The organism is Mycobacterium sp. SM1 (assembly GCF_018361265.1).
Classification (GTDB): Bacteria; Actinomycetota; Actinomycetes; order Mycobacteriales; family Mycobacteriaceae; genus Mycobacterium.
The window spans coordinates 684,455-734,672 of the sequence record NZ_JAFLNH010000004.1; the positions used below are offsets into that span (position 1 = coordinate 684,455).

Here is a 50,218-nt window from a genome sequence, read left to right on the forward strand (position 1 = left end):
CAGGATGGGGCCTCTAATGGGTTGACCGCCCCTAATGGGCCGTCGCAGCAGCGGGTGGTGCGCGCGGCGTTGGCCGGTGCGGGGTTGTCGGGGGCCGACGTGGCCGTGGTGGAGGGGCATGGCACCGGCACCACGTTGGGGGATCCGATTGAGGCGCAAGCGTTGTTGGCGACCTATGGGCGGGATCGGGGGGAGTCCGCGGAGCCGTTGTGGCTGGGGTCGATCAAGTCGAATATGGGCCATACCCAGGCGGCCGCGGGGGTGGCGGGGGTGATGAAGATGGTGTTGGCGTTGCGCCATGGGTGGCTGCCGGCGACGTTGCATGTGGATGCGCCTAGCCCGCATGTGGATTGGTCGGCGGGGCGGGTGGAGTTGTTGACCGAGGGCCGGGCGTGGCCGGCGGGGGGGCGGGTGCGCCGGGCGGGGGTGTCCTCGTTTGGGATTAGCGGCACCAATGCGCATGTGATCCTCCAGGAGGCCCCGCCGGCGCCGGCGCGCCCGCCGGCGCCGTGGCGCCCGCCGGTGCTGGCGTGGGTGGTGTCGGCGAAGACCCAGGGGGCGCTTTGCGCCCAGGCGGCGCGGGTGGGGGGGTTTGTGGCCGCGCACCCGGAGCTGGATCCGCTGGATGTGGGCTGGTCGCTGGCGGGGCGCTCGGTGTTTGAGCGGCGCGCGGTGGTGCTCGGCGCCGATCGGGAGGCGCTGCTGGGTGGGTTGGCGGGGCTGGCCGGCGGGGATCTGGGCCCGGGGGTGATCAGCGGCGCCGCGGGGCCCGCGGGCAAGACGGTGTTTGTGTTTCCCGGCCAGGGCTGCCAATGGCTGGGCATGGGGGTGGAGTTGCTGGAGTGCGCCCCGGTTTTCGCGGAGCGGCTGGAGGAATGCGCGCGGGCTTTCGAGGAGTTCGTTGATTGGTCGCTGCTTGAGGTGCTGCGGGGGGCGCCGGGGGCGCCGGGGCTGGATCGGGTGGATGTGGTGCAGCCGGCGCTGTTTGCGGTGATGGTGGCGCTGGCGGGGTTGTGGGAGTCGATCGGGGTGCGCCCGGATGCGGTGATCGGGCATTCCCAGGGGGAGATCGCCGCCGCGTATGTGGCCGGTGGGTTGTCGCTGCGGGATGCGGCGCGGGTGGTCACGGCGCGCAGCCAGTTGTTGCGGGAGTTATCCGGGCCGGGGGGCATGGCCGCGTTGGCGTGCGGCGTCGAGCGGGCCCGTGAGCTGCTGGCCCCGCTGGGGGGGCGGGTGGGTATCGCCGCGGTCAATGGGCCCTCGGCGGTGGTGGTCTCCGGGCAGGCCGAGGCGCTAGAGGAGCTGCTGGGGGGCTGCGCGGCCCGCCAGGTGCGGGCCCGGCGCATCGAGGTGGACTACGCGGCGCATTCCGCGGCGGTGGAGGCCATCGCCGGGCGGCTTGGGGAGCTGTTGGCGGGCATTGAGGCGCGCTCGTCGCGGACGGTGTTTTTTTCCACCGTCACCGGCGCGGTGTTAGACACCGCCGGGTTAGACGCCGCCTACTGGTATCGCAACCTGCGTCAAAGCGTGCAGTTTGAGGCCGCGGTGCGCAGCGCGTGCGCGCAGGGCTATCGCAGGTTTATCGAATCCAGCCCGCATCCGGGCTTGATCAGCGGGATCGAAGAGACCGCCGCTGACTGCCTGGGCGGCGCCGGCGCGGTGGTGGTGCTGCCCACCTTGGGCCGCCACGACGGGGGGTGGGGGCGGTTTTTGGCCTCGGCGGCGCAGGGGTTTGTGGCGGGGGTGGGGGTGAATTGGCGGGCGGTGCTGCCCGGTGGGGGGTTGGTGGGGCTGCCGACGTATGCGTTTGAGCGGCGGCGGTTTTGGTTGTCTGCTGAGCGCGGCGGGGGTGATGCGGCGGGGTTGGGGCTTAAGGCGGGCGGGCATGCGCTGTTGGGCGCGGTGGTCGAGGTGCCCGAGGGGGGTGCGGTGGTGTTGACGGGCCGGGTGGGGCCGGGTGGGCAGCCCTGGCTGGGGGATCACCGTGTTTTTGGTGTGGGGGTGTTTCCGGGGGCGGGGTTTGTGGAGTTGGCGGTGCGCGCCGGGGATGAGGTGGGCTGCCCGGTGGTGGAGGAGTTGACGGTGCGCGCCCCGTTGCGGGTGCCGGAGTCGGGCGCGGTGGGGCTGCAGGTGCTGGTGGGGGCCCCCGGGGAGGGTGGTCAGCGGCGGGTGGCGGTGTTTTCCCGGGAGCGCCCCGAGGCGGGGTGGGTGTGTCATGCCGAGGGGCTGCTAAGCCCCCGGGGGCGGCGCCCGGGGGAGCTGGTGTCGGCCTGGCCGCCCCCGGGGGCGGTCGCGGTGGATCTCGCCGAGGGCTATGCGCGGTTGGCGGGGCGTGGCTATGGGTATGGGGCGGCGTTTCGGGGGCTGCGCGCGCTGTGGCGCCGCGGGGAGGAGCTGTTCGCCGAGGTGCGGTTGCCGGAGGCGGCCGGGGGGGCCGAGGGGTTTGGGATCCATCCGGCGCTGCTGGATGCCGCGCTGCATGCGCTGCTGCTGGCCGGGGGCGACGCGCCGGTCGTGGTGCCGTTTTCCTGGCAGGGGGTGTGCCTGCACGCCGCGGGCGCCACCGCGGTGCGCGCGCGGCTGGCCCCGGTGGGTCCCTGGGCGGTCAGCGTGGAACTCGCCGACGAGCTGGGGTTGCCGGTGCTGTCGGTGGGGGCGCTGCGGGCCCGCCCCATCACCGAAGAGCAGCTGCGGGCGGCGGTGTCGGCCGCGGGCCCGGATCGGCTTTTTGAGCTGCGCTGGTCACCGGCCCCGCCGGCCGGCAGCGCGGGCGCGGTGGCGTTCGAGGTGGTTGACTGCCCGCCCGCCGAGGGGCTGGGCGGGGTCTATGAGCGCACCCATCAGGTGCTCGCGGCGCTGCAGTGCTGGCTGGCCGACCACCACGAGGGGGTGCTGGTGGTGCTCACCCACGGGGCGGTGGCCTTACCCGGTGAGGATGTCACCGATTTGGCGGGGGCCGCGGTGTGGGGGCTGGTGCGCTCGGCGCAAACCGAGCATCCCGGCCGCATCGTGCTCGCCGACCTCGACACGCCCGGCCCGGCGGGGGCGCGGGCCGGGGCGGGGCCCGAGAGGCAGCCGGGCAAGGCGGTCGTTGATGAGGGCGTTGTGGCGCAGATTCTGGCCGCCGGGGAGCCGCAGGTGGTGCTGCGTGGTGGGGTGGCGCACGTGGCGCGGGTGCATCCCAGCCGGCAGGCCGATCACCTGTTGGTGCCGCCGGACGGTGATCGGCCCTGGCGGCTGGGGCTTTCCAGCGCGGGCACTTTCGAGAACCTGCTGCTTGAGCCGGTGCCCGGCGCGGATGCGCCGCTGGCGCCCGGGCAGGTCCGGGTGGCCATCCGCGCCATCGGCCTCAACTTCCGCGACGTCATGATCACCCTGGGCATGTTCACCCACGAGGCGCTGCTCGGTGGCGAAGCCGCCGGTGTGGTCGTCGAGGTCGGGCCGGGAGTCACCGAATTCGCGGTCGGTGATGCGGTAATGGGATTCTTCCCCGACGGCAGCGGCACGCTGGTCGCCGGGGATGTCCGACTGCTGCTGCGGATGCCCGCCAACTGGTCGTACGCCCAAGCCGCTGGCATCTCAGCCGTTTTCAGCACCGCCTACTATGCATTGCGGCAGTTGGCCGACGTGCGGCCCGGGCAGCGGGTGCTGATCCACGCCGCTACCGGGGGGGTGGGGATGGCCGCGGTGCAGCTGGCCCGGCATTGGGGGTTGGAGGTTTTCGCCACCGCCAGCCGCGGTAAGTGGGACACGTTGCGGGCCATGGGTTTTGACGAGGACCACATTTCCGACTCGCGCAGCCTGGAATTCGAGGACAAGTTCCGGGCGGTCACCGCCGGGCGCGGCATGGACGTGGTGCTTGACGCGCTGGCCGGGGAGTTCGTGGACGCCTCGCTGCGGCTGGTGGCCCCCGGCGGGGTGTTCCTGGAAATGGGCAAGACCGACATCCGCGACCCCGGCGCCGTCGCCGAGCAGCATCCGGGGGTGCGCTACCGCGCGTTCGACCTCTTCGAGCCGGGCCGCTCACGCATGCACCAGTACCTGCTCGAGCTCGCGCAACTGTTTAACGACGGCATTTTGCGGCCGTTGCCGGTGACCGTGTTCGATATCCGGCGGGCGCCGGCGGCGTTGCGGTATTTAAGCCAGGCCCGCCACGTCGGCAAGGTGGTGTTGAGCATGCCCGGCGCGTGGGCGGCGGGCACCGTGCTTATCACCGGCGGCACCGGGATGGCCGGTTCGGCGCTGGCGCGTCATCTGGTGACCCGCCACGGGGTGCGGCATCTGCTGTTGGTGAGCCGCCGTGGCGCCGACGCGCCGGGCGCGGCGGAGCTGGTCGCCGAGCTGACCGGCGCGGGTGCTCAGGTGCGGGTGGCTGCCTGCGACGCCGCCGACCGGGACCGCCTGGCCGAGGTGATCTCGGCCATCCCGCCGGAGCGCCCGTTGTCGGCGGTGATTCATGCCGCGGGTGTTCTCGATGACGGGGTGTTGACGTCGTTGACCCCCCAGCGGGTCGACGCGGTGTTGCGGGCCAAGGTGGATGCGGCCTGGAACCTGCATGAGCTCACGCGTGAGCTGAATGTGTCGGTGTTTGTGATGTTTTCGTCGATGGCCGGGCTGGTGGGCTCCTCGGGGCAGGCCAACTATGCGGCGGCCAACTCGTTTCTTGACGCGCTGGCCGCGCATCGGCGTGCCCAGCACTTGCCGGCGGTGTCGCTGGCCTGGGGTCTATGGCAGCAGGGCAGCACGATGACCGGCGGGTTGGCAGACGCCGATCGCGCCCGCCTCGGCCGGTGGGGTGTCTCGGGGTTGCCCACGGCGGACGCGCTTGAGTTGTTTGACACTGCGCTGGTTATCGGTGAGCCGTTGCAGATTCCCGCCCGCATCGACCTGACCGCACTAGGGTCCGGCGGTGCTGTGACACCACCGATGTTCAGCGAGCTGATCCGTGTGCCCGCGCGCCGCCAGGTCGACGACTCGCTGGCCGCAGCCAAATCGAAATCCGCTCTGGCCCACCGCTTGCACGGGTTGCCCGCGGATGAGCAGCACCGGGTCTTGCTGGATCTGGTGCGCTCTCACATCGCGATCGTGCTGGGCAACACCGGCCCCGAAGCCATCGACCCCGACCGGGCTTTCCAAGAACTGGGCTTCGACTCACTGACCGCAGTCGAACTGCGCAATCGGCTCAAAACCGCTACCGGACTGGCACTCTCACCCACCCTGATCTTCGACTACCCAACGCCTAACGGTCTCGTTAAGTACATCCGCGCCGAACTCGCTGGCGTTCCACAAGAAATCACGCATGTACCTGCCGCACGGACAGTCGGCGACGAACCGGTCGCCATTATCGGGATGGCGTGCCGGTTTCCGGGTGGGGTGAGTTCCCCGGAGGACTTGTGGGAGATGCTGGTCGAGGGCCGCGACGTGATGTCGGAGTTCCCCACAGATCGCGGATGGGATCTGGGCGGGCTGTTCAACCCCGACCCCGACGTCCCGGGCACGTGCTACACCCGCGTCGGTGGATTCGTTGATGGAGTCGCCGATTTCGATGCCGCGTTCTTCGGGGTGGGGCCCAGCGAGGCCCTGGCAATGGACCCCCAGCAGCGGATGTTCTTGGAGTTGTCGTGGGAGGCGTTGGAGCGGGCCGGGATTGACCCCACATCGCTGCGGGGCAGCGCCACCGGGGTGTTCGCCGGGGTAATGGCACAGGGCTACGGCATGTTGTCCGCACAGCCCGTGGAAGGGTTTCGCCTGACCGGCACGACCTCCAGCGTGGCCTCGGGCCGGGTGGCCTATGTGCTGGGGTTGGAGGGCCCGGCGGTGTCGGTGGATACCGCCTGCTCGTCCTCGCTGGTGGCGCTGCATATGGCGGTGGCCTCGCTGCGCTCCGGTGAATGCGACCTCGCCCTGGCGGGGGGAGTGACCGTCAACGCCACACCCGATATCTTCGTGGAGTTCAGCCGCTGGCGCGGGTTGGCGCCGGACGGGCGGTGCAAGGCGTTCGCCGCCGCGGCCGACGGCACCGGGTTTTCCGAGGGTGGGGGGATGCTGGTGGTGGAGCGGTTGTCGGATGCGCGGCGGCTGGGGCATCCGGTGTTGGCGGTGGTGGCTGGTTCGGCGGTCAATCAGGATGGGGCCTCTAATGGGTTGACCGCCCCTAATGGGCCGTCGCAGCAGCGGGTGGTGCGCGCGGCGTTGGCCGGTGCGGGGTTGTCGGGGGCCGACGTGGCCGTGGTGGAGGGGCATGGCACCGGCACCACGTTGGGGGATCCGATTGAGGCGCAAGCGTTGTTGGCGACCTATGGGCGGGATCGGGGGGAGTCCGCGGAGCCGTTGTGGCTGGGGTCGATCAAGTCGAATATGGGCCATACCCAGGCGGCCGCGGGGGTGGCGGGGGTGATGAAGATGGTGTTGGCGTTGCGCCATGGGTGGCTGCCGGCGACGTTGCATGTGGATGCGCCTAGCCCGCATGTGGATTGGTCGGCGGGGCGGGTGGAGTTGTTGACCGAGGGCCGGGCGTGGCCGGCGGGGGGGCGGGTGCGCCGGGCGGGGGTGTCCTCGTTTGGGATTAGCGGCACCAATGCGCATGTGATCCTCCAGGAGGCCCCGCCGGCGCCGGCGCGCCCGCCGGCGCCGTGGCGCCCGCCGGTGCTGGCGTGGGTGGTGTCGGCGAAGACCCAGGGGGCGCTTTGCGCCCAGGCGGCGCGGGTGGGGGGGTTTGTGGCCGCGCACCCGGAGCTGGATCCGCTGGATGTGGGCTGGTCGCTGGCGGGGCGCTCGGTGTTTGAGCGGCGCGCGGTGGTGCTCGGCGCCGATCGGGAGGCGCTGCTGGGCGGGTTGGCGGGGCTGGCCGGCGGGGATCTGGGCCCGGGGGTGATCAGCGGCGCCGCGGGGCCCGCGGGCAAGACGGTGTTTGTGTTTCCCGGCCAGGGCTGCCAATGGCTGGGCATGGGCATCGGATTGCGCGACACATACCCGGTTTTCGCAGAAGCATTCGACAACGTCGTGACCGAGCTTGACCGGCATTTGCTTCGCCCGCTGCGCGACGTCATGTGGGGTGATGACGAAAACCTTTTGAACAGCACGGAGTTCGCCCAACCAGCACTATTCGCGATCGAGGTGGCACTATTCCGGCTACTCGAGTCATGGGGAGTGCGGCCTGATTTCGTGATGGGGCACTCGGTGGGAGAGTTAACCGCCGCCCATGTCGCGGGGGTGCTCTCACTGGAGAACGCGGCGGTTTTGGTGGCCGCCCGCGGCCGCCTCATGCAGGCCTTGCCGGGAGGCGGGGCGATGGTCGCGGTACAGGCCGGCGAAGACGAGCTACAGCCTTTGCTGAATGGCCAAGTCAGCATTGCGGCGATCAATTCTCCTGATTCGCTGGTGATTTCGGGTGCCGAGGATGCGGTAAGCGCGATAGCCGACAAGTTCCGCGACCAAGGACGCAGGGTCCACAAGTTGGCGGTCTCTCATGCGTTTCACTCGCCGTTGATGGAGCCGATGATTGCGGACTTCGGAGCGCTCGCCGCCGGACTTTCCGTGGGGCGGCCCGCCATTCCGATAGTGTCGAACGTGTCAGGGCAGCTGGCGGGCGATGACTACGGATCCGCGGACTACTGGACGCGTCACATCCGGCAAACGGTGCGGTTCGCCGACAGTGTGGCTGTTGCGCGGTCAGCCGGTGCGAATTGCTTTCTGGAAGTCGGCCCAAGTAGTGGTTTGACGGCGTCGATCGCAGCGGCGCTGCCGGGAGTCGACGTGGTGGCGATTTCCGCGCTGCGCAAAGACCAGCCGGAGCCGATAGCCCTGACACGTGCCTTGGCGCAGGGGTTTGTGGCGGGGGTGGGGGTGAATTGGCGGGCGGTGCTGCCCGGTGGGGGGTTGGTGGGGCTGCCGACGTATGCGTTTGAGCGGCGGCGGTTTTGGTTGTCTGCTGAGCGCGGCGGGGGTGATGCGGCGGGGTTGGGGCTTAAGGCGGGCGGGCATGCGCTGTTGGGCGCGGTGGTCGAGGTGCCCGAGGGGGGTGCGGTGGTGTTGACGGGCCGGGTGGGGCCGGGTGGGCAGCCCTGGCTGGGGGATCACCGTGTTTTTGGTGTGGGGGTGTTTCCGGGGGCGGGGTTTGTGGAGTTGGCGGTGCGCGCCGGGGATGAGGTGGGCTGCCCGGTGGTGGAGGAGTTGACGGTGCGCGCCCCGTTGCGGGTGCCGGAGTCGGGCGCGGTGGGGCTGCAGGTGCTGGTGGGGGCCCCCGGGGAGGGTGGTCAGCGGCGGGTGGCGGTGTTTTCCCGGGAGCGCCCCGAGGCGGGGTGGGTGTGTCATGCCGAGGGGGTGCTAAGCCCCCGGGGGCGGCGCCCGGGGGAGCTGGTGTCGGCCTGGCCGCCCCCGGGGGCGGTCGCGGTGGATCTCGCCGAGGGCTATGCGCGGTTGGCGGGGCGTGGCTATGGGTATGGGGCGGCGTTTCGGGGGCTGCGCGCGCTGTGGCGCCGCGGGGAGGAGCTGTTCGCCGAGGTGCGGTTGCCGGAGGCGGCCGGGGGGGCCGAGGGGTTTGGGATCCATCCGGCGCTGCTGGATGCCGCGCTGCATGCGCTGCTGCTGGCCGGGGGCGACGCGCCGGTCGTGGTGCCGTTTTCCTGGCAGGGGGTGTGCCTGCACGCCGCGGGCGCCACCGCGGTGCGCGCGCGGCTGGCCCCGGTGGGTCCCTGGGCGGTCAGCGTGGAGCTCGCCGACGAGCTGGGGTTGCCGGTGCTGTCGGTGGGGGCGCTGCGGGCCCGCCCCATCACCGAAGAGCAGCTGCGGGCGGCGGTGTCGGCCGCGGGCCCGGATCGGCTTTTTGAGCTGCGCTGGTCACCGGCCCCGCCGGCCGGCAGCGCGGGCGCGGTGGCGTTCGAGGTGGTTGACTGCCCGCCCGCCGAGGGGCTGGGCGGGGTCTATGAGCGCACCCATCAGGTGCTCGCGGCGCTGCAGTGCTGGCTGGCCGACCACCACGAGGGGGTGCTGGTGGTGCTCACCCACGGGGCGGTGGCCTTACCCGGTGAGGATGTCACCGATTTGGCGGGGGCCGCGGTGTGGGGGCTGGTGCGCTCGGCGCAAACCGAGCATCCCGGCCGCATCGTGCTCGCCGACCTCGACACGCCCGGCCCGGCGGGGGCGCGGGCCGGGGCGGGGCCCGAGAGGCAGCCGGGCAAGGCGGTCGTTGATGAGGGCGTTGTGGCGCAGATTCTGGCCGCCGGGGAGCCGCAGGTGGTGCTGCGTGGTGGGGTCGCGCACGTGGCGCGGGTGCATCCCAGCCGGCAGGCCGATCACCTGTTGGTGCCGCCGGACGGTGATCGGCCCTGGCGGCTGGGGCTTTCCAGCGCGGGCACTTTCGAGAACCTGCTGCTTGAGCCGGTGCCCGGCGCGGATGCGCCGCTGGCGCCCGGGCAGGTCCGGGTGGCCATCCGCGCCATCGGCCTCAACTTCCGCGACGTCATGATCACCCTGGGGCTTTACCCCGATGACAACGCGGCGATGGGTGTGGAAGCTTCGGGGACGGTTGTGGAAACCTGGGGGGACGGCTGCCGATTCGCCATGGGCGACCGGGTAACCGGACTGTTCCCGAACGGCACCGCCAGCATCGCGACCACCGACGAACGACTGCTGGTCAAAATCCCCGCGGGATGGTCGCACCCCGAAGCCGCCACCGCACCGGTCGTTTTCAGCACCGCCTACTATGCATTGCGGCAGTTGGCCGACGTGCGGCCCGGGCAGCGGGTGCTGATCCACGCCGCTACCGGGGGGGTGGGGATGGCCGCGGTGCAGCTGGCCCGGCATTGGGGGTTGGAGGTTTTCGCCACCGCCAGCCGCGGTAAGTGGGACACGTTGCGGGCCATGGGTTTTGACGAGGACCACATTTCCGACTCGCGCAGCCTGGAATTCGAGGACAAGTTCCGGGCGGTCACCGCCGGGCGCGGCATGGACGTGGTGCTTGACGCGCTGGCCGGGGAGTTCGTGGACGCCTCGCTGCGGCTGGTGGCCCCCGGCGGGGTGTTCCTGGAAATGGGCAAGACCGACATCCGCGACCCCGGCGCCGTCGCCGAGCAGCATCCGGGGGTGCGCTACCGCGCGTTCGACCTCTTCGAAGCCGGGGCCGACCACGTCCGGGGGATCCTCGGCGAGCTGGCTGCGATGTTCGCCACGGCGGCGCTGCGGCCGTTGCCGGTGACCGTGTTCGATATCCGGCGGGCGCCGGCGGCGTTGCGGTATTTAAGCCAGGCCCGCCACGTCGGCAAGGTGGTGTTGAGCATGCCCGGCGCGTGGGCGGCGGGCACCGTGCTTATCACCGGCGGCACCGGGATGGCCGGTTCGGCGCTGGCGCGTCATCTGGTGACCCGCCACGGGGTGCGGCATCTGCTGTTGGTGAGCCGCCGTGGCGCCGACGCGCCGGGCGCGGCGGAGCTGGTCGCCGAGCTGACCGGCGCGGGTGCTCAGGTGCGGGTGGCTGCCTGCGACGCCGCCGACCGGGACCGCCTGGCCGAGGTGATTTCGGCCGTCCCGCCGGAGCGCCCGTTGTCGGCGGTGATTCATGCCGCGGGTGTTCTCGATGACGGGGTGTTGACGTCGTTGACCCCCCAGCGGGTCGACGCGGTGTTGCGGGCCAAGGTGGATGCGGCCTGGAACCTGCATGAGCTCACGCGTGAGCTGAATGTGTCGGTGTTTGTGATGTTTTCGTCGATGGCCGGGCTGGTGGGCTCCTCGGGGCAGGCCAACTATGCGGCGGCCAACTCGTTTCTTGACGCGCTGGCCGCGCATCGGCGTGCCCAGCACTTGCCGGCGGTGTCGCTGGCCTGGGGTCTATGGCAGCAGGGCAGCACGATGACCGGCGGACTCGGGACCACCGATTTCGCGCGGTTCGGCCGCGACGGCATCGTGGCGATGTCCTCAGCGGAGGCGTTGAAGTTGTTCGACACCGCACTGATCGCCGGGGAGGCGTTTTTGCTGCCGGCGCGCATCGACCTGTCGGCGCTGCGCGCCAAGTATGACGCGGGCACGTTGCCGCCGATGTTCACCGAGCTGATCCGTGTGCCCGCGCGCCGCCAGGTCGACGACTCGCTGGCCGCAGCAAAATCGAAATCCGCGCTGCTGCGACGTCTTGAGGGTTTGCCCGAAGACGAGCAGCACGCTGTCTTGCTGGATTTGGTGCGCTCTCACATCGCGACCGTGCTGGGCAACACCGGCCCCGAAGCCATCGACCCCGACCGGGCTTTCCAAGAACTGGGCTTCGACTCACTGACCGCCGTGGAGATGCGCAACCGACTGAAGGCGGCCACCGGACTGGCACTTTCACCCACCCTGATCTTCGACTACCCGAATCCGGCCGCCCTGGCCGGCTACCTGCGTCAAGAACTTCTCGGGGCCGCACCGCAGGAGGCGCAAAACGTTCCGCCCGGGGAAGAGGAGATTCAGCGCGTGCTGGCCACGATCCCGGTGAAGCGTTTGCGGCAGGCGGGTGTGTTAGATCTGCTGCTCAAACTGGCGGATGAAACCGGGGACACCATTGCACCGGAGACCACCGATGCAGCGGAGACCACCGAAGAGCAGATCGCGGACATGGACCTCGACGACTTGGTCAACGCTGCGCTGCACACCGACGAGGAGTAAACACCATCGGAGGTCGAGAGGTGAGAGTCGCCGTCACCGGCGCGAGCGGAGTAATCGGCCGCGGCCTCGTCGCCCGCCTGCTAAGCCAGGGCCACGAGGTCGTGGGGCTAGCGCGCCATCGGCCGGACAGCTGGCCCGGCACCGTCGAATTCGTGCAGTGCGACATTCGGGACGCGGCCGAGGTCCGGCGTGCCATCGCGGGCGCAGAGGTTGTCGCGCACTGTGCCTGGGCGGGGCGTGGCGGCGCAGCCGAGCGCACCGGCCATGAGGTCAACATCGGCGGCACCGCCAATGTGCTTGCCGCGATGGCCGCTACCGGAGCCAGGCGTATCGTGTTCCGATCAGCGGCGCACGTCTACGCTGCTCACCCGCCCGCAACCCGGCCGCGGACGGAGCGCGACGAGACCATGCCGGCTTCCCCGTATGCCCGCGTTGAGCAGCTGCTGGCCGCCTCCGGCGCGGAATGGGTGGCGGTCCGCTGCGGGCTCATCCTTGGCCGCGATTCCCCCAATTGGGTGCGCCGGCTGCTGGCGTCCCCCGTGTTCCCCGACGTCGGCGGCACCGCCGATCGACCCGTGCAGGTGGTGCATCCCGATGACGTCTGGCGAGTATTGCGGCGCGCGATCCTTGAGCACGGCCTGCCCAGTGGTCCGGTCAATCTCGCCGCACCGGGCGAGCTGACGCTGCGCGGTATCGCCACCACCGTCGGGCGCGCGCTCATACCGCTCGGCGCCCCCCTGATCGGACCGCTGCGACGATTCGGCGTCATCGCCGAGCTCGCGGCGTTGTCGTCGACGCCCGTGATGGATTGTTCGCGGCTGCACCAGCAGTGGCGGTTCACGCCGGCGTGGAACGCGGCCGAATGCGCCGAAGACTTCGCGCTGGCGGTCCGGGGACAGGTCAGCCTGGGCAAACGCGTGGTTTCGCTGCCCTGGCGGCTGCGCCGCGTACCGGACGTTCCGGCCGTGGATGCCCCGGCCGCGGACGGCGTGCCGCCCCGATTCGCCGGCCCCGACGGACTCAACGGCGAATTCGACACCCCGATCGACCCACGCTTTCCCACGTTTCTTGCCACCAATTTGTCGGAGGCGCTGCCGGGACCGTTCACGCCGTCGTCGGCGTCGGTCACCGTCCGCGGGTTGCGGGCCGCCGGCGTGCTCACCGCCGAGCGGCTGCGGCCCGGCGGGCTGATCCAGCGCGAAATCGCGATGCGGATGGTCGCGGTGTTTGCGCACCGACTGTATGGGGCCATCACCTCCGCGCACTTCATGGCGGCCACCGTGCCGTTCGTCAAACCCGCGACGATCGTGGCCAACAGCGGGTTTTTCGGGCCCAGCGCCGCGACGCTGCCGGTTTTCGGCGACCAGCGGGTGCCCTCTCGGTCCGGCCGGGCCGCCACATCGCTGCGGACCATCCGCAACATCGGGGTATTCGGCGTCAACCTGACCGGTCTCACCGCCGGCGCGGCCCGTGACACCCGGGACTACATCGCCGATGTCGATCGCCTGGAACAACTCGCCGGCGTCGAGGTCAGCACCCTGAGCCGAGACCGGTTGCTGAGCCTGATCTTGCTGGCCCGCGACCACGTCGTGCACGGGTGGGTGCTGGCCGCGGGATCGTTTCTGGTGTGCGCCGCGTTCAACGCGATGCTGCGCGGCGTTTGGGGTCGGGCCGCCGCGCCGCCGGCCGGCCCGCAGCTGGTCAGCGCGCGCCCGCTGGACGCGGTGCACCGGCTGGCGGAGGCGGCGCGACGCGACCCCGCGGTGGCCCGTCTGCTGACCGATCCCGGCGAACACCTAAACGAGTCGCTGGCCGCGCAGGCACCGGAATTTCATGCCGCCCTACACGCCGAGCTGGCGGTGATCGGGCACCGCGGCCCGGCGGAGGTGGAGATGGCCGCGACCACCTACGTCGACGATCCGGAGTTGCTGCTTCAGATGGTGGCCAAATCGTTGGACGTTCCCGCCGCCCCGGCACCCAAGCATCCGGTTATTCCGTTGCGGGCGAAGGCTATTGCCCTGCTGGCGGCGAGCCAGCTGCGCGAGCGAGAAGTCCGCCGCGACAAAATGGTGCGGGCCATCTGGGTGCTGCGGCGGCTGCTGCGTGAATACGGCCGCCGGCTAACGGATTCCGGTGTTTTCAACACCGTCGACGACGTGTTCTATCTGCTGGTCGACGAACTTGAGGCGTTGCCACCCGACGTCTTGGATCTGGTGGCCCGGCGCCGCGCCGAACAGCGCAGGCTGGCAAGCGTGGCTCCGCCGCCCGTCTTCAGTGGCAGCTGGCAGCCGGGCAGCACCCTGGCCACGGTGCTGGCGGTCGGGGACAGCCTGCGTGGCCTGGGCGTATGCGGCGGCCGGATCCGGGGCCGGGTGCGCATCGTCCGGCCCGAGACTATCGCCGAGCTGGAGCCCGGCGAAGTCCTGGTCGCTGAGGTGACCGATGTCGGCTACACCGCCGCGTTTTCCTATGCGGCCGCGGTGGTGACGGAGCTGGGCGGGCCGATGTCGCATGCTGCGGTCGTGGCCCGCGAGTTCGGCTTTCCGTGCGTGGTGGACGCGGCGGGGGCCACGCGGCGCCTGCCACCGGGGGCACTCGTGGAGGTGGACGGTGGCGCGGGGGAAATCCGGGTGCTGCAACTCGCTCCCGCAGACAACCCGTCGCCGGCGGACGCGGAGCGCCACCGCAGTACGCGGAATTAGCAGGCGCTATTGGCGGCCCTACGGACAGCTGAATTTCGCGCCGACATCCTCCGGCGGCGGCACGGGCCGCAGGCAGCCGAACGGCTCGACACCGGCAGCCGAAAGCGCCACCGCCGAACGGTGGGCGTAGTTCACGCACAACGCGCCGGCATGATCGGCGCGACAGCGGAAGTCGCCGAATGCCAGCGACTGCCCATCGGGCAACTCCGGGCCCTCACCATAGATGAACGCACCCGGATCGCCGTGGACGGACCCGACCTGCAGGCTGGCGCCGTCGAAGTCGACCCAGCCGCCTTTCCACGCCCCGGAGGCGTTCGGCGGCCGCGGCGGCGGCTTGGACAGGTCGACGAGGCAGGATAACGTCCCGCTGGCGTGTTTGGAGTCGGTCATGCAGGCGACTGTGCCACCTGGGGCGGTGAAGGCGATGTCATCACCGAGCCCGGTAGTGGCGCCCTCACGCGTCGCGCTGTGGTAGCGGGCGGCATCGGCGGGGGTGGCCGCTTTGACCCAGGCGATGACATCGGAAATCGGGGTACCCGGCCCCGGCGGTCCCGAGGGTGGGAGCGGCCTGGCTGCCGACGGCGCGGCGCTGGTCACCGTCGTCGACGGCGCGCGGGTACGGGTTTGCTGAGACCCGTCGCTGACGGTGTGCGCACACCCGGCCAACAACAACACCGCTCCCAGCACGGCGGGGATTCGCATTCCGTCAGGCTAACCGGCGCCCGCCCGGTTGACCCGTTCGGCCACGTCCCAAGGACCGAAGTGCGACGGCCCGGAAAGGCCCGCGGCCATGCCCGGCTCTGGCCGGCCCGTTTTGGTGCGATCGCGTGGGGTGCGGCCGGTAGCATGGCCCTATCGCCCGTTTCGTAGTGCAGACCACCCGGCGTGGTCGTGGTTGGCAGGGCCCTCGCCGATGTATGCGATCGTGGTCGCGCTAGCCGCGCTTAGCCACTTTGCGTTCCTCGGTTACCTCGTCGGCGGCGGGTTTATCGCCCTGCGCTGGCGGCGCACTTTCTGGCTCCACGGCGCAGTGGTGAGCTGGGGGATGGTGACGACGATTGCGCATCTCGACTGTCCGTTGACCGGGTTGGAGCGCTGGGCTCGCGCCAGGGCCGGGATGGCGCCGCTCCCGCCGCAGGGATTCATTGCCCACTACATAACCGGTGTGCTTTATCCCGCCAGTTGGGTGGGCACGGTGCAGGCCGGTGCGTTCGCGACGGTCACGGTTTCTTGGGCGCTGTATTTTTGGCGCGGCGGGTGGCGCCCGCACGTGCGCCGCCGGTGCACGACCCGCCGCCCGCACGAGCAGTGATCGATCTCATCCCCGTTATGTGACGCACGCCATTGCGCCCCGCCCTATTTTAGGAGAGCCTAGCCTACGTAATACGAGGTGCCCCCGGGAGTTGCCGTGCCGATCAACCAGCCTGGCTGGGAATTCGCCTACGACCTGACGCTCGACGAGCTTCGGCGGCGCAGCGCTGTGCTGGCGGCGATCGGCGAGGATTGGGACCCCATCCGGGCGCTGGCCGAGGAGGAGCGGGCATACGCCATGCTGTACTCCAACCTGGATTCCGAGCAACGGCGCTGCTATGACCGCCTGGTCACGGCCGGGGTGCTGCCGGATCGGGCGGTGGATCATGCTCCCGATTGACCCGGACGCCGATCCGAGCCGGCGTGCCTGGCTGGCCTGCCCAAACTGCGATCACGGTGCGCAGTGCCGCGACTGCCGGCATGGCCGCAATTGTCACACCCATTGGCAGTATTTGCTCAGCAACGATGCCGCCGTGGTGCACCTGCAATGTCCGACGTGCGCGCATCTGTGGACGGTGGACACCAGAGCCCGCCGTCGAGGCTTCGCCGCCTGAGCTCACCGTCGGCGATACCGTGGGCGCTATGCGCGCGTTGATCATCGTTGACGTCCAAAACGACTTCTGCGAGGGGGGTGCGCTGCCCGTGGCCGGGGGTTGCGCAGTAGTAAGCGCCATCAACGACTATCTGGCTCGCTCTCCCGGCTATGACCACGTCGTGGCCACCCAAGATTTTCACATCGACCCCGGTGATCATTTCTCCGATCACCCGGATTACTCGTCGTCCTGGCCGCCGCACTGCGTCGCCGGAACACGTGGCGCAGAATTGCATCCCGGCCTCGACACCCGCCGGGTCGAGGCGGTGTTCCAAAAGGGCGCCTACAGCGCCGGATACAGCGGCTTTGAGGGCACCGACGAGCAGGGAACGCCGCTGCTTGACTGGCTGCGCCAACGCGGGGTCGACGACGTCGACGTGGTCGGCATCGCGACCGACCACTGCGTGCGCGCAACGGCCGAGGACGCGGCGCGGGCCGGTTTCACCACGAGGGTGCTGGTGGATCTGACGGCGGGGGCGGCGGAGGAGTCAACGGCAACCGCCATCGAGGAGATGCGCGCGGCGGGCATCGCGGTGGTCCCCAGTGCCTGATGGGCGCCGGGCGCCACCCAGGTCGCCGAGGAGACCCCGTCTCCGCGCCGCCGTTCTCGCCCTGCCGCACTGATCGCCGCCACAGCGGGCATCCTGGATGAAACGCCCCATAGCACCCGATGGTCGGCGCGAACACGCCAAGAGTAGAACACGTCACGAGTAGGAGCGCCATGCTCGACAAGCCGCTCGGACGGCGGACGCTGTTGTGTGGTGCCGGTGCGCTCGGCGCCGCGTCACTGGCGCCGTGGGCTGTCAGCTGTGCCGGCGGAGACGACGCACTGACGTTCTTCTTCGCGGCCAATCCGGAAGAAGCCGACGCCCGGATGCGGGTCATCGAGGCGTTCCAGCGCCGGCATCCCGACATCAAGGTGCGGCCATTGTTGTCGGGGCCGGGAGCGATGCAGCAGATCTCGACGTTTTGCGCCGGCGGCAAATGCCCGGATGTGCTGATGGCGTGGGAATTCACCTACGCCGAGCTGGCCGACCGCGGGGTACTGCTGGACCTGGGCAGCATGCTGGCCCACGATCGGGCGTTTGCCGCGGAGCTGGAAGCCGACAGCATCAAATCGCTCTATGCCACGTTCGCCTATAACGGCGGGCAGTACGCCCTCCCGGAGCAGTGGTCGGGAAACTTCTTGTTCTACAACAAGGCGCTCTTCGCGCAGGCCGGCGTGCCGCCCCCGCCCCGAAGCTGGGACCAGCCGTGGACTTTCACCGAATTCCTCGACACGGCAAAAGCCCTCACCAAGCGCGCTGGGTCCGGCAGAGCCAGCCAGTGGGGATTCGTCGACACCTGGGCACCGGCCTACTCGGCCGGGCTGTTCGGCATGAACAACGGCGTCCCGTGGTCTACCCCCCGCGTAAACCCCACGCACCTGAATTTCGACAAGCCCGCGTTTATCGAAGGCGTCCAGTTCTACGCCGATCTGGCCACCAGGCACAGGGTCGCACCGACTCCCTCTGAGACCCAGTCGATGTCCACGATGGACTTGTTCTCCACCGGCAAGGCGGCGATGGCGCTGGGCGGGCACTGGCGCTATCAGACATTCGACCGGGCCCAGGGCCTGGATTTCGACGTCACGGTGCTGCCGACAGGGCCGTCCGCGCGCCGGCTGGGCCTGAGCGCGCGTTCCAACATCGGCACCACCGGGCTGGCCATCGCGGCGAGCAGCCGCCGTAAGCAGCAGGCGTGGGAGTTCGTGAAATTCAGCACCGGACCCGTCGGGCAGGCATTGATCGGCGAATCCGGCCTATTCGTGCCGGTGCTTAAGTCCGCGATCAACTCGGCTGGCTTCGCCAAGGCTCATCGCAGGATCGCCAATCTCGCGGTGCTGACCGGCGGGCCGGCCCACTCCGAAGGCCTGCCCATCACCCCGGCGTGGGAAATGGTCAACGCATTGATGGACCGTAATTTCGGGCCCGTCCTGCGGGGCACCCGCCCGGCCACATCGTTGGCCAACGGGCTGTCCCATGAGATCGATGAGGTGCTGCGGGGCTCATGACACCGAGCGGCCAACCCAGCGTTGCGGTTACCCGGCGCCGCAAGGCTTCCGGACGTCGAGCGTGGGCTGGTCGGCTTTTCGTCGCACCGAATCTTGCGGCTGTCGCCGTGTTTATGCTGTTCCCGCTCGGATTCTCACTCTACATGAGCTTGCAGCGATGGGACCTCTTCACGCGTCCGAAATTCGTTGGCCTGGCGAACTTTCGCCATCTCTTTACCGCGGACCCGCTTTTTCCCATCGCAGTGCGCAACACAGTGGTTTTCACTGTGGGGACGATTGTGCCGACGGTGCTAATAAGCCTCGTTGTGGCCGAAATGCTAAACCGGAAAATCAAGGGTATCGGCATCTTTCGAACCATTGTCTTTCTGCCCCTCGCCGTGTCGTCGGTGGTGATGGCGGTGGTATGGCAGTTCGTCTTCAACACCGACAACGGACTGCTCAATATCATTCTCGGATGGCTGGGAATCCGGCCCATCCCTTGGCTGATCGAACCCCAATGGGCCATGGTCTCACTGTGTCTGGTCAGCGTCTGGCGAAGCGTGCCCTTCGCCACTGTCATCTTGCTCGCCGCTATGCAGGGGGTTCCCGAGAGCCTTTACGAGGCCGCCAGAATCGACGGCGCCGGAGGACTACGGCAATTCGTCTCCATCACCATACCGCTGATTCGCGGGGCATTGTCATTTATCGTGATCATCTCGATCATCCACGCGTTTCAGGCTTTTGACCTGGTCTATGTCCTCACTGGAGGCAACGGTGGTCCGGAGACCGGAACTTATGTATTGGGCATCATGCTCTTTCAGCACGCTTTCGCTTTTTTGGAGTTCGGATATGCGTCCGCGCTGGCATGGGTGATGTTCGCCATCCTGCTGGTGTTAACCGTGCTACAGCTGCGTCTCGCGCACCGCCGCTCCTGGGAGGCCAATCGTGGGCTTAGCTGAGCGTGTAGTCAAAGCCAATATCGTGCGCGCCCTGGCGGCCTACGCTGCGCTTATTGGCATAGCCTGGTGTGCGCTCTTCCCGATCCTGTGGGCGGTTTCGGGATCCTTGAAGAAAGAAGGCGAGATAAGCGAACCGACGCTGCTTCCCGCTCATCCGCAGTGGTCCAACTACGCCGAGGTATTCCGCCTGATGCCCTTCTGGCGAATGTTTTTCAATACCATGCTCTATGCCGGGTGCGTGACGGCCGGCCAGGTGTTCTTCTGCTCGTTAGCTGGATATGCCTTCGCGCGGTTGCAATTTCGTGGCAGAGACACGTTATTCATCTGGTACCTTGGCACCTTGATGGTGCCGCTGACGGTGACGGTGATCCCGCAGTTCATTCTTATGCGAGTCCTCGGCTGGACCGATACCCCGTGGGCGATGATCGTGCCCGGACTGTTTGGCAGCGCGTTCGGCACCTATCTCATGCGGGAGTTCTTCCGCACCCTTCCGGCCGATCTCGAGGAAGCCGCAATTCTCGACGGCTGCTCGCCCTGGCAGATCTATTGGCGGATTCTGCTGCCCCACGCCAAGCCCGCGGTGATGGTGCTCGCGGTGCTCACCTGGGTCAGCATGTGGAACGATTTCCTGTGGCCCCTGTTGATGATCCAGCGAAACAGCCTGGCCACGCTGACCCTCGGCCTGGTCCGAATGCGCGGCGAATACGTTGCCAGGTGGCCGGTCTTGATGGCGGCCTCGATGCTGATCCTGGTGCCGTTGATCCTCGTCTACGCCGTCGCCCAACGCGCCTTCGTCCGAGGCATCGCCGTGACCGGACTCGGCGGATAGGCACGGGAAGCGCAGATTTCGCAAGTGATAGGTGTTCTTCGGTGGCATCGGTGAGCTTCGAGCAGGCAACACGGCGGTACCCCGGCACGCACCGCCCGGCACTGGACCGCCTGGACCTCGCTGTGGCCGACGGAGAGCTCGTCGTTCTGGTGGGACCATCCGGATGCGGTAAGACGACGGCACTGCGGCTGGTGGCGGGGCTGGAACCGGTGGATTCCGGGCGCATCCGTATCGGTGAGCGTGATGTCACCGACGTCGACCCCAAAGACCGGGATGTCGCGATGGTGTTCCAGAATTACGCGCTCTACCCGCACATGACCGTGGCTCAAAACATGGGGTTTGCGCTGAGGATCGCCAAAACGCCCAAGGCGGAGGTGCGCAAACGGGTGCTAGACGCTGCGCGCCTGCTCGACCTGCAACCGTATCTGGACCGTAAACCCAAAGATCTGTCCGGTGGGCAACGCCAGCGGGTGGCCATGGGCCGCGCCATCGTGCGCCACCCGAAGGCGTTCTTGATGGACGAGCCGCTGTCCAACCTCGACGCCAAACTGCGGGTCCAGACGCGCAAGCAGATCGCCGCATTGCAACGGCGGCTGGGCACCACCACCATCTACGTCACCCATGACCAGGTTGAGGCCATGACCATGGGGGACCGGGTCGCGGTGCTGCGGGACGGCATGCTGCAACAGTGCGGCGCACCTCGGGAGCTCTACCGCAATCCGGTCAACGTGTTTGTCGCGGAATTCATTGGCTCTCCCGCGATGAACCTCTTCACGTTGCCGGTTGTCGATGGATCAGCGTCTTTGGGGGACTGGCAAATTCGGGTTCCTCGCGACGTCAGCAGCACTACCGGCGAGGTGGTTGTCGGCATCCGGCCCGAGCACTTCGAACTGGGCGTAACCGGCGTGGAAATGGAGGTCGACATGGTCGAAGAGCTCGGCGCCGACGCCTACCTGTATGGCCGCATCGTTGGTGACGGCACACCCGATCGGCCCGTCGTGGCACGAGCCGACGGGCACGACCCGCCGCGGCGGGGCAGCCGTCTGCGCCTTCGCCCGCAGTCCGAGCATCTGCATTTTTTCGGTGCCGACGGCCGCCGGATCCGGTGAGCAGCCCGGGGGCTACTCACCTGCTCGGGGGTGAGCATGCGGCGGCTCGTCGCGCCTCCGGCGTACCGGCGCAGAACGATCTCATGCTTCTCGCTCGCACAGCCCGATGAAAAGACCATTCGGTGAACGCAGTGTGACCCAGATGGCTATCGGGTTAACAACGTCGTTTGGACGGTTCAGTTCGGCGCAGACGAGATACCGTTCCATTTGGTTTTAGAGCATGGATACTTCGTGGCTGCGTCTCATGGATGTCGACATGTCGGGAGGTCCTCTCATGATGCAACACACCACATCAATGCCTACGACACCGTCCCCACGCATGATCGCGCGCCCGGTACATGGCCGGGTGACCGGCCGCTTACCGAAGTCCCCCACAGTGCCCAGAAGTCCCGCCGGCCATCCGCAGCCCCCGGCGCTCGATGCCTCGACCGGGCGGGTACACCCCGCCGACGCCGCGCAGGCGGGACTCTTCGAGAGAATTCTGCAAGCCGAGATAGCCGAGTTGCGAGAACTGGCGATGCTCACGGTCGCCCGTTGGGCAGAGACCAGCGGCAACCGGCAGCCTAAGCCCCTGACCGAGCTGACAACGAGCATCGAAGAACTGCACCGCCTGCTCACGGCATTGCGGAATCGATTCCCGCCCGGCTCGATGCGTAGCGAGCCCGCTTAACACCGAGCACTCCCGGGCGCCAGCCGCGAGCGGAGGCCAAGCGGCCCTGGCGTTTCCCTCCCGGCCCCGGTGCGATGTCTGTTCGAGAGCGGGGTCGTGGACGATACCGGAGCAGACCACGGGGAAACCCCGAAAACGTTGTTCAGAGAGGTTTCTGAAGGCGCGTTCGAGGTGTGAGGCGATTCGAGGATGCACGGTGTTTACCACCCGGCTCCCGGTGCCCGCCCGGTACCGGCCCCCGCCGGGCTTTGGCGCGACCACAACGATGAACGCCTGCATCGTTCGGGCAAAGACGACTTTCGAGCAAAGACGTCTTGTGCTCATACCACCGAAAGCTCACACGCCAACGTTTGGTTACGCTATGGACCGAGAACCGGGCAGACGGCCAGGTGAAAGGAGCCCGGGGTGGGGAGTTTCCGATGATGCAGTCCGCGGATTCGGGGTCGCACGCGCTGCCGCGCGAAGACATAATCGATCGGCGGCGGGCCGGACGGCCACCGGACTACAAAAACCCGCCTTGGGGGGCGCGGCGTCCCGATACCCAGCGCAATTTCTCCCGTGGCGACGACGTTACGGAACCACTCAATGCCGCCGAGGTGGCCCAGGCCCAGCTTTTTGAGGCGGTGCTGCGGATGGAGATCGCGCAATTGGAGCAACTGGCCAGGCCCCTGGCGGATCGCTGGATGAGGCTTCGCCGCCGTCGTATCGGCGACGACCGGCCACCCGCGGAGCTCGTGCGACTCCGGGCGCAAATCGAGGAAGCCTATCGTCTCTTAGCGACGTTGCGGCGCCGCTTTCTACCCGAACGCGAATGGGCCCGATGCCGTAACAGCCCAGACACGCCACGGCCCTGATCCCGCACGCGGGCGAACTCGTTGTCGCGATGCCCGGGGGTTGCGAACTGTTGCGTGTTGAGTGTAGTTAAGTGTGCGTAAGTGTGTTTGAATTGGTGTTGTGAATCTGGCGGATTGGGCCGGATCGGTTGGGGTGAACCGGCATACGGCTTATCGCTGGTTTCGGGAGGGAACGCTGCCGGTGCCCGCGGAGCGGGTGGGCCGGCTGATTCTGGTGCGCACGACGCCGGCCGGCGGGGGCGCGGTGGACAGTGTGGTGATCTATGCCCGGGTGTCCAGCCATGATCAGCGCGCCGATTTGGATCGCCAGGTGGCCCGGTTGACGGCGTGGGTGACCGAGCGGGATCTGGCGGTGGGGCAGGTCGTTACCGAGGTCGGGTCGGGGCTGAACGGCAAACGCCCGAAGCTGCGCCGGATCTTGTCGGACCCGGATGCGAAGGTCATTGTTGTGGAGCATCGCGACCGGTTGGCCCGCTTCGGGGTGGAGCATCTGGAGGCGGCGTTGGCTGCGCAGGGCCGGCGGATCGTGGTGGCCGATCCCGGGGAGACCACCGATGATCTGGTGCGCGACATGATCGAGGTCCTCACGTCGATGTGCGCCCGGCTGTGTGGGCGGCGCGGGGCACGGAACCGGGCGATGCGCGCGCTGACGGCCGCTAAACAGGGACCGGGCCGGGCGGCATGATCGTCGGGATGCGCACCAGGGCGCAGGCCGCGAAGGTGGCCGCGGCCACCGGCGGGGCGCATCTGGCGGGCAAGCCGAAACCCGATGGGACGCCGACGTGGTCCCGGTATGTCGATGTGGGCGCCGATTTCGAGGCGCACCGGGCGGCGGTGGAGTCGGTGTCAGTACTGTTCGAGCTGTTCGATGGGGACGCCGAGGGCTACGCCCAGACGGGTTCGCCCGGTGCGCTGTTGCCCACCGGGTGGACGGTGACAGCGGCCAAGTTCGAGGTCGAATGGCCCGCCGAGCCGGATCGGGCCGGGTTGGTGCGCGCGCATTTCGGCGCGCGGCGCAAGGCGTTCAACTGGGGCCTGGCCCAAGTGAAGGCCGACCTGGACGCCAAAGCTGCCGATCCAAGTCATGAGCCGGTGGGCTGGGACCTGGGTTCGCTGCGGTGGGCGTGGAACCGCGCCAAAGACACGGTCGCGCCGTGGTGGGCTGAGAATTCCAAAGAGGCCTACTCCTCAGGGCTGGCCGATCTGGCGCGGGCGCTGCAGAACTGGTCGGCCAGCCGCAACGGCACACGGCGAGGTCGCCGTGTGGGCTTTCCGCGTTTCAAATCCGCGCGCCGCGACGCCGGCAGAGTACGTTTCACCACCGAAACCATGCGAGTCGAGGACGATCGGCGCACCATCACCGTGCCGGTGATCGGGCCGCTGCGATCCAAGGAGAACACCCGCCGGGTGCAACGGCATGTCGCTTCCGGGCGGGCCCGCATTCTGAACGTGACGCTGTCGCAGCGGTGGGGCCGGTTGTTCGTCTCGATCGGCTACGCGCTGCGCACACCGGCCACCGCGCCCACGGTGGCCTCGCCGACCGTGGTCGCCGGCATCGACCTCGGGGTGCGCGCTTTGGCCACCGTCGCCACCCTCGACACCGCCACCGGCGAGCAGACCATTACCGAATACCCAAATCCGGTCCCGCTGAAAGCCACCCTGGCGGCGCGGCGGCGGGCCGGGCGTGAACTTTCCCGCCGCATCCCCGGATCGCGCGGCCACCGGGCAGCGAAAGCCAAGCTGACCCGGCTGGATCGCCGGTGCGTGCACCTGCGGCGGCAAGCCGCCCATCGGCTCACCACCGAGCTGGCCGGCGGCTATGGCCACATCGTGATCGAAGACCTCGACGTGGCCGCCATGAAACGCAGCATGGGACGACGCGCCTACCGGCGCGCCGTCTGCGATGCGGCGATGGGTTCGATCAGGCCGATGCTGGCCTACAAAACCGCCCGCCACGGCGCGGTGCTCACGGTGGCGGATCGCTGGTTCCCATCCAGCCAGATCCATCACGGCTGCGCCCAACCCGACGGCACCGCGTGCCGGCTGATCGGCAAAGGGCGCATCGACAAGCTGCTGGTGTGTCCGCGCACCGGCGACGTCGTCGACCGTGATCGCAACGCCGCGCTTAATCTCCGTGGCTGGCCGGATCACGCCAGTTGTGGTCCAGTCGGGACCACGGCCCCACCGGTACCCGGGCCAACCGCATCGGTTGGCACAGGCCATGGCGCGGACACCGGAACATCCGGTGCCGGCGGAGCATCCGTAAGACCCCGCCCGCGCGGGGCCGGATGCGGAGAGGCCAAAACCCAAACCCCGCAAGGGGACGCCGCATGAGCGTGCAACTCAAACACACTCAACGGCAACGGTGTCGTCGGGACGCCACAAACAGCTTCCGGACGCATTGCTAGCAGATCCCGGTGGACGCACCTTCATCGACCCGTGTCGCGATGCCGGCGCCTTTCGCTGAGACCGTCGGCCGTGTCGCCGGCCGGTAGGCCCGATGCCCGGATGCACGCCGCCGGCGACTCTTTGCGGTTTTGCCGCGTTTTGCCGCCATGTCCGGGCGTTGGGGATCACACTGGCGTTATGACGTTGAAGCCGGTTGAGTTCGTTTCGCCCACCGATTGGTGGACACGGGGATCGGCACCGGGCCCGGCCATCCATCGCGTCATCCGGTCAAAACGCGTCACGCACGTTGATGCCGAATGGCTACCGCCCGCGCGCGCAACAGGGTCGCGATGCCGCATCGCCACTGCCCCGCGAGCCGCATGAATGGGGTTAAAGCACAACACGGGTGGGCGACGACCGGATTGTGCGCACCGGATAATCGGCGGGGGCGGCGCTGGATGGGGTGGTGGCCGCAGGAGATCCAGCGGTGACGACGATCTACGCCACGCATCCGCGGTACACCGAACACGATCTACCCGGCCACCCCGAGAATGCAGAGCGCATCCGCGCGGTGTGGCGCGGTTTGGATCACAGTGGCTTAAGCGCGCGGATGGTTGCGCTTCAGGCCGAAGCCCTCGATCCAGAACTCGCGCTGACCGTGCACACGGCCGAGTACCTGGATTTGCTGCGGCGCATCAGCGCCGGGTCCCGCATGACACATCTTGACGCCGACACTTATGCCGGCCCCGACGCGCTGGCCATCGCGCTGCTGTCGGCGGGGGGAGCGGCGGGGGCGGTCGATGCGGTGCTGCGCGGAGCCGCCGAGAACGGGCTGGCGGCCATTCGCCCGCCGGGACACCATGCCCTGCCGGAGCGGGGAATGGGGTTCTGCCTGCTGGGAAACGTCGCCATCGCCACCCGTTACGCGCAGGCCCGATACGGTGTTGAGCGCGTCTTGATCATCGACTACGACGTGCATCATGGCAACGGCACCGAAGCCATGTTTTACCGCGACCCCTCGGTGCTGTATGTCTCCACACACCAATACCCGTTTTATCCGGGTACCGGCGCGGCGACCGACATCGGCGCCGGCCCGGGCGAGGGCTACACGATCAACATTCCGTTGCCCGCCGGTAGCGGCGACACCAACTACGCAACGGTTTTCGACCAGGTCATCTGGCCCGCCGCCCAGCGCTACGACCCCCAGCTGATCCTCGTTTCCATGGGGTTCGACGCTTACTGGGCGGACCCACTGGCGGCGATGCGGCTGACCCTGGACGGCTACTCCCACCTTGCCGCTGAAGTGATCCGCATGGCTCAACGCTTTTGCCAGGGCAAAGTCGTCTTTGTGCTCGAGGGCGGCTACAACCTGGAGGCGCTGCGATACGGGGTCAGCGATGTGGCGCGGCTGCTGCTCGGCGACCCCCCGGCTGATCGGATCGTCGCGGGGCCGAGCCCGCGACTGGAGCCGGACATCGCAGCGCTACTGGCCCGGCTTCGGCAGCTGCACAGGCTCTAAAAGCCGCGCGCAACTGCGATCTGTATCGGCGCCGGGACATCTCTGTGCCTGGTGCGCTCACGGAAGCGGCGTCAGCCAGGCGTGCGGCGCGACCGGGCACGGCACACCTGCCACAACTATATGAGCAGCATGACAGCATTGCACTCGCTGTTATGATTGCAAGAGCCATGCGTACCACCGTGACCCTTGATCCCGACGTTGTCGCCGCGCTGCGGCGGGTAGCCCGCGAGCGGGGAACCTCGTTCAAGGTCGTGCTGAACGATGCGGTGCGGCGTGGATTAAGTGGCGAGCCCGTCCGCCGTGGTTATCGCACGCCGAGTCGGGACATGGGACTGCGTGCGGGATTCGACATCGACAAGGCGCTGAGGCTGGCCGCGGCGGACGAAGACGCAGAGATTGCGCGTAAGCTTGCGCTCCGCAAATGAGCACTGATGAGACTACTCGACCTCAACATCCTGATATATGCGATGGACGACTCGTCGCCTCGTCACAAGCCAGCAAGGCAATGGCTCGATGAGACGTTGTCTGGTTCGGACACCGTCGCTTTCGCGTGGCATGTCCTCATCGGTTTCGTCCGGCTCGCGACGCGTGCCGCGGTATTCGAGCGCCCCTTGACCGTCGCCGAATCGTTGGACGTCGTTGACGGGTGGCTGCAGCAACCGTGCGTCACCGTCATACATCCGACGGATCGCCACGCAGCCGTGCTCCGGGGATTGCTGACTTCGCTTGGAACAGCGGGAAACCTGACAAGCGATGCTCACTTGGCCGCTTTGGCCATCGAACACGGCGCGCAACTATGCTCCACCGATGTCGACTTCAGTCGGTTTTCCGGAGTCCGGTGGATCGATCCATTATCGGCCCAGCCGCGGCCTCGGCCGGATTAGGCTGCGGTGACAAGGGCTCGAAGCCACTGCCGGGGGCGGCGTCCGGCGGCATCGCCACGTGATCGATCGCACCGAGGCCAACGCACGGCCCGTGGGGCCGAGCGGCCCGGAGGGCGCCGTCGATGCCGTGTGCTGCCCGAGCCTGTGCTCGTAATCGGTCGTCGTCAAGGGGTTCAGGTATTTTTCCTTTCTGGAGCCCCAGTTGAGTGCCGATAAGCGACATTATGTCAAGTAGCGCACTCGTTATGGCCCTGCTGCCCAATGGTTTCAGCGGTACCGCTTGTCCGTTCCCGATTCCGATTTAGTTGGCAGTTTTCCGAATCATCGTGACAGGCTACGGTGTGTCGCCTGGTATCCGGATATAAGTGGCATAGCCTTCGTTTGGTGTTTCGGCTGAGGTTCGTGAGGTGAGCCCGTTGTAGTGGTCCAGTCGTTGTGCGACTCTGATGCCCGTGGTTCGGGCAGGAAGAATCGACAACGACATGACAGCAAACAAGCGTCGGCGGCACACGCCGGATCAGATCATCCGCAAGCTCGCCGAGGGCAACAAGCTCCTCGGGGCAGGCCAGGAACTCAGCGAGGTGTGCCGGCACCTGCAGATCGCCGAGTCGACGTGGCATCGCTGGGTTGCCCAGTACGGCGGCATGAAAGCCAGCGACGCCAAACGCCTCAAAGAACTCGAGGCCGAGAATGCCCGGCTCAAGAAGATGGTCGCCAACCAGGCCCTCGACATCGACATGCTCAAGGAGATTTCGGCGGGAAACTTCTAACCCCGAACCGCAAGCGCAGCGCTGTGACGATGCTGCGCGAGCGGTTCGGGGTCTCTGAACGCCGAGCCTGCACGGTGGTGGGTATCCACCGCTTCCACGATGCGCCTGCAACCGGCGCCGATCCCCGATGAGGAAGCCGAGCTGCGTGCCTGGCTGCGCAAGTTCTCCACCGACCGGCCACGCTGGGGCTGGCGGCGGGCCGCCAAGATGGCCCGGCGCGCCGGCTGGACGGCCAACAACAAACGGATCCGCCGACTGTGGCGCGAGGAAGGGCTGCGGGTTGTGCAGCGCCGCAAGAAGAAGCGGCTGACCGGCATCGGTGTCGCCGTGGGCGCGATGTCACCGATCCGTCCGAACGTGATCTGGGCGATGGACTTCCAGTTCGACACCACTGCCGACGGGCGCACCTTGAAGATGCTCAACGTGATCGACGAATTCACCCGCGAAGCCCTCGCAATCGAGGTTGACCGCGCTATCGACGCCGACGGCGTCGTCGACGTCTTGGACCGCTTGGCCTTACAGCGAGGAGCACCGTGCTACGTGCGCTTCGACAACGGGCCCGAGTTCATCGCCCACGCTGTCAACGACTGGTGCCGATTCAACGGCACCGGTTCGCTGTTCATCGATCCCGGCTCGCCGTGGCAGAACGCCTGGATCGAATCGTTCAACGGCCGGCTCCGCGATGAGTTGCTCAACTCCTGGCGCTTCGACTCGCTGCTGGAAGCCCGCGTGATCATTGAAGACTGGCGACGCGACTACAACGCCAACAGGCCCCATTCCGCCCACGGCGAACTCACCCCAGCCGAGTTTGCCCTACAATGGACCACGACCCACCAACCCCAAGCCGCATAGCGGCTGGACCATCAAACGGGTCCCCCTCATTCGGACGGCATCTGTGAAGAGCTTGCTGTGGGTTCGATACACGTCGAGTCGTTGCCGGTGAATGCGACAGACCGGACTCGCGTGTTGCTGCGGTTGGACGGCGCTACCCGAAACGACGACGTATCGGCCGACTTGGCGTTGCTCGCCGTGGAGCGGGCTATTCCGACACGGAGGTTCTTCGCGTGGCCGGGTAAGCGGAACTATGAGGGCTTGTGGTGGTCGAGCACGGTGCGCGCACATGTGCCGTTCGAGTCGCTGTTGGAACGCGAGTACCTCATGTCGGCAGACTTCGAGCCGCAGATCGTGGCGATCGCGGCTCAGCCCTTAGCCTTCTTGTGGCCGCATGGAATGGCCGGTCAACGGAGCCATGTCCCGGACTTTTTCGTCCGCTTAGGCAACGGCGACGGCCGGTTGGTTGATGTCCGTCACCCCGACCGTGTCGATGACGCTGCCGCCCAGTTCAATCTGACGCGCCAGATCTGCGCAGAGATTGGTTGCGAGTACGAGATTTTCACTGGGCTTGATCCGGTGGCAGAGCAGAACATGCGGTGGCTGGCCGGATATCGGCAGGATCGGTGCGCACCGGCCGACGACACCCTCGCGGCGATCACCCGCTGCTTCGTCGAGTATCGCTGCCGTTGGGCGTAGGTGCGCATCGTGTGAGCAGGTCAACCGGCGCGTCGAAGGATATGGTGTTGGCCAACGTGCTGCACCTGTTGTGGAGGCGGCAGCTATCGGCGGACCTGCGCGTCCCACTGTCGCTGGATACCGAGGTGTCGGCGTGAGATCGGTACGGCTGTTCGACTGCCTGCAATACGACGGCAACAGCTGGCAGGTCGTCGCGCAAGCGGGCACGACACTGGCATTGAAAAATCTGACGACCGGCCGCATCCGCAAAGTCGCGGTCGCCGAGTTGCTGGGCGACGACAGCTACCTCCCCGACTTGCCGGACAGCTTGCCGAAGCTCGAAACCGCCGCAGTCCTGGAAACATTGGATCCCGAGACCAGGCGGCGTACGGAGTTCCTGCATCACCATGTCGTCGAGGTTCACCGGTGTTCCGCCTATACCCGACGGCGGTGAGGTCGAACCCCGGCCCGAGTACTACACCCGTAACCTGCTAGGCGATCGGATCGAAGCCAAGCTCACCGAACTACGCGCCGCTGGAACGCCGATGTCAGCTCGGACGCTACAGCGACATCTGGCCGCGTACCGCCGTGACGAGATCGCCAGCCTCGTGGATGGACGCAAGACGAGAGAGTCCTCCCCTACTGGCCGCATAGACCCACGTTTGGTGTCGCTGCTGGAGGCCGCGATCGACCGTCAGACCAACCTGTCGACCGGCACGAAATCAAGGGTTATTACGCAGGTGAAACGCGAAGCGCAGCAACTGGGCGTGCCGATCCCTGGCCGCTCTACGCTTTATGAAGCATTGGGAAATCTGCACCGCTCCAAGCATCCATTCGGCAATGCCACAACCCGCCGCAGCCAAGCCAATCGACCAGATCGCGCCTGGGGTGGCCAATCCCCGTCCCGCCCTGGCGAACTCGTCGAGATCGATAGCACCCCTCTGGACCTCATGGTGGTCTTCCCGGACGGTTCGGTCGGGCGCGTCGACCTAACGGCCGCGTTAGACATCGCCACCCGGACACCATGTGCGGCGATTCTGCGGCCCGTCGCAACCAAGGCGGTGGACGCCGCGGTGCTGCTTGCACGGGCACTGACTCCCCTACCGATGCAGCCCGGCTGGCACGCCTCGGTGAGTTTCTCCCGCTCGATTCTGCCGACGGGGATGATCCCCGGCCATGACGAGATACGCGCGGGCATCGCGGCCAAGCCGGTGATCGTGCCGGAGTCGATCACCGTGGACCGCGGCAAGGTCTATGTTGGGTCGACGTTCATGAATGCCTGCGAGCGGCTGCAGATCAGCGTCACCAAGGCGGCCCCGCGCACCCCGACCGACAAGACTCGGGTTGCATATTGCACCTCATTGGGTTGATGCGTGGGGAGTTTCTTGTTCGGGTTGGCCAGCGCGTTTTGGTCGTCTTCCGATTTTGGGTCGTTGCGGTGGGTTGTCGGGGTCGGGTGGGTGGTAGAGCGTTTCGCCTTTGTCGTTATAGCGCAGGCCACTGACAATTCCGGTGCGGTGCCAGGCCTTGAGGGTGTGCCTGCTGATGCCGAGCAGGGTGGCCGTCTCGGTGGGGGTGAGCATTCCGGCTGCGCGTAGGCGCTGGCGGCGGCTGCGCAGCCGGTAGGTGTGGATGATGTTGTCCACGATCTTGTGGTGGAAGGGCTGCCCGGTGCCGGTGGTCAGACCACGCTGGTTAAGGATCTCGGCGACTTCGCCGCTGATGTGTTCGTCGAGTAGTTCGTCAACGACGGCGACGATGTTGGCGGGTGTTTTGCGTTGCTCTCCAACGGGTTTGGGGGCGGGCAGGGTGAGCGTGGTGTCGGTGCCGCCGGAGAAGCGGACGTGCGCGGTGATGGTGTCGCTGTCGCGGTGGATGGTGACGTCGGTGAGGAGCAGCCGGGCGATGCGTTTGCGTTCCCGGGTGGGGGTGTGCGGGTCGTTCCAGATTGCGGGCAGGTCGGTGACCAGCTGGCCGATGCGGGCGCGTTGGGCGTCGGTGAGCTGCCCGGGGTGCTGCTGGCGGGCCTTGTCGTAGGCCTGTTGGGTGTCGCCTAGTTCGCGCAGGGCGGTGTTCCAGTCGGCTTCGAGGCTGTCGGCGACGAGCCGGTTGGCGGGGTCGACGGCCAGGTAGCGGCGCCGGGCCAGGTCGGCGCGGTAGCGGGCGCGTTCGACGTGGGCGGCGCGGATGCGGTCGGCGTCGGCGGAGCGTTGTTCGAGTTCGGCCGACACGGTGAGGGCTGCCTCTACAGCCAGCGGGGTCAGGGTGTCGCACAGCAGCTGTCCGATGCGCCGGTCGAGGTCAGCGCCGAAGATGTTGGCGCAGATCCGTTTTGCGTTCTCGATCCCGTCGCGTTGACACACGTAGGTGGGCAATGGCTGACCGCGGCGATGGTTGTAGCGCACCGTCATCCGTTTGCCGCACCGGCCGCAGATGATGATCCCTTGCAGCAGGGCAGGTCCCTCCCGAGGTGGCCCGCCGGCGCGGTCGCGGCCGTGCGCGGCGGCATTGGCGGCCAACCGGGCGCGGTTGGCGTCGTACTGGTCTAGGGTGATGTAGCCGGGGTGGGCGTCGGGAATGAACGAGATCCACTCCTCGCGCGGCAAAAGGGTGGACGACCATTTTCCGCTGGGCAGTTTGTGATGGCGGTAGCGGCCGTAGGTGAACGCACCGGCGTAGCGGGGATTGTGCAGCACCCGCAGCACGGTGTGATGCCCCAACGGCTTCCAGTCCAGTTCGTCCTTGCGGGGACCCTTGAGATGGCGCCACGGGAACAACAGGTCGGCCTCACGGAACGCCTTGACGCAGGCCGAGGCGGATCCGGTGGCGGCAAACGTGTCGAACAGGTGGCGCAGCGCGTGCTGCACCGCGGTGTCGGGGTCGAGCACGACGTGGCCGACGGCGTCGTGGACCAGCCCGACCGGCAGCGGCATGACGAGCTCGCCGCGGCGGGCCTTGGATAGCACCCCGCCACGCAATCTTGCCTTGATGAAATGCAGTTCGGCCTCCGACATCTGGCCTTTCATGCCGAGCAACAGCCGGTCGTTGAACTGGCGGGGGTCATAGAGGCCGTCCTCGTCGCAGATCAGGGTGCCGGTCATGGCGCAGAGCTCGAGCAGTTGGTGCCAGTCGGCGGAGTTACGGGCCAGCCGCGAGCATTCCAGGCCGAGCACGATCCCGGCCCGGCCCAGCGACACCTCGGCGACCAGGTGCTGAAAGCCCTCGCGGTCGGCGGAGCTGGCGCCGGAGTGGCCTTGGTCGATGTCGATCACGCTGATCTGATCATCGGCCCAGCCCAGCGCGATGGCCCGGCTGCGCAGGTCGTATTGGCGGTGCGCGGATTCGGCGTTGTGGATGACCTGCTTGAGGGTGGATTGGCGGACATACAACAGCGCTGGTTTGGCCAGCTGAGCAGCGCTCACCTTGGAGGCGGCGGTATCGGTGAACACGGGCATGCTCCTTCCCGCCGAACACGGCGGTCATGGGGAGTGGGACGTTGCGGGTGCCGACGATCGGGGTGGGTTAGGTGCCGGCGAGCACAACAGCGGCGAGGGCATCGACGAGCTCGGCGGAGATCGGGGCCGACACCGCCGCGCCGACTGGGGCCGCCGTCGCGATCGGGGCCGGTCGGGTATCGGGGGTGAGGTCGGTCAGGGCGCGACGCCAGGCTGTCACGCCCTGGCGGGTGAGCACGGCGAAGCCCAGCGGGAACGCCTCGGCACGCGCGTGCAGGGCGGCGTGACGCAGCTGTTCGTAGCAGGCGTCCAGCCCACCACCGGGAACAGCGTGATCCTGGCCGGCATCCGAGCAGGTGCTCGGTTCAGCAGTCGCGGGGCCAGGCGAGGGTCTCGGGGACAGCGGCGGGGTGTCCTCCCTCCTGGGCTCGTGAGCGGATGAGTCAGCGACTTTTGGACTGCTGATCCCGGTAGCGGGCCAGCGCGCGCTCGATCGAGCGGGGGTGCACGCGCGCGCCGAAGCGGGCCGCGATCGGCTCCACCAGATCCGCCGACCGCAGACTCGGGTCGGTGGACAGCTGTTGGTCGGCGAACGCACACACCTCGTCGGTGAGCTTGTGTCCCCGGCGCGGTCCGGGCTTGCCGGGCACCAGCCCGTCCAGCCCTTGCTCGTCGAGCGTGGCGGCCGCCTCGTAGTAGGAGGGACGGGAATACCCGAACGCCTCGGCGGTCGCGGTGACCGAGTCGCCGTCCACCCGCACCCGCCGCACCATCTCGTATTTGACCTGCACCGCGTCGCGGGCGTCGAAGAACTCCTGCGAACGGAACGCCTCGTCGGTCACATCCTCGGGATGCGGGTTGAGGCAGCGCGCCTCCCGCAACGCTGCTACCTTCGGGTCCTCGCTCGCGCCTCGTCGGCCCATATCGCCTCCCAATCACCCAAACTGTTAGATGGATTATGCCGTTAAAGTATAGGGGTGAGGTGTTGACACGCCGCAGATAGCCGCGTGATCCGCGGGAATACTGGCGGATAGAGCCGAGTGACACGCCGACTGTGGGTAAGATCGTCAGTAATTCCGGCGTAATCTGGTTGACAGTCACGGCGTAATCTTCCTGACAGCCCGGTCCCGATCAGGCTGGGACCGCAGTCGGTCGATCAGATCCGCGAGGGCCAGCAGCCCCGCCGTGGTGAACGGGCAGCGGCCCTCGGCGACCACCACAAACGGATCGACCGGTGCCGCATCGGTCCAGCCAGTCAGAACCGAGAACAACTCCCCGTTCTCGTCATGCAGGTAGACCCGGTCCTCACCCCAGTTCTGCCGGTGAACGACGAACTCGTACTCCCGGCCATACAGCGGATGGAACCGGTGCGTGACCCGCACTTTGCGGTGCCGATCGTCGGGATTGGATGTAGTTGACGACGTGGTCCAAGCCGCACATTGAGCGCGTGTTCGCCGCAATCAATAGCGGCTTCACCCAGTACCTGGCCGGCTACGCCGGACCCAACGTGGTGCGGCGCGGTAAATCTCCTGAGCAGGAAGCGTTTTGGACACTCGCCGAGGTTCAGAACCTGCTCGACTTGTGGATCGTCGCGGTGTGGCAGAACAAGCCGCATCCCGGGCTGCGCCATCCTGCGATGCCGAAGAAGGATCTGACCCCCAACGAGGCCTATGCGGCGCTGGCTGGCGTGGCTCCCACCACACATGTGGCGCTGGGCCGTGACGACTACATCGGGTTGTTGCCGGTGACGTGGCGCAGCATCCAGCCGTACGGGATCAACTTCGAGGGGCTGCACTATGACAGCCCCGAGCTGCATCCGCTGCGCGGCGTGACCAGCGGACTTCCAGAACCCGCGCGTGGACGTTGGGAGATCCGCTATGACCCCTGTCGGCTGCAATCGGTTTTCCTCTGGGATCACAAACAGGGCAGGTGGATTGAGGCCGAATGGACGCTCGCCAGGCGCGCGCTGGCACCGTTTTCGCTGGATGTGCTGCGCGCTGCCCGCAAGGCTGTGGATCGCCGTGACGAGACTGCCCCAGCCGTCGATGTGCTTGCTGAAATCAACCGCATCCAAACCAGCGGCGCGAATACGACGCGAGAACGCAAGGCAGCCAAGCGCGATAGCGTGAACACCCCGGTCGTGCCGCCGTTGCAGATCGTCGCCGACGCCGCCGAGGACATCGATGAGATCGGCACCGGTCTGTCGAGCGCCGCCAGCCAACCTCGACAGCGCCGAGCCGCCAGACGCATCGACATCGACGAGGAGCAATAACCGCGAATGGCGGTCCCGGATTCACTGACCTCCTGGCGAGAGTTCGTCGACCGGCAGCCCGTCGAACCGCGGCGCATGATGATGAAGCAGATCAGCAGCCTCTCCCCCGACGAGAAAGCCGCCTATGACCAGGAGCGGTTCGCGTGGTTGGCCGCTGACGTGGTGCTCGAAACACATGACACCGCGGCACTGACGCGCCAGACCAGGATCATCATGGCCCGAAACATGGCCAAGACCGCGACCGCGCGCCGCGGCTTGGCGATGTCGGGATCTTCCGGGCTGGGGAAATCAACCGCGGCGCTGCTCATCGGCAAGCGCCACGAGAAGGCGATGCGCAAGAAGACTGGCCGGCACGATGACAACAGCTATGCCCCGGTCGTCTATGCGGTGGTCCCGCCCGGCACCACCCCGAAGATGATGATGATGCTCGCCTTTGCGAACTTCCTGGGCCTTGTCAGCTCGAATAGGGCCACCGCCCAGGATCTGACGGAACGGGTCGTCGGCGTTATGCGCCACCTCGGCACGTCGCTCGTCATCTGCGACGAGATCCATAACCTGCGTACCAATCATCAGGCAGGCAGCGAAGCCGCGTCGGCCCTAAAAGTGTTCTCTGAACGGCTTGACGCAACCTTTCTATACGCCGGGATCGACCTGCTCCAAAGCGATCTGCTGTCCGGCCACATGGGGCGTCAGATCAAGGGCCGCATCACCATTCACGAAATGCGCCCCTACACTAACGGGACGCGCGCACAGCGCGATGCATGGGAAGAACTCGTCCTGGGCATCGAAAACCTGCTGCCTCTCGGCCGCCACCCCGAAGGGTCGCTGGCCTCGCTGACCAGCTACCTCTACGACCGAACCGGTGGGTCCATCGGATCGCTGCGTGCGCTGCTCAGCGATGCCGCCATCGCCACCATCCTCGACGGCGCGGAAAAGGTCGACCGCAAGCTGCTCGACACGATTCCGACCGATCACGCAGCCGAGGAATTCCGCACCCGCACACCAGTCAAGCAAGATGGGGCGCCAACACCGTTGCGCAGAGCCGAATGAGGCTGCAGCCGTTGCCGGTCCCCACTCGGGTCTACGGCGGGGAGGGCGTCGTTTCCTACAGTCACCGCCACGCGACACACAACCACAGCCAACCCGGCGAAATCGAAACCGGCCTGCGCGAGCGGCATCCGCCTGGGTAAATCGCCCAAAGGAGGTTCCGCACCCGAACGATTGGAAGTCTGGCGACAACTCGGCAACCTGCACCCGAGCGCGTTCACGGCGCCCACCAAGATCAACGGCGATCCCGTCACCGACCGGCGCCTGTGCCTGCAGTGCACCCAGGGCAACGCAGCCATCGGGCGGCTGCCCCACGCGGGACTTGTTTATCTGCAGCACAAGCGATGGATCGGCAGCTCACCCCAGGTCGACCTGCACACGTATGTTGCCGCGCTCACAGCCGAACGACACTTCCGAAACCACCTCGCCGCCCGCGGGGTCCTGTTCGACTCCTTCGCAATGGAACTCGGCAAGGTATGCGCTAACTCGGTCTTCATGGGCATCCAGGAAATTGAGCGACGCCGGCAACAAACCGGCATCGACACCGTCGCCAGCTCGTCTACCCAGAACAAGTGAAGTTCGCCCGGATGCTCACCAGCCCCCCGTTTCTCGAGTACGTCACCGGCCCCGCGCGCGACGCCCACCACCGCCGCGCCCGGATCACACGCGAAGCCGCGAAAATCCTGCCTGTATGGGACGATTCGGAGTCCTGGCGCGTAACCGAACGGATCTGGGATGTCGCGCGACGGCTCACTCAGCTGCGACGCGAGTCCCTCCTGTGGGGTGCGCCAGTCCGCGACGCCCATTACAACCTGCTCCGATTCATCGACCTACCGGACCTTGTGATCGATGACAGGTGGGACGACTACGGCATCCGGCCTGCCCCGTACGGGCGCTGCGACCACGCGATCGCCGACGACAGGCCAGCGTGAATCGGTCAGCGCGCGTTTCGCCCAGGACGACCTCTTCTGTTGTCTACAGACTTGGTCGGCATGGGATCTCTTACGGTTCCCCCGGCCGCCAGCACCCATCTAGCCTTCGGGATTTGGTTGCGCCGACTGGGCTGCTGGGTCAGCCTCAATCGCCGTGAGTTTTCGTGTGGCTGCCTCAAGTTCGTCGAGTGCAATAGTCAGACGGCGGCCCAGCTCCTCAAACTTCTCAACATCGTTCTCAGAATGCGCTGCCAACATCGGCTCATTCCAGTTATGTGCAATGGTACGGACTTTTGTCAACGCCGCCTCGATCTCGGGATCTGTCGTTAGCAAGAGCGCGCGAATCACCAACTGTTCCAGCTTGTCTGAGTGCTCAATATGTAGTTGCCTTACATCTAACACCTGTCGGCTTCGCTCGGCGGGCGAAAGGGTGTTTGCGCCGATCTCCATGCGATGCTGAACCGTCGCGTCGAACAGCTTCCGCTGAGAGTCGAGCGTCGTCGGTCGTTCGGCGAGGATCGCGGCGACTTCAACGCGCAACTGGTCTGCCCGCGCTGCGGCACGGTCTGCCTTGGCTTCCTGGTCTTTCGCCGCAAGCTCTCTCGTCTGTCGCTTGAAGGCCGCAAGGTTTGTGCGCCAGAGGGTGATCATCGCACCGCCGAACAACAGCGCCGAGCCGCAGAACGCGAGCACCGGCGCGAGCCACACCCCGACCGACGGCTGTCCGCCGCTTACGACAATGTTGATCACGGGTTACTTTCTCCGGCGCTGGCGCTTCGTCATCCGCTTCGGCTGCGGTCTCTGGCCGTGCCTCTCGGCTCGGTTGCCTGTGATGGTCGGCGGAAAGAGCTTGCGGTATCCCTCGGTGTTCATGCCGGTCTCATCCTCGTACCATGTCTTGAATTCCTCCGCGGCGGTGAGGTATTCGTTCTTCTCCTTGGCATAGCGCTTATTTATCGCTTCCACAAACCAATTGAAAAAGGCGGCGGCGGTGTTGACGTAGCTCGAGATCGCCGGCCCTAGGTCAAAATGCTCGTCCTTCGCCCGTAGATATGCCTTCGCTGGGGCGGTCCATTTCTTCCACCTCAATAAGGCATCCGTGTCGAGGGTGAGCTTGTTGACTAATACTGTTGGTCGCCCCCGCCCGCCCGACAATGTTGTGCTGATACCCGGCAAGGGAACTGAGCGATGTGTGCAGTAGTTGCGCAGTTCGGTCATGAACTCCGCTGCACCGGTCTCGAGCGTGGCCCTTCGATGCTCCGTGTATTCACCTGTCTCGAACTCGGAGTTTTCACCCCAGCGATGGCGCATCACAACGCGTTGCGCCTCGATCAGCGAATAGATCGACGTGAGGTAGTTGTGCAAGTAGCGCACAAGTTCATTCTCAAAGTCGTCGGAGATCTCGCGAGCGAATGTACAGCCTTGAATGAATTTTGCCGCGTGATTCGACAGTTCCTCGGCGTTCCTGTACATGATATGCCCGGATCTACCAAGGGCTTCCAGGTCAACCTTCAGTTGGAAACCGGGCATGGCCATAAGCTCTGCTTTACGCTTGTCGATGTCGATACTTAGTGGATTCGTCCAGCTCGCGCCATCTGTCGGTTCGGTGTCGTCTTTTTGGGTCACGCGGCTAGCCCCGTCTCGCTCTGCGGCGCTGCGCGGGTGGCACATAGATCCTTTTGAGGTCGTCGCCAACGCTGTCGCCATGGGCACCGAGTGCCACTAGATAACTTGCTACGAAGGCGTACGGGTAGCCCGCTTCGAGAAGCACGTCAATTGGCGGGAAGTAGTGTGCCGCGAAGTACTGCTCTCGGTCACGGCTGTAACCGTTGTACCCGGCGGTGTGCAGCTCTGCGAGGGCCGCGTGGACATCGTCGGGCACGCCAACGGTCGGCTCGCCGGTCGTGAGGTCAACCGCGTTCGTCGCCGCAGCCCATCCAGCAACCTCACCTTCTGCGAACTCGATGACGCCGAGCACTTGGCTTTCGGCGGCTGCGACAGCGCGCCCCAATTGGCGAAGGTCGGGCCGATAAGCCAGCACAGGCCCGCCGCGGTTCACGTGCGGGCTGCGGGAGCTGCCGACGTTGCCCGCCGCGCCGAATGCCCGAATGGCGGCACTGGCGTACCTCAAGTCACGTTGTTGGGGAATGAACAGCACTCGCCTGGCGTACTCGGCGTTATCGGTGTTCGCGGCGATCCACTGCACCATCTGCCGGTCGTCTGCGGTCATCGGCTGCCACGCAGCCAACGCTGGCCGTGGTGTCAGGTCATCGTTAGTCACCTCTCCATGGTTCCATCAGGCACCGACACGGCACGGCTAGGCGCGCCGACGGCCTGGGCTCGCGGGCATTTGCTGCGGTGCCCCGGGCAATCACTGCCCCGTAGGGTTGCGCAACGAGTGCTAAGGGAACTCAGCGCAGCGGCGGCAGGCATCCGACTGGGGCACAGCATCTGTTCACATAGCGACGCTGTAGCAGGCCACCAGCGGCGGGTTTTAAGAATGGGCGGTGGGCAGCGCGGTTGCGGGCCACAGTGGCGTGGTACTTCGCGGAGTCGTCGATACGGACGCTAGCGACAGAGAATGCTCGACGCTCGTTTCGCACCGGGGCCTTGCCATCAATTGCTAGCGTCATCTCGACCTGTCAGTGCTCGCGGCAGATTGGGGTCGTGTCAACATGGAATTGCCCGATCGGCGTCCGCCCACAAACTACCAAGCGTTCGAGACGCTGTCCGATCTGCACCTGCGCAAGATTTCTAGCCGGCTGCGGCTCGCGGAATGGGAAACGGCGCGCGACATGCTCCGGGACCTCTACACGCGTGACCATTCCTCCAAAGGTTCGGCTGAGTGCGCCAAACGTATCGAATACCTGAGGGTGGCCGAGCCTGTGCCGATGATCGAGGACTTCTACCCGGGCGATGCACCACCGCTCACGACAGCGAAGTGCGCGTTGACTCTCGAGCTGGTGCAGCGCCAATTCGAAACCAGCCTCGCGGGTTATCTGACGCGCGAGGAGGTGCGGAAGAAGGACCTCGAATGGGCCCTGAATCTGATGGAGGATCAGAAGGCGGCCGAGGCGGCCCGAAGGCGGACGTCCAGAATATCCGGTGACAAGCAAAGCGAGCCAGGAGTATTCGCGGGATTCGTGTCGGTGCTGGTTCAGCGCAAAAACGCAGTACAGCATCTGGTCGACGAGCATCGCCGTCCCCACACACGTCCCTCAGGCCGTATGGTCACCGATGCCCGTGACCTTGAACGCCTCGTCAACGAGGTGAACAACGAAGTCATCCGTCTGGCTGAGTGTCTGGACTGCTATATGCGGTCGGCGCCGTTTCAACGGCTGTTCGGCGATCGCGATGACTATGACGAGCCAACCCCTCGCGATGTCACTGCAGCTGCGGAAGCCGTAATCGACTTCTACAAGGCGAATCTGCTTCTCGCGCGCACAGTCCGAGGAGTCACGGCACGTGCGGATCTCGTCGAAATCATCGACGATATAGCGCATTTGGTTGACCGACCACTGGAGGGTGTTGATCGGTGGATCACCAAGATCGTCGGCTTCGCCGCGATACTACCCACACTTGAGCAGAGCAGTTCCACGGATCAGCGGGAAAGACACGAGCTGTCACTGGACCTCCGGTTTGATGACGTCTTGCTGGACCGCATCCGCAGGCGACTCGACGCGGTCCCCGGCCCGTTGTCTGATGCGGCCTACATACGAAAATGGGAGCGCGAGTTCAAGAAGAGCGACGTCGCTATCCGCAAGGGCGGGGACGTCTCGCTCGGAAAGCATGAATTACGGGTCGCGTTGGGTTTCGTAGTGGGAACCGCTCTATTCTGCACGAGCTGGGCCTCCGCGGGGTTAACCGCCACAATGCATGCCGCTTTGGCGGTGGGCGCTGCGTGGATAGTCCTCAGCTTCATAGCCTGGCTATGCCGGTAGCGGTACGCCTTGGGTAGGCCTCGATTCGCCTCCGGACGCCGCGTTGATGCCGGATCTTGTTGGCGCGGTGATAAGCACAGTGGCGGGATCGGTTCCTCGGGACGACGTCGCGCGGGCTGATCCGTAAGCTGCACGGGAGAACGATCACCGTACTCGGGTGCTGTTGAGCGGCGCTCAGCTTGGGGATCGCCGCGTCACGCTTGGTGAGGACGAGCAGTCGGGTCGTGTGTGGCGTCATGGTGAACACGAGCAGGGTCCGTCGAGAAACCGAGGCTGCCCAGTGTGGGTTCGGTCGTCATTGTGACGGGTGGCCAGCCGAGGGGGGATCCGCTAGCGCAGATCAGATTCGAAACCGTTTGTCACCAACACGATTTGGCCCCTTCCGCGGCGATCACGTGATAGACCACGCTGGTGCCTGACCTCGTGTAGGAGGTGAGCCCAAACGCACTTGGACGTCGTTTTCGCAACCCATGGCGCCCGAGCGGTCGGCTGGTGACGCCTCAGGTCGCGCAGACCCGGCGGCCGCGCAGCCGGCACGGTGACGTCAGCCGACCCGCGGGCGTCTTACCCAAGGAAGCCGCGCGCGGTGCCGTGCCCGTTGAGGACGGCGCGGTCCAGCCCGTGGTTGAACGCCTCGCAGCAGGTCTCGGGAACCAGCAGGCAATGGTGGCAGGCGCCCGGGGTGGATCCGCGGCCGGGCGGTCCCGGCGCGTCCTCTCCGCAGACGGGGTCGGTGGCGCACCAGGCCGCGGCGGCGGCGGCGGCTTCGAGGATCTCGCCGAGGCGCTGCGGGTGGCCGAGCTCGACGAGACCACCCAAGGTTCCATGTACGTCGCCGGCCGCGGTGTAGATCAGGAACGCGGTTCGGTTGTCGACGGCGAAGATTCGCTCCCGCAGTGCCGGCAACGGGTATCCCGCATATGGTGCCGCGGCGCGCATGACGAGGTGCGCGAGCGTGTGCGCGAGCAGCCAGGGCAACGGTTGCGCGGGTTCGTTTTGCGTGAGCGCGGGCCGTGCGGCGTTCACAATCCGCTCGTCCGTGCGAACCCGCGCGGCCCACGCGTCAACCTCGGCCGGGTCGAGCATGAACAACAGGCCTTCGCCGAAGACCTGGTCGCCGGGAAGCCAGTCGTCGTTGGACTGCTCCGCGAACGCCGCCGGACGCGGCTTGCCCCACAGTTGGGCGTACCCGGCCCGCGGATCCGGCGGCGAGGGTTCGATGCGCCTGAATCCGGCCAGGACGCGGGTCTCCCGGAGCCGGGGGACGAGGCTGACGGCAGACAGCATCCGACCGAGGGAGCTGCCGCGGTACTTCTCGATGTCCTGGGGCTCCACAACCAGGTCGGGCAGCGCGCCGGTAGGGCGCCTGGGGTGGTCCGCGGACAGCAGCGCGGTCAACTCGGCCGCGCGGCTTGGACCGACGACCTGGTCTTGCTCAAGCGCGTCAAGGTGGCGGGTGACCTCCTCATCGTTGGTGCGGATGCCGAGCCGGGTTGCCACCGCGGTGATGTTGCTGACGATTTCCGGGGTGCGGGTGAGCCGACGCAGGGTGCGCAGGGTCGCGTTGTCGGTGAGCGCGTGCAGCAGCGCCGGGTTGTCGGCGCCGGCGACGGGGATGGTGAGACTGGACATCTGCCAGGCGTAGTACGCGGTCGTCGAGGTCCGTTCGATCGGTCTCGCCCGGCCCGTGCAGGCCTCGGCTCCGGCATGTGGGAGCCAGGGGCGCGCCCCGGTGCACGGGAAGTCGACGGTGGGGTCGAACTGCACCCGTCGGCTGCAGCCGTTGCACGTCAGCACCGGACGGTCGGCGGCTGCGGATACGCGGTACCGGACGTCGTGCTGCGGGCAGGCCGGCCCGTCCTGGTCGTGCAGCCACGCGGCCCAGTCCACGTCGTCGAGGTGGCCAGCAGGACACGCCAGAACGAGCGCGGTCTGGAACGTCGGCCACCTGCCGCGCTTCGCTTTCGGTGACTTGCAGGCGTCGCAGCGGCCTTCGCTCGCGTCCGCCGGGTCGCGCCGGACGAGCCGCTGGCATTGTGGGTTGCTGCACGCTTCGGTGAGCGGGAAGCGCACCGCGGGCACGATCCAGTCGGTGTCACGCGAGGGGTTGTCACCGGCCGGCCACGGCATCACAAACCGTTCGACGCCGGTCGCCGCCTGCAGGTGCCGGTCGGTGATGGTGAGCTCCTCGAGGACCGGCACCGAGCCGGGCGGGCGCTCCGGCAACGATCGCAGCCAGGTCGCCGGCGCGCACACGACTGCACTGACGCGGTTGCGGGTGAGCAGCAGCGACCCGGGACCGAACGGCGCTATCAGGTGAGCGCGGCGCACGGGGGTGACGAACAGGGAGCGGCTCACCAGGCGTCCTCATCGTCGGCCGCGGTGGGCATTTCGCCGGCTGCGGCCACCGGCTCCTTGTCCGCGACCGCGGCGGCGCGGGCGGGCAGCCAGTTTTCGTCGATGCGTAGGGTCGCGTCGGCGTCGACGCTGCGCAACGACGTCAGACCGGCCAGCTCGCGGTCTCTGCGGCGCCGGGTCCTCCAAGGGTCGCAGGAACTGCACCCCGGACCGTCCGGCCACACCCAGCCGAGCTGCTGGTCGACGGCGGTCTGCACTTCGTTAAGCGCGGCGTCGGACAGCGCCTCGACGCGGGCCCCCGCGTCGGGGCTGGCGAGTTGGGTGGCGCGTGTGCTGATGCCTTGTGCGGCGGCGCGGACCAGCGCAACATCATCGGCCAGGACGCGGTCGACGCCCTGCGTGCGAACCTGCCGGACGATCGACGCGAGCGCGCCGCGCAGCCCGCGGCTGAGCGCGGCGTCTGTGAACGGGGTGACGCTCGCCGGTTCCACCGCGGCATACAGGCGCTGGTGCACCGATGTGAACCGTTCGTAGTGGCTCACGTCGCGGGTGTTCAGCGGGTTGAGTAGGACAACGACGAGGCCCGGCCCTTGCCCGGGTCACGGCCCACGCGGCCGGCGACCTGTATGTACTGCGCGGCGGTCTTGGGCTGGCGCACGATGGTGAGCAGGCCGAGCCGGTCGACGTCGACGCCGACCTCGATGACACTCGTCGCGAGCCCGAGGTCAATAGCTCCCGGTTCGCCCGGTGGCGAGCAAGTTGTTCCAGGGCTCGCTCGCGGCGTTGCTCGATGCGCTGGTCAGCTCCACGTCGACAAGAGACCGGATGGTGTGGCGGTCTCCGTCGCTGCGGGGTGCGCCGGTGCGAATGCCGGTGGCGCGGACGAGACCCCACGCGTAGCCGCGGTAGGCGGTCGAGATGAGCGCTTTGGCCTGCCCGAGGTCGCGAAGCGCCCCGAAGAACACAACGTTGGTCCAGTACGGGTCAACCGGTGCACCTGCTGCTCGAGCGCGGATGCGGCGTGCGCCAGGCTCGCCAGCACGCGCATCTGCGTGTGCGCGAACTTTCCGGTGCGGTGGCGCACACGCCCAGGAAGGTCCGCGGTGGGCTCGTCGTGTCGGCCTGCGCGAAGAAGCTGTCGTCGACGGTCAGGCCCGGGGGTGGCACGAGGCGCACCTGCTCGGCGGGACACGCGTACAGCACGGCCGCCTGCTGCGCGTACGCGCGCGTGGTGGCGGTCGCGGCAACGACGTGCGGTGAGCAGCCGCCGTCGTGCCGACACAGCTGGTCGATCGCGGACTCGTACAGCCCGACGAGGCTGCCCAGCGGCCGGAGATCAGGTGCAGCTCGTCTTGGATGACCAGCGCTGGTGCGGGCCGTTCCCGCGACCCGTTGCGGCCCAGACCGAACAGGACACGGGCGCGGTCGTTCCACGCGAGCTGGGCGAACTTGTCGACGGTCGCGACGAGGAACGTCGGCGGCTTCGCGTAGATATCCTCGTCCACCTCGTAGACCGGCAGTCCTGCGGCGTGCGGTCGCGGTGGAACGCGCACCGCGGGGTTTTGGGCACGACGCCTGCATGCGGTCGCCGCGGGAGGTCGACTGGAACGCCGAAGCCGAGCACCCGCCCGTCGACGACGTCGCCGAGCTTAGCCGCGCAGGCCGGGCAGCGGGACAGCAGGAACGGCCGCGTTGCACCGCGTCGCCGGTCGGCGAGACGGCGAAGCTCGCGCAGCGCGTCTTGCGCGAGTTGGGTGTGCTGGCCCGGCCAAGCCACGCCCCGATGGAGAACCGCTCTTCGCGAGCACCTCTCGGTTCGCGACACGGAGCGTCTCCAGTGCGCACAGCAGCGACGCGGCGCGCTGCAATTGCTGTGCGGTGAGCAGGCGCAGCGTGTAGCGCCATGATCACCGCTGTGCCACCGGCGGTGGGCTCCGTGCGGCGTCGAAAGAGCATCGTGAAGGCTGCCAGCGCCAGGTAGGCCTCGGTCTTGCCGCCACCCGTGGGCATCCAGATGACATCGACTACGCCGTGTCGACGATGCTCCGGGTCAATGACTGGTGCGAGGTTCGCTAGCAGGAACGCCAGCTGGAACGGCCGCCACTGGGCGCGGCCGGTGCTTGCCGGCTCGACGCCGGCGACCGTGACAACCCCGTCAGTCACGCTCACTGCACGGGTCTTCGCGGCGTAGCTGCGCCGCTGCTGCGCCATCGCCTCTGACGTCCAAACGCAGGCACTCGTGCACCGGCCCCGTCGCCGCCAGCGCCCAGCCGGCGGCGACGTCGTCCGCGAACGCCTCACAGGCCTCCACGTGCGCCTCGGCGGTCTTGCGCGCCGACCCGGTCAGCTTCGTTGCGGCTGCGCCAGGTTTCTGATCCACTCGCGGTAGCTGGTGATCATCCGCTCAACGGTCGCAACCGCATCCAGGTCCCACCGGCCGAGCGCATCCATGTCAACCGCGAGCGAGCCGGCCGCGTCGCCGACGTCCGGTGTGGTGCCGTTCACCTCGGCGACCGGCAGCGACTCCGTGCGCACCAAAGCGAGATCGCCGCAGGTCGTCACGGCGGCGTCGACGCCATGCCCGACAGCGCGCACCGGCGCGTCGGCGTACAGCAGGCGCAAGCTCGCCGCCTCCTGTGTCATGTCGTGGTCGGTCTCGGAGTTCGCGAGCTGCGCCGCCGGCATCACCGCGGTGAGCCGCGCCGAGAACAACACCCGTTCGGACAGCTGCGGTCGATTCGCCGGAGTCCGGTTCCACAAGGTAGCAGGTGACAATCCGCTGTCCATCGGTCGCGGCCCGCGCGTGCACACCCACCTCGAGGCGCAGCGGCTCGACGACGACCGGGTCCCCAGACTGAACGGCGCGCCATCGCCGGGCAGTGACACCGTCACTCGGCGTTCACCGGTACTCGGTGCCATCCGGTGCGCGGCGCGCCCATGGAAGCTGAACGGGAAAGGCTCATACCGCGCGCCGTCCACGTGCAGCGTCAACGTCACCGTCTCCTCGGTGACAACAAAAGAGAGCCCGAACGACGACGGCCGTCCGGGGCGGTCCCGCGGGGCGTCCTCTAATGCGGCTTCATCAGCGCTGGCGGTCCGCGCCGGCGTCGTCTGGTGCGGGCTTCGCCGGCCGCGGCGCCACCTCGGCAGCGCGTCACCGGCGTCGCCCGCGGTGGGCACCGTCGGTGCTTGCTCGGCGTCGAGGTCAGCTCGTCGTCCGACGCAGCGGCGGGTACAGAGCCCCGACGATGTAGCGCGCCGTCGGCGGCTCGACGAGGATCTCGGCGCCGTCGTCGGCGACGAACAAACGGCTCAGGTCGCTCTTCCGCTCGATGTCCTGTCCGCGCCCCAGCCGGACAGCGCGCGGCGCCTGGGTAGGTGCCGTCGGCATCGGCGAGCGGGCCGAGCAGGTCCCGCCGGACGGCGTCGATGATGAGATCGCGTGTCTCCTGCGGGGTCATGACCGCCCCTCCCTTTCCGTGAGCGCGGTGACCGCGCCGGCCCGCCTCGTCGATCGCGGCGCCCAGCCACATGCGCGGAACCGTCACGGGCTCGTCGAGCCGTGCCGTCACCACCGCGAGCAGCAGCGACCCCAGCTCGCCAGCGTGCAGCACCGTCCAGCCGTCCTCATCGACGTCGGCCACCCACGCGCGGTCGTCGAGCAGCTCAAGAAGCTGCCGGCGGATCTCCTCCCCGGCCTGCTGGTGCGCGATACGCACCGTCGCCAGGTCATCGAACTTGCCTAGAAGCTCAGGCGCGCCTATTGCCCGGACCAGAGCCTCAAACCCGGACCGGCGCGGGGCGATGTACGACTCGTCTAACGGGTTGTGCAAAAAGCCCGCGCGTAGTCGTCGCTGAGGGTTTGGGTCAGCTCCTGCCGCAGCGCTGCATGCCCGCGCGCCGCGAGCGCCTCCCGCAACGCCGTCTTCAGGCTCGCGGCGTGGCCCCGGACTTCGGCGATGTGATCTGTCGACCAGCCCCGCCGCCGCTTGAGCCACGCGTCGGCCCGCGCCACCACCTGGGCATGCGGCGCAGCACCAACGCGCACGGCGAGCATCACGCCCCTCGTCACGGCCGTCAGCGGCACGGCGGGCAACGCCACCGCGCCGGTGTCGTCGTCGACGGCCACCACGTGCGGCCGGGGCCCGAGTTGCGGATCGAAAAACACGGCGTGCCCCGACGCCATCTGCACCTCAACCGCCCGTATGTCATCCTCGGTGGGGGTGCCGGCGGGGCGTGGGTCCGTCGCACCGCCTGCGTTGCGTTGAGCCCATGCAGCCAGTCGGGTGGCCGGTCCCTGGCCTGCGGCCCGTCGTCGTGCAGCGCCAGCCCGGGCTGGGCTCCAGCCGCAGCAACCACAGGTCCTCGGGCGCAGCGGTGGAGCGTCGGCGGGAACGACGAGCCGCACCTCGGGCGCGACCGGCGCCGTCAGCAGCCAGCCCACTTCGCGCAGGACCGCTTCGGGCGCTTTGAACGCCGAGTAGAAAGCCATTGCCGGATGGCCGACGAGAACCGCCGCCCGATGCCTAACCGGCGCCGTTCGTAGCTCTGCGGGGCAGGCGATGTCCACACAGTCGAGGCCTTCGCTGACCAACCAGCCGCGTACCGGCTCGAGCCACTGCAGGCGCGGCACGACCAGGATCGCCTCGGGACGGCCGTCGGCGGTTGCACCGTACTCGCACAACATCTCTGCGACCTGCGCGCGGCGACCGGTGACGACGAGGCCTTAAGCAACACCAACGCTTCGTGCAGCGGCCGCAACGGCTCACATAGCGTGTGGTCCGGGGCCCGGCCAAGAACTGCTCCGCCCTGCCGAGCAAGTCTGTGAGACCGGGCGAGGGTCAGTCGGCGGCAACGGCGTCGCCGTGAGCACGCGCCGGGCCGTGAAGACCGCCGTCAAAACGTTGGCCGCGATCGATGACGTCTCGACGAACGTCGCAGCGCGCCAGCGGCGGCCGTAACCCGCTCCAGTTCCCGCCACTGGACGCGCGCAACGCTGATCGACGGCTGTTGCGCGGTTCGCCACGTCGTGAACCACTCCGCCAGCGTGCTCACCACAAGTCCTCGTCAACGGCGGCTGTCGCCGGCTCCGTCAGGCACAGCACTCCCAGGCCGCCGTCGGCTGCAGCAGCGGGCGCAGTGCGGCGGGCAGCGCAGCGGGCGCTGCCCCATCCAGATGCCTTCAGCAGCGCAGCAGCGTCGGCCGCAGCGGGCGAGCGCCGCGAGAACAGCACGAGCATCGGCACGTCTGGCCAGTTACGTCGCGAGCTGGCGAGCCACCCAGCCGTGCCTGTGATGATGACCAGGCGCGGGCGCAGCGTCGCTACCCACGGCACGTCCTCACGGTCGGGAATGGCACCCATCAGCAGGACCAGGTATCGGTACCAGTCGTGCAGGTCCGTCCCCAGCGAACAGCCGACCCTGAAGGTGCAGCGAGGTACTCGCCGCGGACAGCAGGTCGACGTCTGCGCGGAACGTGCCTGGTCTGCCGCGACAACGACAGGGTGGGCAGCGGCGCGGCCGACAGCCGTTGCCGCCGACGCCCTCCGCGCAACCAAGCGCTTCTGCGAGCTCCTGCCCGACGTCATCGAGTAGTCGCGTGTCCGGCCGCTGGGGAACCCCGTAGGCAGCCGATGAACGCTGTCGCGGTTTCCGCGCAGCCGGATCCCCCAAACATCAGCTCGTTGTCGCTCACCGCGACCAACTGCGAGTCCGTGAGCCGCCTGAGACCCATCCGGCAACACGCACGCCGGGCGCGAGCTTCGCATGCTCGCAGTCACGGCACTCGACGGGCGCGAGCGCGGAGCCGAGCGTGGCCGCCACGCCAGCGAGACGCAACGTCGGGATCGTGACGACCACCCGCAGGTTCCGGCCGGCGCCCGGGCCGACGATGGTCAGCTGCTCAGCCAGCCGACAAAGGTGACGCAGGCCAGCCGGAAGCGAACCCACCGGCCGCTCGGCCGTCTGCTGTAGCACCTGCATCACCTCGTGACGGACCGTCCCTGTTCGCACTCGTTCTACCAGCACGGTAGGGGCCGCCGCCGACGTTTCCGGTGAACTCGGTGGCAGGGTGGCGTCGTGTTTCCGGTGCAAATGAGCGGCGGCGGGTTCCGTTTTAGTTTTAGGCGACTGCTCCGACAGAATCGGGGTTCTGCGGTTGCCTCGGGGTGCGTTGTTTCCGTAGCTGGGTGGCGGTTCGAGGAACTGGCGGCGAAGATATTGAGGGAGCCGCAGCCCGATCGGCGTCATGGTGATCCTCGCCAGCCCTGGGCGGCTCGGTCGAGAACGGCTCAACCAGCTGGCCAGCACCGACAGCCCGCTGCGCACGCCCCTCACCGTTCGTGCCGCCGGGGCCTGGTAGGCGCGCCAGGGGCTGGGCATCGCTCAACCGCTGTGGACCCTCATCTGGCTCCACACCGGCGGGAGGCTTCTCGCTCTGCCGGGCTGAGCCCTT

43 protein-coding genes and 1 pseudogene (1 of these 44 only partly in view) are annotated in these 50,218 nt (G+C 67.5%); 26 read left to right on the forward strand and 18 right to left on the reverse strand.

The genetic code is table 11. From position 1 onward, the window contains the following. Together MSM1_RS19835 and MSM1_RS19840 are read left to right on the forward strand one after the other, a co-directional pair. Window positions 1–11,631 carry the 3' portion of a type I polyketide synthase gene (locus MSM1_RS19835; protein WP_213445592.1) on the forward strand. 894 nt of this gene lie to the left of the window's left edge, so the window shows 11,631 of its 12,525 coding nt (coding positions 895–12,525); its start codon lies beyond the left edge, outside the window; its stop codon occupies window positions 11,629–11,631. A gap of 20 nt (window positions 11,632–11,651) precedes the next feature. Then, window positions 11,652–14,333: an NAD-dependent epimerase/dehydratase family protein gene (locus MSM1_RS19840; protein WP_213445595.1), complete on the forward strand. Its 2,682-nt coding sequence runs from the start codon at window positions 11,652–11,654 to the stop codon at window positions 14,331–14,333. An 18-nt stretch (window positions 14,334–14,351) separates the two neighbouring features. Here MSM1_RS19840 and MSM1_RS19845 read toward each other — a convergent pair whose 3' ends face one another. Further along, window positions 14,352–15,035: a hypothetical protein gene (locus MSM1_RS19845; protein WP_213445597.1), complete on the reverse strand. Its 684-nt coding sequence runs from the start codon at window positions 15,033–15,035 to the stop codon at window positions 14,352–14,354. A gap of 211 nt (window positions 15,036–15,246) precedes the next feature. On the opposite strand from MSM1_RS19845, the gene MSM1_RS19850 reads away from it, so the two are divergent. The 19 genes and pseudogenes from MSM1_RS19850 (at window position 15,247) to MSM1_RS22235 (ending at window position 31,129) form a co-directional block, all read left to right on the forward strand. After that, window positions 15,247–15,645: a DUF2784 domain-containing protein gene (locus MSM1_RS19850; RefSeq protein WP_213445599.1), complete on the forward strand. Its 399-nt coding sequence runs from the start codon at window positions 15,247–15,249 to the stop codon at window positions 15,643–15,645. 78 nt (window positions 15,646–15,723) lie between these two features. Beyond that, window positions 15,724–15,984 (forward strand): DUF6400 family protein, encoded by a 261-nt coding sequence (locus MSM1_RS19855; protein WP_307857449.1) that lies wholly within the window; start codon window positions 15,724–15,726, stop codon window positions 15,982–15,984. 242 nt (window positions 15,985–16,226) lie between these two features. Then, complete coding sequence (gene pncA / locus MSM1_RS19860; RefSeq protein WP_213445602.1) at window positions 16,227–16,787, forward strand: pyrazinamidase PncA; 561 nt, start codon at window positions 16,227–16,229, stop codon at window positions 16,785–16,787. Between the two features lie 170 nt (window positions 16,788–16,957). Continuing rightward, window positions 16,958–18,289 (forward strand): sugar ABC transporter substrate-binding protein, encoded by a 1,332-nt coding sequence (locus MSM1_RS19865; protein ID WP_213445604.1) that lies wholly within the window; start codon window positions 16,958–16,960, stop codon window positions 18,287–18,289. Continuing rightward, window positions 18,286–19,227, forward strand: coding sequence for a carbohydrate ABC transporter permease (locus MSM1_RS19870; RefSeq protein ID WP_213445607.1), 942 nt, complete (start codon window positions 18,286–18,288; stop codon window positions 19,225–19,227). The genes MSM1_RS19865 and MSM1_RS19870 overlap by 4 nt, the downstream gene beginning before the upstream one ends. After that, on the forward strand, window positions 19,214–20,056 hold the full coding sequence (locus tag MSM1_RS19875; protein WP_213445610.1) for a carbohydrate ABC transporter permease: 843 nt from the start codon (window positions 19,214–19,216) through the stop codon (window positions 20,054–20,056). The genes MSM1_RS19870 and MSM1_RS19875 overlap by 14 nt, the downstream gene beginning before the upstream one ends. A 41-nt stretch (window positions 20,057–20,097) precedes the next feature. Then, the gene (locus MSM1_RS19880; RefSeq protein ID WP_213445612.1) at window positions 20,098–21,165 is read left to right on the forward strand and encodes an ABC transporter ATP-binding protein; all 1,068 of its coding nucleotides are present in this window, start codon (window positions 20,098–20,100) and stop codon (window positions 21,163–21,165) included. 319 nt (window positions 21,166–21,484) lie between these two features. Next, window positions 21,485–21,835 carry a hypothetical protein gene (locus MSM1_RS19885; protein ID WP_213445614.1) on the forward strand — a complete coding sequence of 117 codons (351 nt, stop codon included), beginning with the start codon at window positions 21,485–21,487 and terminating at the stop codon, window positions 21,833–21,835. A 419-nt stretch (window positions 21,836–22,254) separates the two neighbouring features. Beyond that, window positions 22,255–22,689, forward strand: a complete 435-nt coding sequence (locus MSM1_RS19890) for a hypothetical protein (protein ID WP_213445616.1) — start codon at window positions 22,255–22,257, stop codon at window positions 22,687–22,689. Window positions 22,690–22,789: 100 nt separating this feature from the next. Next, on the forward strand, window positions 22,790–23,374 hold the full coding sequence (locus MSM1_RS19895; RefSeq protein ID WP_213445618.1) for an IS607 family transposase: 585 nt from the start codon (window positions 22,790–22,792) through the stop codon (window positions 23,372–23,374). Then, complete coding sequence (gene tnpB, locus MSM1_RS19900; RefSeq protein ID WP_213445620.1) at window positions 23,371–25,023, forward strand: IS607 family element RNA-guided endonuclease TnpB; 1,653 nt, start codon at window positions 23,371–23,373, stop codon at window positions 25,021–25,023. The genes MSM1_RS19895 and tnpB overlap by 4 nt, the downstream gene beginning before the upstream one ends. 541 nt (window positions 25,024–25,564) lie before the next feature. Beyond that, window positions 25,565–26,596 carry a histone deacetylase gene (locus MSM1_RS19905; protein ID WP_213445621.1) on the forward strand — a complete coding sequence of 344 codons (1,032 nt, stop codon included), beginning with the start codon at window positions 25,565–25,567 and terminating at the stop codon, window positions 26,594–26,596. Window positions 26,597–26,763: 167 nt separating this feature from the next. After that, on the forward strand, window positions 26,764–27,021 hold the full coding sequence (locus MSM1_RS19910; RefSeq protein ID WP_213445623.1) for a CopG family transcriptional regulator: 258 nt from the start codon (window positions 26,764–26,766) through the stop codon (window positions 27,019–27,021). Window positions 27,022–27,027: 6 nt separating this feature from the next. After that, a complete protein-coding gene (locus MSM1_RS19915; protein WP_213445625.1) occupies window positions 27,028–27,480 on the forward strand; it encodes a type II toxin-antitoxin system VapC family toxin in 453 nt (150 codons plus the stop codon). A 482-nt stretch (window positions 27,481–27,962) separates the two neighbouring features. Then, window positions 27,963–29,102 (forward strand): annotated as a pseudogene (locus MSM1_RS19920) (IS3 family transposase). A gap of 57 nt (window positions 29,103–29,159) precedes the next feature. Beyond that, a complete protein-coding gene (locus tag MSM1_RS19925) occupies window positions 29,160–29,780 on the forward strand; it encodes a TnsA-like heteromeric transposase endonuclease subunit (RefSeq protein WP_307857450.1) in 621 nt (206 codons plus the stop codon). An 11-nt stretch (window positions 29,781–29,791) separates the two neighbouring features. Further along, window positions 29,792–29,917: a hypothetical protein gene (locus MSM1_RS22595; protein ID WP_282100983.1), complete on the forward strand. Its 126-nt coding sequence runs from the start codon at window positions 29,792–29,794 to the stop codon at window positions 29,915–29,917. Continuing rightward, on the forward strand, window positions 29,914–30,213 hold the full coding sequence (locus tag MSM1_RS22230; protein WP_236056946.1) for a hypothetical protein: 300 nt from the start codon (window positions 29,914–29,916) through the stop codon (window positions 30,211–30,213). Before MSM1_RS22595 ends, MSM1_RS22230 begins: the two co-directional genes overlap by 4 nt. 211 nt (window positions 30,214–30,424) lie before the next feature. Next, entirely contained in the window at window positions 30,425–31,129 is a 705-nt protein-coding gene (locus MSM1_RS22235; RefSeq protein ID WP_236056949.1) for a hypothetical protein, read from the forward strand. Here the strand turns inward: MSM1_RS22235 and MSM1_RS19935 are convergent. The 4 genes from MSM1_RS19935 to MSM1_RS19950 all read right to left on the reverse strand — a co-directional run bounded on the left by MSM1_RS19935 (window position 31,118) and on the right by MSM1_RS19950 (window position 34,596). Further along, window positions 31,118–33,208 carry a recombinase family protein gene (locus MSM1_RS19935; protein WP_307857451.1) on the reverse strand — a complete coding sequence of 697 codons (2,091 nt, stop codon included), beginning with the start codon at window positions 33,206–33,208 and terminating at the stop codon, window positions 31,118–31,120. The two genes, MSM1_RS22235 and MSM1_RS19935, sit on opposite strands and share 12 nt — an antisense overlap. Before the next feature lie 73 nt (window positions 33,209–33,281). Beyond that, window positions 33,282–33,434, reverse strand: a complete 153-nt coding sequence (locus tag MSM1_RS19940) for a hypothetical protein (protein ID WP_213441665.1) — start codon at window positions 33,432–33,434, stop codon at window positions 33,282–33,284. Between the two features lie 223 nt (window positions 33,435–33,657). Beyond that, window positions 33,658–34,137, reverse strand: coding sequence for a helix-turn-helix domain containing protein (locus tag MSM1_RS19945; protein WP_213439687.1), 480 nt, complete (start codon window positions 34,135–34,137; stop codon window positions 33,658–33,660). Window positions 34,138–34,311: 174 nt separating this feature from the next. Then, window positions 34,312–34,596: a DUF5372 family protein gene (locus tag MSM1_RS19950; RefSeq protein WP_213439686.1), complete on the reverse strand. Its 285-nt coding sequence runs from the start codon at window positions 34,594–34,596 to the stop codon at window positions 34,312–34,314. A 65-nt stretch (window positions 34,597–34,661) separates the two neighbouring features. On the opposite strand from MSM1_RS19950, the gene MSM1_RS19955 reads away from it, so the two are divergent. The 4 genes from MSM1_RS19955 (at window position 34,662) to MSM1_RS19970 (ending at window position 37,465) form a co-directional block, all read left to right on the forward strand. Further along, entirely contained in the window at window positions 34,662–35,486 is an 825-nt protein-coding gene (locus MSM1_RS19955) for a Mu transposase C-terminal domain-containing protein (protein WP_307857416.1), read from the forward strand. A gap of 147 nt (window positions 35,487–35,633) precedes the next feature. Further along, the gene (locus tag MSM1_RS19960) at window positions 35,634–36,536 is read left to right on the forward strand and encodes a TniB family NTP-binding protein (RefSeq protein WP_236056463.1); all 903 of its coding nucleotides are present in this window, start codon (window positions 35,634–35,636) and stop codon (window positions 36,534–36,536) included. Between the two features lie 171 nt (window positions 36,537–36,707). After that, on the forward strand, window positions 36,708–37,109 hold the full coding sequence (locus MSM1_RS19965) for a hypothetical protein (protein WP_213444389.1): 402 nt from the start codon (window positions 36,708–36,710) through the stop codon (window positions 37,107–37,109). Beyond that, window positions 37,106–37,465, forward strand: coding sequence for a hypothetical protein (locus tag MSM1_RS19970; RefSeq protein ID WP_213444387.1), 360 nt, complete (start codon window positions 37,106–37,108; stop codon window positions 37,463–37,465). The genes MSM1_RS19965 and MSM1_RS19970 overlap by 4 nt, the downstream gene beginning before the upstream one ends. A 99-nt stretch (window positions 37,466–37,564) precedes the next feature. Here the strand turns inward: MSM1_RS19970 and MSM1_RS19975 are convergent, their stop codons facing one another. From MSM1_RS19975 to MSM1_RS19985, 3 genes are read right to left on the reverse strand one after another with little or no spacing between them, the layout of a single operon-like run. Further along, window positions 37,565–38,215: a hypothetical protein gene (locus tag MSM1_RS19975; RefSeq protein WP_213444385.1), complete on the reverse strand. Its 651-nt coding sequence runs from the start codon at window positions 38,213–38,215 to the stop codon at window positions 37,565–37,567. Window positions 38,216–38,218: 3 nt separating this feature from the next. Beyond that, a complete protein-coding gene (locus MSM1_RS19980; protein ID WP_307857415.1) occupies window positions 38,219–39,091 on the reverse strand; it encodes a hypothetical protein in 873 nt (290 codons plus the stop codon). A gap of 4 nt (window positions 39,092–39,095) precedes the next feature. After that, complete coding sequence (locus tag MSM1_RS19985; protein ID WP_213444383.1) at window positions 39,096–39,746, reverse strand: hypothetical protein; 651 nt, start codon at window positions 39,744–39,746, stop codon at window positions 39,096–39,098. Window positions 39,747–40,140: 394 nt separating this feature from the next. Here MSM1_RS19985 and MSM1_RS19990 point away from each other — a divergent pair, with 394 nt between their 5' ends. Continuing rightward, entirely contained in the window at window positions 40,141–41,406 is a 1,266-nt protein-coding gene (locus MSM1_RS19990; protein WP_213444381.1) for a hypothetical protein, read from the forward strand. A gap of 564 nt (window positions 41,407–41,970) precedes the next feature. Here MSM1_RS19990 and drmB read toward each other — a convergent pair. From drmB to MSM1_RS20040, 10 genes are all read right to left on the reverse strand, one after another. Continuing rightward, the gene (gene drmB, locus MSM1_RS19995) at window positions 41,971–43,764 is read right to left on the reverse strand and encodes a DUF1998 domain-containing protein (protein ID WP_213444379.1); all 1,794 of its coding nucleotides are present in this window, start codon (window positions 43,762–43,764) and stop codon (window positions 41,971–41,973) included. Next, complete coding sequence (locus MSM1_RS20000) at window positions 43,761–44,306, reverse strand: hypothetical protein (protein WP_213445630.1); 546 nt, start codon at window positions 44,304–44,306, stop codon at window positions 43,761–43,763. Before MSM1_RS20000 ends, drmB begins: the two co-directional genes overlap by 4 nt. A gap of 11 nt (window positions 44,307–44,317) precedes the next feature. Continuing rightward, a complete protein-coding gene (locus MSM1_RS23120) occupies window positions 44,318–44,494 on the reverse strand; it encodes a helicase-related protein (RefSeq protein WP_374101755.1) in 177 nt (58 codons plus the stop codon). Continuing rightward, entirely contained in the window at window positions 44,490–44,729 is a 240-nt protein-coding gene (locus MSM1_RS20010) for a hypothetical protein (RefSeq protein ID WP_213445632.1), read from the reverse strand. The genes MSM1_RS23120 and MSM1_RS20010 overlap by 5 nt, the downstream gene beginning before the upstream one ends. Window positions 44,730–45,919: 1,190 nt before the next feature. Then, on the reverse strand, window positions 45,920–46,144 hold the full coding sequence (locus tag MSM1_RS20015; protein WP_213445634.1) for a hypothetical protein: 225 nt from the start codon (window positions 46,142–46,144) through the stop codon (window positions 45,920–45,922). Continuing rightward, the gene (locus MSM1_RS20020) at window positions 46,108–46,761 is read right to left on the reverse strand and encodes a hypothetical protein (protein ID WP_213445636.1); all 654 of its coding nucleotides are present in this window, start codon (window positions 46,759–46,761) and stop codon (window positions 46,108–46,110) included. Before MSM1_RS20020 ends, MSM1_RS20015 begins: the two co-directional genes overlap by 37 nt. Window positions 46,762–46,832: 71 nt before the next feature. Next, window positions 46,833–47,597 (reverse strand): hypothetical protein, encoded by a 765-nt coding sequence (locus MSM1_RS20025; protein WP_213445638.1) that lies wholly within the window; start codon window positions 47,595–47,597, stop codon window positions 46,833–46,835. Beyond that, window positions 47,582–48,451: a hypothetical protein gene (locus MSM1_RS20030; protein ID WP_213445640.1), complete on the reverse strand. Its 870-nt coding sequence runs from the start codon at window positions 48,449–48,451 to the stop codon at window positions 47,582–47,584. Before MSM1_RS20030 ends, MSM1_RS20025 begins: the two co-directional genes overlap by 16 nt. Window positions 48,452–48,815: 364 nt before the next feature. Then, entirely contained in the window at window positions 48,816–49,127 is a 312-nt protein-coding gene (locus MSM1_RS20035; RefSeq protein WP_213445642.1) for a hypothetical protein, read from the reverse strand. A 328-nt stretch (window positions 49,128–49,455) separates the two neighbouring features. Next, on the reverse strand, window positions 49,456–49,740 hold the full coding sequence (locus tag MSM1_RS20040) for a hypothetical protein (protein WP_213445644.1): 285 nt from the start codon (window positions 49,738–49,740) through the stop codon (window positions 49,456–49,458). Between the last annotated feature and the right edge of the window lie 478 nt (window positions 49,741–50,218).

Bases quoted from the DNA above. Each gene is read 5' to 3' on its own strand.
- MSM1_RS19845 (WP_213445597.1), bottom strand. From the start codon at position 15,035: ATGCGAATCCCCGCCGTGCTGGGAGCGGTGTTGTTGTTGGCCGGGTGT.
- MSM1_RS19850 (WP_213445599.1), top strand. From the start codon at position 15,247: ATGTATGCGATCGTGGTCGCGCTAGCCGCGCTTAGCCACTTTGCGTTC.
- pncA (WP_213445602.1), top strand. From the start codon at position 16,227: ATGCGCGCGTTGATCATCGTTGACGTCCAAAACGACTTCTGCGAGGGG.
- MSM1_RS19865 (WP_213445604.1), top strand. From the start codon at position 16,958: ATGCTCGACAAGCCGCTCGGACGGCGGACGCTGTTGTGTGGTGCCGGT.
- MSM1_RS19870 (WP_213445607.1), top strand. From the start codon at position 18,286: ATGACACCGAGCGGCCAACCCAGCGTTGCGGTTACCCGGCGCCGCAAG.
- MSM1_RS19885 (WP_213445614.1), top strand. From the start codon at position 21,485: ATGATCGCGCGCCCGGTACATGGCCGGGTGACCGGCCGCTTACCGAAG.
- MSM1_RS19890 (WP_213445616.1), top strand. From the start codon at position 22,255: ATGATGCAGTCCGCGGATTCGGGGTCGCACGCGCTGCCGCGCGAAGAC.
- tnpB (WP_213445620.1), top strand. From the start codon at position 23,371: ATGATCGTCGGGATGCGCACCAGGGCGCAGGCCGCGAAGGTGGCCGCG.
- MSM1_RS19910 (WP_213445623.1), top strand. From the start codon at position 26,764: ATGCGTACCACCGTGACCCTTGATCCCGACGTTGTCGCCGCGCTGCGG.
- MSM1_RS19915 (WP_213445625.1), top strand. From the start codon at position 27,028: ATGAGACTACTCGACCTCAACATCCTGATATATGCGATGGACGACTCG.
- MSM1_RS19945 (WP_213439687.1), bottom strand. From the start codon at position 34,137: ATGGGCCGACGAGGCGCGAGCGAGGACCCGAAGGTAGCAGCGTTGCGG.
- MSM1_RS19990 (WP_213444381.1), top strand. From the start codon at position 40,141: ATGGAATTGCCCGATCGGCGTCCGCCCACAAACTACCAAGCGTTCGAG.
- MSM1_RS20030 (WP_213445640.1), bottom strand. From the start codon at position 48,451: ATGTTGTGCGAGTACGGTGCAACCGCCGACGGCCGTCCCGAGGCGATC.
- MSM1_RS20035 (WP_213445642.1), bottom strand. From the start codon at position 49,127: ATGGGTGCCATTCCCGACCGTGAGGACGTGCCGTGGGTAGCGACGCTG.